General features: G+C 39.9%; 49 protein-coding genes (2 of these 49 running past the window's edge). 44 read left to right on the forward strand and 5 right to left on the reverse strand.

The genetic code is table 11. From position 1 onward, the window contains the following. Together bhn_RS06065 and bhn_RS06070 are read right to left on the reverse strand one after the other, a co-directional pair. On the reverse strand, positions 1-65 hold the 5' portion of the coding sequence (locus tag bhn_RS06065) for a sensor domain-containing diguanylate cyclase (protein WP_161487303.1). It extends 1315 nt beyond the left edge of the window; the window shows 65 of its 1380 coding nt (coding positions 1-65); it begins with the start codon at positions 63-65; its stop codon lies beyond the left edge, outside the window. Between the two features lie 68 nt (positions 66-133). Further along, positions 134-1522, reverse strand: a complete 1389-nt coding sequence (locus tag bhn_RS06070) for a GGDEF domain-containing protein (RefSeq protein ID WP_071175856.1) — start codon at positions 1520-1522, stop codon at positions 134-136. Positions 1523-1764: 242 nt separating this feature from the next. Here bhn_RS06070 and bhn_RS06075 point away from each other — a divergent pair, with 242 nt between their 5' ends. From bhn_RS06075 to bhn_RS06095, 5 genes are read left to right on the forward strand one after another with little or no spacing between them, the layout of a single operon-like run. Continuing rightward, the gene (locus bhn_RS06075) at positions 1765-2205 is read left to right on the forward strand and encodes an NfeD family protein (RefSeq protein WP_071175857.1); all 441 of its coding nucleotides are present in this window, start codon (positions 1765-1767) and stop codon (positions 2203-2205) included. 2 nt (positions 2206-2207) lie between these two features. Continuing rightward, on the forward strand, positions 2208-3125 hold the full coding sequence (locus bhn_RS06080) for an SPFH domain-containing protein (RefSeq protein WP_071177446.1): 918 nt from the start codon (positions 2208-2210) through the stop codon (positions 3123-3125). 46 nt (positions 3126-3171) lie between these two features. Continuing rightward, positions 3172-4989, forward strand: coding sequence for an ABC transporter ATP-binding protein (locus bhn_RS06085; protein WP_071175858.1), 1818 nt, complete (start codon positions 3172-3174; stop codon positions 4987-4989). After that, positions 4986-6803 carry an ABC transporter ATP-binding protein gene (locus bhn_RS06090; RefSeq protein WP_071175859.1) on the forward strand — a complete coding sequence of 606 codons (1818 nt, stop codon included), beginning with the start codon at positions 4986-4988 and terminating at the stop codon, positions 6801-6803. Before bhn_RS06085 ends, bhn_RS06090 begins: the two co-directional genes overlap by 4 nt. A gap of 6 nt (positions 6804-6809) precedes the next feature. Continuing rightward, positions 6810-7712 (forward strand): metallophosphoesterase family protein, encoded by a 903-nt coding sequence (locus bhn_RS06095; protein WP_083385780.1) that lies wholly within the window; start codon positions 6810-6812, stop codon positions 7710-7712. Positions 7713-7736: 24 nt separating this feature from the next. Here bhn_RS06095 and bhn_RS06100 read toward each other — a convergent pair whose 3' ends face one another. Beyond that, a complete protein-coding gene (locus bhn_RS06100) occupies positions 7737-8180 on the reverse strand; it encodes a hypothetical protein (protein WP_071175860.1) in 444 nt (147 codons plus the stop codon). 406 nt (positions 8181-8586) lie between these two features. On the opposite strand from bhn_RS06100, the gene bhn_RS06105 reads away from it, so the two are divergent. The 14 genes from bhn_RS06105 (at position 8587) to bhn_RS06170 (ending at position 24128) form a co-directional block, all read left to right on the forward strand. Beyond that, positions 8587-8871, forward strand: a complete 285-nt coding sequence (locus bhn_RS06105; RefSeq protein WP_071175861.1) for a co-chaperone GroES — start codon at positions 8587-8589, stop codon at positions 8869-8871. Positions 8872-8923: 52 nt separating this feature from the next. Then, complete coding sequence (gene groL, locus bhn_RS06110; RefSeq protein WP_071175862.1) at positions 8924-10546, forward strand: chaperonin GroEL; 1623 nt, start codon at positions 8924-8926, stop codon at positions 10544-10546. Between the two features lie 429 nt (positions 10547-10975). Beyond that, positions 10976-12424, forward strand: coding sequence for an aminotransferase class I/II-fold pyridoxal phosphate-dependent enzyme (locus bhn_RS06115; protein ID WP_071175863.1), 1449 nt, complete (start codon positions 10976-10978; stop codon positions 12422-12424). A 210-nt stretch (positions 12425-12634) separates the two neighbouring features. Continuing rightward, positions 12635-13498, forward strand: coding sequence for a polyamine aminopropyltransferase (speE, locus tag bhn_RS06120; RefSeq protein WP_071177448.1), 864 nt, complete (start codon positions 12635-12637; stop codon positions 13496-13498). A gap of 103 nt (positions 13499-13601) precedes the next feature. Then, a complete protein-coding gene (locus bhn_RS06125) occupies positions 13602-14864 on the forward strand; it encodes a saccharopine dehydrogenase family protein (protein ID WP_071175864.1) in 1263 nt (420 codons plus the stop codon). A 166-nt stretch (positions 14865-15030) separates the two neighbouring features. After that, positions 15031-16077 (forward strand): SPFH domain-containing protein, encoded by a 1047-nt coding sequence (locus bhn_RS06130; RefSeq protein ID WP_071177449.1) that lies wholly within the window; start codon positions 15031-15033, stop codon positions 16075-16077. Between the two features lies 1 nt (position 16078). Next, positions 16079-16273, forward strand: coding sequence for a PTS ascorbate transporter subunit IIC (locus tag bhn_RS06135; RefSeq protein WP_071175865.1), 195 nt, complete (start codon positions 16079-16081; stop codon positions 16271-16273). A 24-nt stretch (positions 16274-16297) separates the two neighbouring features. Beyond that, positions 16298-17026, forward strand: coding sequence for an ABC transporter ATP-binding protein (locus bhn_RS06140; RefSeq protein WP_071175866.1), 729 nt, complete (start codon positions 16298-16300; stop codon positions 17024-17026). Beyond that, positions 17016-18629 (forward strand): putative ABC transporter permease subunit, encoded by a 1614-nt coding sequence (locus tag bhn_RS06145; protein ID WP_071175867.1) that lies wholly within the window; start codon positions 17016-17018, stop codon positions 18627-18629. The genes bhn_RS06140 and bhn_RS06145 overlap by 11 nt, the downstream gene beginning before the upstream one ends. Positions 18630-18689: 60 nt before the next feature. Beyond that, positions 18690-19853, forward strand: coding sequence for a carboxynorspermidine decarboxylase (gene nspC / locus bhn_RS06150; protein ID WP_071175868.1), 1164 nt, complete (start codon positions 18690-18692; stop codon positions 19851-19853). Between the two features lie 31 nt (positions 19854-19884). Then, positions 19885-21123 (forward strand): agmatine deiminase, encoded by a 1239-nt coding sequence (gene aguA / locus bhn_RS06155; protein ID WP_071175869.1) that lies wholly within the window; start codon positions 19885-19887, stop codon positions 21121-21123. Between the two features lie 18 nt (positions 21124-21141). After that, entirely contained in the window at positions 21142-22041 is a 900-nt protein-coding gene (aguB, locus tag bhn_RS06160) for an N-carbamoylputrescine amidase (RefSeq protein ID WP_071175870.1), read from the forward strand. Between the two features lie 33 nt (positions 22042-22074). Further along, positions 22075-22896, forward strand: coding sequence for a hypothetical protein (locus bhn_RS06165; protein WP_071175871.1), 822 nt, complete (start codon positions 22075-22077; stop codon positions 22894-22896). After that, positions 22893-24128, forward strand: a complete 1236-nt coding sequence (locus tag bhn_RS06170; protein ID WP_071175872.1) for an MFS transporter — start codon at positions 22893-22895, stop codon at positions 24126-24128. The genes bhn_RS06165 and bhn_RS06170 overlap by 4 nt, the downstream gene beginning before the upstream one ends. A gap of 54 nt (positions 24129-24182) precedes the next feature. On the opposite strand, the gene hslO is transcribed toward bhn_RS06170, so the two are convergent. Next, positions 24183-25070 carry an Hsp33 family molecular chaperone HslO gene (hslO, locus tag bhn_RS06175; RefSeq protein ID WP_071175873.1) on the reverse strand — a complete coding sequence of 296 codons (888 nt, stop codon included), beginning with the start codon at positions 25068-25070 and terminating at the stop codon, positions 24183-24185. Positions 25071-25258: 188 nt separating this feature from the next. On the opposite strand from hslO, the gene bhn_RS06180 reads away from it, so the two are divergent. The 6 genes from bhn_RS06180 (at position 25259) to alr (ending at position 34067) form a co-directional block, all read left to right on the forward strand. Continuing rightward, positions 25259-26980, forward strand: a complete 1722-nt coding sequence (locus bhn_RS06180; protein ID WP_071175874.1) for a methyl-accepting chemotaxis protein — start codon at positions 25259-25261, stop codon at positions 26978-26980. A gap of 133 nt (positions 26981-27113) precedes the next feature. Then, positions 27114-29852, forward strand: a complete 2739-nt coding sequence (locus bhn_RS06185) for a glycoside hydrolase family 2 TIM barrel-domain containing protein (RefSeq protein ID WP_071175875.1) — start codon at positions 27114-27116, stop codon at positions 29850-29852. 109 nt (positions 29853-29961) lie between these two features. Then, entirely contained in the window at positions 29962-30600 is a 639-nt protein-coding gene (locus tag bhn_RS06190; RefSeq protein ID WP_071175876.1) for a redox-sensing transcriptional repressor Rex, read from the forward strand. A gap of 16 nt (positions 30601-30616) precedes the next feature. Continuing rightward, complete coding sequence (locus bhn_RS06195) at positions 30617-31279, forward strand: hypothetical protein (protein WP_071175877.1); 663 nt, start codon at positions 30617-30619, stop codon at positions 31277-31279. Positions 31280-31352: 73 nt separating this feature from the next. Then, on the forward strand, positions 31353-32909 hold the full coding sequence (locus bhn_RS06200) for an NAD(P)H-hydrate dehydratase (RefSeq protein ID WP_071175878.1): 1557 nt from the start codon (positions 31353-31355) through the stop codon (positions 32907-32909). A 3-nt stretch (positions 32910-32912) separates the two neighbouring features. Beyond that, the gene (gene alr / locus bhn_RS06205; RefSeq protein WP_071175879.1) at positions 32913-34067 is read left to right on the forward strand and encodes an alanine racemase; all 1155 of its coding nucleotides are present in this window, start codon (positions 32913-32915) and stop codon (positions 34065-34067) included. Here the strand turns inward: alr and bhn_RS06210 are convergent. Then, positions 33993-35213, reverse strand: coding sequence for a hypothetical protein (locus bhn_RS06210; protein WP_071175880.1), 1221 nt, complete (start codon positions 35211-35213; stop codon positions 33993-33995). The genes alr and bhn_RS06210 overlap by 75 nt on opposite strands. 894 nt (positions 35214-36107) lie before the next feature. On the opposite strand from bhn_RS06210, the gene bhn_RS06215 reads away from it, so the two are divergent. From bhn_RS06215 to bhn_RS06305, 19 genes are all read left to right on the forward strand, one after another. Next, positions 36108-37553, forward strand: coding sequence for a RyR domain-containing protein (locus tag bhn_RS06215; protein ID WP_071175881.1), 1446 nt, complete (start codon positions 36108-36110; stop codon positions 37551-37553). Positions 37554-37618: 65 nt separating this feature from the next. Continuing rightward, a complete protein-coding gene (locus bhn_RS06220) occupies positions 37619-38713 on the forward strand; it encodes a hemolysin family protein (protein ID WP_083385784.1) in 1095 nt (364 codons plus the stop codon). Positions 38714-38741: 28 nt separating this feature from the next. Continuing rightward, the gene (locus bhn_RS06225; RefSeq protein ID WP_071175882.1) at positions 38742-39482 is read left to right on the forward strand and encodes a YebC/PmpR family DNA-binding transcriptional regulator; all 741 of its coding nucleotides are present in this window, start codon (positions 38742-38744) and stop codon (positions 39480-39482) included. A 38-nt stretch (positions 39483-39520) separates the two neighbouring features. After that, positions 39521-41113, forward strand: coding sequence for a hypothetical protein (locus tag bhn_RS06230; protein ID WP_071175883.1), 1593 nt, complete (start codon positions 39521-39523; stop codon positions 41111-41113). A gap of 23 nt (positions 41114-41136) precedes the next feature. Beyond that, complete coding sequence (locus bhn_RS06235) at positions 41137-44067, forward strand: insulinase family protein (RefSeq protein WP_071175884.1); 2931 nt, start codon at positions 41137-41139, stop codon at positions 44065-44067. Between the two features lie 16 nt (positions 44068-44083). Then, the gene (gene era / locus bhn_RS06240; protein WP_071175885.1) at positions 44084-45040 is read left to right on the forward strand and encodes a GTPase Era; all 957 of its coding nucleotides are present in this window, start codon (positions 44084-44086) and stop codon (positions 45038-45040) included. A gap of 9 nt (positions 45041-45049) precedes the next feature. After that, positions 45050-45697 carry a DNA repair protein RecO gene (recO, locus tag bhn_RS06245; RefSeq protein WP_071175886.1) on the forward strand — a complete coding sequence of 216 codons (648 nt, stop codon included), beginning with the start codon at positions 45050-45052 and terminating at the stop codon, positions 45695-45697. Between the two features lie 62 nt (positions 45698-45759). Beyond that, entirely contained in the window at positions 45760-46365 is a 606-nt protein-coding gene (locus bhn_RS06250) for a hypothetical protein (RefSeq protein ID WP_071175887.1), read from the forward strand. Between the two features lie 51 nt (positions 46366-46416). Beyond that, entirely contained in the window at positions 46417-47826 is a 1410-nt protein-coding gene (locus bhn_RS06255) for a glycine--tRNA ligase (RefSeq protein WP_071175888.1), read from the forward strand. Between the two features lie 28 nt (positions 47827-47854). Further along, positions 47855-50509, forward strand: coding sequence for an alanine--tRNA ligase (gene alaS, locus bhn_RS06260; RefSeq protein ID WP_071175889.1), 2655 nt, complete (start codon positions 47855-47857; stop codon positions 50507-50509). Positions 50510-50633: 124 nt separating this feature from the next. Continuing rightward, positions 50634-50810 (forward strand): 30S ribosomal protein S21, encoded by a 177-nt coding sequence (rpsU, locus tag bhn_RS06265; RefSeq protein ID WP_013280615.1) that lies wholly within the window; start codon positions 50634-50636, stop codon positions 50808-50810. A 140-nt stretch (positions 50811-50950) separates the two neighbouring features. Beyond that, on the forward strand, positions 50951-52483 hold the full coding sequence (locus bhn_RS06270; RefSeq protein WP_071175890.1) for a Na+/H+ antiporter NhaC family protein: 1533 nt from the start codon (positions 50951-50953) through the stop codon (positions 52481-52483). Between the two features lie 81 nt (positions 52484-52564). Beyond that, positions 52565-53425: a metallophosphoesterase gene (locus tag bhn_RS06275; RefSeq protein WP_071175891.1), complete on the forward strand. Its 861-nt coding sequence runs from the start codon at positions 52565-52567 to the stop codon at positions 53423-53425. 1 nt (position 53426) lies between these two features. Further along, positions 53427-54176: a segregation and condensation protein A gene (locus bhn_RS06280; protein ID WP_071175892.1), complete on the forward strand. Its 750-nt coding sequence runs from the start codon at positions 53427-53429 to the stop codon at positions 54174-54176. Positions 54177-54179: 3 nt separating this feature from the next. Beyond that, entirely contained in the window at positions 54180-54749 is a 570-nt protein-coding gene (scpB, locus tag bhn_RS06285; RefSeq protein ID WP_071175893.1) for an SMC-Scp complex subunit ScpB, read from the forward strand. A gap of 142 nt (positions 54750-54891) precedes the next feature. After that, positions 54892-56322, forward strand: coding sequence for an acyl-CoA carboxylase subunit beta (locus tag bhn_RS06290; protein ID WP_071175894.1), 1431 nt, complete (start codon positions 54892-54894; stop codon positions 56320-56322). 17 nt (positions 56323-56339) lie between these two features. Continuing rightward, positions 56340-57206, forward strand: coding sequence for an OadG family transporter subunit (locus bhn_RS06295; protein WP_071175895.1), 867 nt, complete (start codon positions 56340-56342; stop codon positions 57204-57206). Between the two features lie 13 nt (positions 57207-57219). Next, positions 57220-57579 (forward strand): biotin/lipoyl-containing protein, encoded by a 360-nt coding sequence (locus tag bhn_RS06300; RefSeq protein ID WP_071175896.1) that lies wholly within the window; start codon positions 57220-57222, stop codon positions 57577-57579. Positions 57580-57629: 50 nt separating this feature from the next. Further along, on the forward strand, positions 57630-57671 hold the 5' portion of the coding sequence (locus tag bhn_RS06305; protein ID WP_071175897.1) for a sodium ion-translocating decarboxylase subunit beta. It continues 1101 nt past the right edge of the window; the window shows 42 of its 1143 coding nt (coding positions 1-42); its start codon is at positions 57630-57632; its stop codon lies off the right edge, out of view.

The raw sequence follows: 57671 nt of genomic DNA on the forward strand, positions 1-57671 counted from the left end.
ATGTCATTTATAGCAAAAAACTTAACTTCTCCGCAGCTTCCGTCAGGCTTTTTTTCGACTGACATTACAGTACAGGGGATGCTAGCGGTATTTGCTATTATTTTCATTGATTCATAAGTAATCTTTGCCATAATCACTTCACCATATCAGGATAAGAATTGTAAAATTCCTCATTGAATTCGTGTTCATACTCGTTTGCAAAATGCATAGCGCTATGTAATTCGCCTTCAGATGCGTCACTGTAATAACCTACAGTGAAGTATATCCAGTTAGGGTCATTGGCCTTAGATTTCAGTAGCTCAATCTTGTTTTTGAATTCTTTTGCATCACAGTTCATTGAGATGATAGCAAATTCATCACCAGATGATCTGTAGATATAATCGCCCTTAAAGACTTCTTTTAGGAGTTTACCAGCGTCTTTTAACAGGTTATTACCTGCGTCATGTCCCTGGTTTACGTTGATGGTTTTTAAAGTATTAAGATAGCAGAATGCTACGCTAAATGGTGCAGGTTCATATCTAAGCTGAGCGGCAAGCTCATCGACTTTGTTGTTCATTGCGTTTCTGTTAAGTACACCGGTTCTGGTATCCATAGAGCTTAAGTCTTTTAGTCTGTCTACAAAAAGGTGGTGAGCTGCTTCTGTGGATAAGAAGAAGGAGACGAGCTCGATAGTATCTTTTAACTTTGCAGCTTCATCAGTATCGAAGTTTGTGATGTATAAATAGCCTATGATCGTGTTTTGATGGATAAATGGAACAAGGCATAGGCTGTGAACATCATTATCTCTAAGAGTTATGACCCATTTAGGAGCTTTCTCTTCGTAGTATTTCATGTCTTCTTCATTTGTGATAATGACGCAGTCGGTTTCAGCAACCAGTCCTTCCCAACAATCTATTATTTCATATGGGATCATTGCGAATATATCGCGAAGGCTTTTTTCATTATTCTGGACGCTCTCACTGATGATCTCGTATTTGTAAACATCAGGAGAAATGGTCATAATACAGGACGAATATGAGCCCGTAAATTTCCTAAGATCTCTTGTTACAAGATCCATGCTGGAATAGAAATCTTCCTCTTTTCTGAGGTTCAAACATGTCCTGATAACAAAGCTTGCTACCTCAGGAGAAATAGTAGAGTACTTACCAGCATCCATCTCTTTTGTAAGAGTATATAGAAGCTGACAGTAGCCAGTATCTGAATCTTCATCATGCTTTAATGGAATAATGTAGTTATCTGTCCAAAAACCATATAACCTTGTCGTGTCAATGTAGCCGTGATAGCTTTTTTCCTTCCAGGCTGCATCGAACCAGATCTTTTCCATTTTTGGATCTCTTGGTAGTTTGTAAGTGTATTCCTTACCTTCAACATCTTCGCCGGTCATGCTAAATTGTTCATTGGTGGCAAACATGTGGATCTCACCACAACTTCCATCGGGATTTTTCTTGACTGACATAACGCAACAAGGCATATCGCACAGATTCACCAGCGCTTTGAATTGTTCATAAGTTTTATCTGCCATAAAAGAAGCCTCCGACAATGCTTTTTTTAGCGATTATACATTTATATTTGTACTATTCTATAATATCATATTAAGTTTAAAAAAATACAGTATATGGTTTAGTATTTTATGAAAATAGTATTAAATAAATATTGTTTTTCTTAGTTGTATATACTTCCTAGAAATCTGGACTTGTTGTATAATATCTCTTAATGATGACGTGGAAAATGCGCATCATATCGCTTATTAAAAGGAGGGGAAAGATGGAAATCAGTTATGTGTTTTTCTGGCTCTTTGTTACTATTGTTTTAGCAGCAATTGAGCTTGCAACCATGGGACTACTTACAATATGGTTTGCAGTTGGCGCGATAGTAGCTATGCTCATAAGTTTCCTTGATGTTCCATTCATTGTTCAGTTTGCGATATTCCTTATCGTATCCGTCTGTGCAATGCTGGTGGTGAGACCTTGGGCTGCAGCACATCTTAACAACAAGATCAAAAAGACTAATGTAGATGCTCTTGTTGGCAGGAAGACTATTGTAAAAACAGATATTGACAACATCCATGGTACAGGAAAGGTAGAGCTTGACGGCTCAACATGGCTTGCAACTTCCGCATCTGATGAGATCATCAAAGAAGGAGAAGAAGTTGTTGTTAAAGAGGTACATGGAGCAAAATTAGTTGTTGAAAGGGAGGCTGAATGATCATGGGAGCTTATGCAATTTTAGTTTTAATATTTTTAGCATTGATATTACTTGCGTTTAATATCAAGATCGTGCCACAGGCACATTCATATGTAGTAGAGAGACTTGGAGCTTATAAGGAGACTTGGGATGTAGGTCTTCATTTCAAAGTTCCATTTATCGATAGAGTAGCCAGACAGGTGGATCTTAAGGAGCAGTACTGCGACTTCCCACCTCAGCCTGTTATCACACAGGATAACGTTACTATGCAGATCGACTCTATCGTATTCTTTAGAATTTCTGATCCTATGGCTTATGCATATGGTGTTAGAAATCCTATCGGAGCTATCGAGAATCTTACAGCTACAACACTTCGTAACGTTATTGGTTCACTTACACTTGATGAGACTCTTACATCAAGAGATCAGATCAATGCTCAGATGCAGGATGCACTTGACATTGCAACAGACCCTTGGGGTATCAAGATCACAAGAGTAGAATTAAAGAACATCAATCCTCCAGAGCAGATCCGTGATGCTATGGAGAAGCAGATGAAGGCTGAAAGAGAAAAAAGAGAAAAGATCCTTTTTGCAGAAGGTGAGAAGCAGTCACAGATCACTGTTGCAGAAGGTGAGAAGCAGAGTAAGATCTTACAGGCTGAAGCTGATAAGCAGGCTACAATCCTTAGAGCTGAAGCTGAAAGAGAAAAGAGAATAAGAGAGGCAGAAGGTCAGGCTGAAGCTATCAAGAATATTCAGCAGGCTAATGCAGAAGGTATCAAAATGCTCAAAGAGGCAGGAGCTGACGAGTCAGTTCTTACACTTAAGAGCCTTGAAGCATTCGAGAAGGCGTCTAACGGACAGGCTACTAAGATCATCGTTCCTTCAAACATCCAGGGAATCGCTGGTCTTGCACAGTCAATCAAAGAAGTTGTTAAGTAATGCCTTTTCATAACCTTCTAGTGGCCGATTGACCATAAGGGTAGTTATGAAAAAGACTAGGTTTAAAAATAAAAGTAGTATCGTTTTATATTTTCTAAAGGGAAGTGCAATATTTTTTGTCCTAGCCATATTGGTATCATTTTGTGTGACATTTTTGGAGCTTATTGGTCCCAAGATTGTCCAGTATACCATTGATAATTGTATTTCAGGAGCTGCCGCTGAAGATAGCGGCAGCGTTCCTGATTACATTTTGTTTTTAATGGATAGGCTGGGGGGCAAGGAATATCTTGGCGCTCATCTTTATCTGGTGGCAGAATTAGTAGCTGTTATAGCTGTTTTAACTGCCCTATTCAGATACCTGTTCAGGGTTATCAATTCAATTGCAGCTGAAAAACTTATAAAAAGAATGAGGGATAAGCTCTTTGAGCATATCATGCATCTGCCATTTTCCTGGCATGGTGAAAACCACACTGGTGATATTATTCAGAGGTGTACTTCCGATGTAGATACCATCAAGATGTTTATTTCTGAGCAGCTTCTTTCACTATTTAGGATCATGATCAGGATCGCAGTGGCAATGCATTTTATGATCAGGATAAATGGCGAGCTTACAATAGCTTCAGCTGTGTTTATTCCAATAATCGTTCTATATTCATGCTTTTTCCATAACAGGATCAGTACCGGCTTTGAGAAGGCTGATAATGAAGAGGGAAGACTTTCCGCTACGGCTCAGGAGAACTTGACTGGAGTTCGTGTAGTAAGAGCCTTTGGTAGAGAAGCCTACGAGAGAGAAAAATTTGAAAAGCAAAACTATGAGTATACGAATCTTTGGATTTCTCTTATGAAGACACTGGCTGCTTTCTGGGCATCCAATGATTTTATATCAGGCTTTCAGGTTATGCTCATTACTGTTCTTGGTGCAGTTTACTGCGTAAATGGTAGTATCACAGTTGGCGAGTACGTTGCCTTTGTTTTCTATAATTCTATGCTTACATGGCCTGTTAGAGCCCTTGGAAGGATCATTTCAGAGATGAGTAAGGCGGGTGTATCTATTGACAGGCTTAGATACATTATGAATTCTGAAGAAGAAAAAGACGTAGAGAATGCCAAAAAACCTCCTATGGATCAGGACATTACTTTTGAAAATGTATCTTTTGTCTATGACAACGGTTCAGAGGATGTTCTTGATAACGTAAGCTTCAAGATAAAAGCAGGCACCACCTTTGGAATCCTTGGTGGAACAGGATCAGGTAAATCTACACTCATGTATCTCATGGACAGGCTCTATGACCTTCCAAAAGATGGCGGAAGAATCCTTATTGGAGATACAGACATAATTGATATCAAGAGGTCGCATCTTCGCGAAAATATTGGATTTGTTCTTCAGGAGCCATTTCTCTTTTCAAGAACTCTTTCTGAGAACATTGGTATTACACAGAAAGAGAAAAATGAAAAAGAGATACGTGAAGCAGCAAAGATTGCAGCTCTTGATGAGACCATAGAAAGCTTTGGCCAGGGATATGAGACTTACGTAGGAGAAAGAGGCGTGACACTATCTGGTGGACAAAAGCAAAGAACAGCCATTGCTCAGATGCTGGTATCAGATCCTCCTATCATGGTATTTGATGATTCACTGTCAGCAGTAGATACCCAGACAGATGCCAGAATCAGAAAGGCTCTTTCAGAAAATAAGGGAACTAGTACTGTGATTCTTATATCTCACAGGATCACGACTCTTATGCAGGCTGATAATATCCTGGTCCTTGATCATGGCAAGGTTTCTGAGGTAGGAAGCCATGAAGAGTTACTTAATAACAATGGAATCTATAAGAGAATATTTGATATTCAGATGCAGGGAACATGAATACAGAGAAAAATATAAAACTAAAACTATTTGGGATACCAAAACTGTATCCCTTCATAAAGCCGTATTTACCCAAGATAGTTGTGATGGTGATCCTAGGAATATTAAGCTCATTAGTTGACTCAATATATCCGATCTTTAACAGGTATGCTTTAAATAACTTTGTTGGCAAAGGGACACTTGATGGACTTAATGTTTTTGTGATCCTTTATCTTGTGATACTTCTTTTACAGGTTATTGATAACTACGCAGCTTGTTATATGTGCGGTCAGGTTGAGATGTCAATGGACAGAGACCTTCGAAATGCATCCTTCAACCATTTGCAGGAGCTTTCATTTGCTTATTTTAATCAGAATAATGTAGGTTACATCCATGCCAGAGTAATGAGTGATACTGGTAAGATAGGTGTAATGGTATCTTGGAGAATGATGGATGTCATCTGGAACGGCTCATATATCGTGTTTGTTCTTTTGATGATGCTCATCTTGAATATTAAGCTTGCGCTATTTGTTATAGTGCTTGTGCCTATTGCGGCGGTTCTTACAACTTACTTCCAGAAAAAACTTGTTGTCTTAAACAGGAAGATAAGAGAGATAAACTCCAAGATAACAAGTAATTTCAATGAAGGTATCACAGGTGCCAAGGCCATCAAGACTTTGGTAGTAGAAGATAAGATTCAGGGTGATTTTGAAAAAGACACAACAAAGATGTACAAGACCTCTGTACATGCAACTCACTACTCGGCATTTTTTACTTCTGCAATTACCTTTATGTCATCAATTGCACTTGCAGTAGTGCTGTGGCGAGGCGGTAATATGAAACAGGAAGGCATCATTGAGATAGGAACCCTTTCAGTATTTTTGTCCTATGCCCTTGGACTTTTGGAGCCTGTTCAGAACGTTATCGTGACTATATCAGAGCTTATATCTGTTCAGGTAAATGTTGAGAGATTCTTTAAGCTGCTTGGGACAGAATCTGACGTTGCAGATACGCCTGAAGTTATTGAAAAATACGGTGATACCTTTAATCCAAAGAAAGAAAACTGGGAACCACTTCACGGTGATATCAAATTTGAAGACGTGTCCTTTATGTATCCAGACGGCGATGAGTACGTCCTTGAGCACTTTAACCTTGATGTTCCTCAGGGCACAAATGTAGCCATCGTAGGTGAGACAGGTGCTGGCAAGTCCACACTTGTAAATCTCGTGTGCAGATTCTTTAAGCCAACTGCAGGTAAGATCCTGATAGATGGCAGAGATGCTGCAGATAGATCTCAGCTATGGCTCCACAGCAATATCGGATATGTCCTTCAGACACCACATCTTTTCTCAGGTACAGTCAGAGATAACCTGAAATATGGAAAGCCTGACGCCACAGAAGAGGAGATTTGGAAAGCACTTAAGCTGGTATCAGCAGACGGAATTGTAAAGAGAATGGAAAAAGGCCTTGATAGTGATGTCGGAGAAGACGGAGATATGCTATCAACTGGTGAAAAGCAGCTTCTTTCCTTTGCAAGAGCAATTCTTGCCGATCCAAAGATCCTTGTACTTGATGAAGCTACAGCTTCTATTGATACTGTGACTGAAAAGGCTATTCAGGATGCTATAGTTACAGTGACTAAGGGCAGAACATCTTTTGTTATAGCTCATAGATTGTCAACTATCGTAGATGCGGATATTATATTAGTTGTACAGGATGGTAAGATAATAGAAAGAGGTACACACAAACAGCTCATGGAAGCTAAAGGCTATTATCACGAACTCTTTACCAGACAATTTGCTGAAATTAGCATTAATACCGCTGTAGGGGAGTAACTTAATATGATGGATGTGGCAGTATTTAGTGATATTCACGGAAATCACTCAGCACTACAGGCATCAATAGATTATGCTGTAGGAAAGGGTATCACTAATTTTGTCTTATTGGGTGATTATGTAACAGATTGCCCCAATCCTCAAAAGACCATGGAACTGATATATGTACTCAAGCAGTACTTTAACACCTATATAATCCGTGGAAACAGGGAGGAATATCTTTTAAACTACAAAAAAACAGGTGAAGGAAGATGGAAAAAGGGTTCCGCCAGCGGATCACTTCTTTATACCTATGAGAATCTTACGGATAAAGACTTTAACTTTTTTGAATCGCTTCCAAACTATGGAATATTTCAAAAAAAGGGCCTTCCCGGATTTGAATATTGCCATGGTTCACCAACTAATACTACCGAGCTTCTCTTTAATGAAAAGAGAAATACCAAGAAGGTGCTGACTCACCTTAAGACTGGTATGCTCCTTCATGGACACAACCACATTCAGGGCTCATATACATACAGGGGTAAAAAAGCTGTGAATCCAGGATCAATCGGTATTCCCTGGGGATATGGTGGCAAGACGCAGTTTGGCATAATCCATGGAGATGGCAAGGTTTGGGAAGAAGAGTATGTTCAGCTTGAATATAATAGAAAAGAGATCATAAGGGAGTTTAAGGCTTCTGATCTTTGTGCTTATGCCCCTGCCTGGGCGGCAGTTACAATGCATACCATAAGAACTGGAGTGGATCTTAATCAGACCGTTCTACTAAGAGCCATGAGACTATGCGAACAGGAAAGAGGTTATGTGAAATGGCCGGATATTCCTGAAAAATACTGGGCTATTGCTTTAAAAGAAAATAATATAGACCTTCACGGAAAGGAAATTCCGATATTAAAAAAAGAGGATGCTTGATGGCATCCTCTTAAATTTTGCTCATTAAATTGTAGTATCAAGAGCAACTGAAGTATCCGCAGCAGTTGTCTTATTAGCATCCTTGTCATACTGCTTTAACTGATCATCAAGCCAGGATGATTTGTACTTGGCGTATTTGTCAGCCGTTACAGTTGATGTATCAGTCTTTTTAGTATTATCAGTTTTTGTAGTATTATCGGCACCTGCTCTTCCAAGACTGTCTACAAAGTTTGATTTCTTGGTTGTAGCTGTGGCTTTTTTGGTAGTTACTGATTCAACAGCAGTGGTTGTAGAACCGGTCTCACGATAAGCATTAAGTGCATTCTGATTACCAACTTTTTTGACATATGCCTTAACCAGTGAACCATATGCTCCGCTCTTAATAGTGGAATAATCACCAATGAGACTACTCATATCATTGACGTAATTATATGATCCGGAAAGGCTGCTAAAGATATTAGCACTCATAGCATTCACCTCCTTGATATTAGCCCGATAGACCTCCATGTCACGGGGAAAACTTCACACTCTTTTGGCTCTTATATTATGGCAAAAAAGCCTGGCTTTTGCAATTTTTTGAAGATAAAAAATCTATAAAATAATAATTTCTCTGAAAAAGGGGGATGGATGATTTTGATAAATGGCTTAAATAGTAGGAAATATGACTATATTATTATCAAAAGATAGAAAAAACGAGTATATAAAAGAAAAAAGTAGAAAAACGGTGATTCTATAAGAATAAACAGAAATATACAACTTGCATATCATACTAGAAAAAACTAATATATGTTCTAGTGGTTAGCACTCAATATAAATGAGTGCTAACAAATGAAAAAAGTACATAATCAAATGATTATATAAGGAGGCAGTTACAATGAAGTTAGAACCATTATCAGACAGAGTTGTTCTTAAGCAGCTTGAGGCAGAAGAGACTACAAAATCAGGTATCGTTCTTCCAGGAGCAGAAAAGGAGAAGCCACAGCAGGCAGAGGTTATCGCAGTAGGACCTGGCGGAGTTGTTGATGGTAAAGAAGTTAAGATGCAGGTTAAGAAGGGTGATAACGTTATCTATTCAAAATATGCTGGAACAGAAGTTAAGCTTGAGGATACAACATATATCATCGTTAAGCAGAACGACATTCTTGCAATTATAAAGTGATGATATTTGAGATTGCATAAAATCATTAAAATTTTTATCGGAGGCGATTAAAATGGCAAAGACAATTAAGTATGGTGCTGATGCCCGCACAGCTATGGTAGAGGGTGTTAATAAACTTGCAGATACAGTTAGAGTAACTATCGGACCTAAGGGAAGAAACGTAGTCCTTGATAAGAGCTATGGTGCTCCTACAATCACAAACGATGGTGTTACTATTGCAAAAGAGATCGAGCTTGAGGATGCTTATGAGAACATGGGCGCTCAGCTTGTAAAAGAAGTTGCTACAAAGACAAACGATGTTGCTGGTGATGGTACAACAACAGCTACAGTTCTTGCTCAGGCAATGATCAATGAAGGTGTTAAGAACCTTGCAGCAGGTGCTAACCCAATCGTTCTTAGAAAGGGTATGAAGAAGGCTACTGATGCAGCAGTTGCATCAATCGGCAAGATGGCTACAAAGGTTAAGGGCAAAGAGCAGATCATGAGAGTAGCAGCAGTTTCATCAGGAGATGATGAAGTTGGTCAGATGATCGCTGATGCTATGGAGAAGGTTTCTAACGATGGTGTTATCACAATCGAAGAGTCCAAGACAATGCAGACAGAGCTTGACCTTGTAGAAGGAATGCAGTTCGACAGAGGATACATTTCAGCATACATGGCTACAGATATGGACAAGATGGAAGCTAACCTTGAGGATCCATACATCCTTATCACAGACAAGAAGATTTCAAACATCCAGGATATCCTTCCACTTCTTGAGCAGATCGTTAAGACTGGTTCTAAGCTCCTTATCATCGCCGAGGATGTTGATGGTGAGGCTCTTACAACTCTTATCGTTAACAAGCTCCGTGGAACATTTAACGTAGTAGCTGTTAAGGCTCCTGGTTATGGTGACCGCAGAAAGGCTATGCTTGAGGATATCGCAATCCTTACAGGTGGTAAGGTTATTTCTTCAGACCTTGGCCTTGAGCTTAAGGATACAACAATGGATGATCTTGGTAGAGCTAAGAGCATCAAAGTTGAGAAAGAGAAGACAACAATCGTTGATGGCCTTGGCGCAAAGAAAGAGATCGAGGCTAGAGTATCTCAGATCAAGAAGCAGATTGAAGAGACAACATCAGATTTCGATAAAGAAAAGCTCCAGGAGAGACTTGCTAAGCTCGCTGGTGGTGTTGCAGTAATCAGAGTTGGTGCTGCTACAGAGACAGAGATGAAGGAAGCTAAGTACAGAATGGAAGACGCTCTCAACGCTACAAGAGCAGCAGTTGAGGAAGGCATCATCTTTGGTGGTGGTAGCGCATATATCCACGCATCTAAGGAAGTTGCTAAGCTTGCTGATTCTCTTGAAGGTGATGAGAAGACAGGTGCAAAGGTAGTTCTTAAGGCACTTGAGGCTCCATTATGGAACATTGCAAACAACGCAGGTCTTGATGGATCAGTTATCGTAAACAAGGTTAAAGAGTCTAAGCAGGGTGTTGGCTTCAACGCTTACTCAGAAGAGTATGTTGATATGGTTAAGGATGGAATCATCGACCCAGCTAAGGTTACAAGATCAGCTCTTCAGAATGCTACTTCAGTTGCATCAAGCTTCCTTACAACAGAAGCTGCAGTTGCTACTGTAAAAGAGCCAGTTCCTCCAATGCCAGCAGGAAATCCTGGAATGGGAATGATGTAAGCGATAACGAGTCAAACTCACGGAAAAAATATAAACATAAGCTCCGATAGGAGTTTCAAAATAGAAGGTGCGTGGTCCCAAGCTTGCTTGAAGGACCATGCGCCTTTTATTTTGAGAACATCGCGTTAGCGATGCTTGTTTATATTTGTGTGCGTGAGCTTGACGACAACGGATGATAAGGAAATTGCACAGCAATTTCCTTATATGAGCAGTCAAGTATCGTTTGAGATTTCGCTATATAACCGCCCACAAATTTTCTCCCTTCCCTTCAAAAAAATAATAATAAATTGTAAAAAATCTACTTTCATATTGAGTGAATTTATAGTAATATAACTTTACTGTGTAAATTAGATATTATAAGGGGTTGCACGTCAATTGGCGTGCTACTCCTTTTCGTATGTTTAGTGTAATTTTGGAGGGTATGAATAATTGGATCTTGAGAGACAAAAAAGAGCGCCAATTTATGAGGCTCTAGAGCGTTTTAGAAAGCAGCGAGTAGTACCATTTGATGTTCCCGGACACAAGAGAGGACGTGGTAACGCTGAACTTGTAAGTTTTCTTGGTGATAGATGTGTTGGGATTGATGTCAATTCTATGAAGCCACTTGATAATCTCTGTCATCCTGTTTCTGTTATCAAAGAGGCAGAAGAACTTATGGCTGATGCTTTTGGGGCAGCTCATGCTTTTATGATGGTAAATGGTACCACCAGTGCTGTACAGGCAATGGTTCTTTCTCATGTGAAGATGGGTGAGAAGATCATAATGCCTAGAAATGTGCATAAGAGTGCTATCAATGCTCTTATTCTTTGTGGTGCAGTTCCTGTTTATATTGATCCAAAGGTTGATACCAAGCTTGGTATTCCACTTGGAATGGAAATAGCAGATGTTCGTAAAGCTGTAGAAGAAAACCCAGATGCTAAGGCTATTCTCATCAATAACCCTTCATATTACGGTATCTGCTCAGATCTTAAGGCTATCGTGGAGCTTGCTCATGAACATGGCATGAAGGCTCTTGTTGATGAAGCGCACGGTACTCACCTTTACTTTGGCCCACATCTTCCACTTAATGCTATGGCAGCTGGAGCAGATATGGCAGCCATCAGTATGCACAAGTCAGGTGGAAGTCTTACTCAGAGTTCAATCCTTCTGTGTGGACCAGATGCTAATATCGGTTACATCAGCAGGATCGTTAACCTTACTCAGACTACAAGTGCTAGTTACCTCTTACTTGGAAGCCTTGATATTTCCAGACGTAACCTTGCACTTAACGGATATAACAGTTTCGAGAAAGTTACCAAGATGGCTCAGTATGCCAGAGAAGAGATCAATGATATCGGCGGTTACTATGCTTATGGCAACGAGCTTAAAAATGGCGGAAGCATCTTTGATTTCGATGAGACTAAACTTGTAGTTAATACAAGGAGTATCGGCCTTACAGGTATTGAAGTATATGACCTTCTTCGTGATGAATATGACATTCAGATGGAATTTGGAGATCTCTCAAATGTAATGGCCTATATTTCAATCGGTGACAGACTTCAGGATATCGAGCGTCTTGCCGGAGCCCTTGCAGATATAAGGAGACTCTACTCCAAGCCAGAACAGAGCTTTTTCTCTGCAGAGTACATTACACCTATAGTTAAGGCAACTCCGCAGGAGGCCTTCTATGCAGAAAAGGAACAGCTCCCTATCGATCAATGTGTTGGCCGTATCAGTGCTGAGTCAGTAATGTGCTATCCACCAGGAATTCCAATCCTTTCACCAGGAGAAGTTATTTCTGAGGATATTTTGGACTACATTAAGACGGCCATGGTTAAAGGCTGTTCAATGCAGGGACCTGAGAGTGAAGATATTTCAGCACTATTTGTTTTAAAATAGTTTGTAAATTAAGATTATTAGTTAGTATAGATGTTGATGTGAATAATCGAAATAATTACATGATTGATTTTGCAGTATTTGAAAACGTCAGTACTTAGGTTCTGTTTTTTTAGAACCTTAGTACTGCTACGTTTTCAACTAAGCGAAAGCGTCTGCAAAACAATCATGTAATATTTCGAATAAGGACACAAGGAGGTAGACATGGCTGAGATGGATTATTGGTTCAGTGATATGCACACTGGAAATGTCAAAATAAGTATCAGGATCAGCAAGCAGTTATTTTCTGGAAGCAGTGAATTTCAGAGAATAGACGTTTTCGATTCACCTGAATTTGGAAAGTTTTTGACTTCAGACGGAAATATTATTTTTTCAGAAAAAGATGAATTCACATATGACGAGATGATCGTTCATGTTCCTATGGCAGTACACCCTAAGGTACAGCGAGTTCTGGTACTTGGTGGAGGAGACGGCGGCGTAGCCAGAGAGCTGTGCCACTATGATGAGATCAAGGTCATCGACGTAGTAGAGCCTGACAATATGTTTGTGGATGTTTGTAAGCAGTTCTTCCCGGACAATGCTGTTGGACTTGAGGATGACAGAGTTCATATCTATTATCAGGATGGACTTAAATACCTTCGTAAGTGTGAAGATATGTATGACCTTATCATCAACGATGCTACAGAACCTTTAGGACATGAAGCAGGTCTTTTCACAAAAGAGTTCTATGGCAGCTGCTACAAGGCTCTTCACGATGATGGAATCATGGTCTATCAGCATGGCAGTCCATTCTATGATGAGGATGAAGAGAGCTGCAGAGCAATGCACAGAAAGGCATACAGAGTATTTCCTGTAAACAGAGTTTATCAGGCACATATTCCTACATGCCCGGCAGGTTACTGGCTCTTTGGATTTGCAAGTAAGAAGTATCATCCACTTAAGGATTTCAATCCTGACAGATGGGATGAGAGAGGTATTAAGACCTGGTATTATACAACTCACCTTCACAAGGGAGCTTTCATGCTACCAAAGTATGTTGAGGATCTTCTTCAAGAGGAAGAAGATATGTCTAGGTAAGCTGAGAGGACTTAGCGAAGTATTTTTGAGCTTAGCCCGAACGTGTTCCGGCGAGTGAAACGAGAGCGGAACTTCATCTTTTTAATTTAGTAGGAGGAATATAATGAGTAAATTACTAGTTATTGGTTGCGGCGGTGTTGCGCAGGTTGCAATTCAGAAGTGCGCACAGAACAGCAAGATTTTCACAGAGATGTGTCTTGCAAGCAGAACAGTTTCTAAGTGCGATGCCCTTAAGGATAAGCTTGAGAAACAGGGAACACCAGTTAAGATAACAACAGCAACAGTTAATGCTGATGATGTTAAGGATGTAGTAAGAGTTATCAAGGAGTATCAGCCAGATGCTGTACTTAACGTAGCTCTTCCATATCAGGATCTTGCTATCATGGATGCTTGTCTTGAGTGCAAGGTTGACTATATCGATACAGCTAACTACGAGCCAGAGGATACAGATGAGCCTGTATGGCGCGCAGCTTACGAGAAGAGATGTAAAGAGAAGGGCTTCACAGCATACTTTGATTACAGCTATCAGTGGGCATACATGGATAAGTTCAAGGAGGCAGGTATCACAGGTCTTCTTGGAACAGGATTTGATCCAGGTGTTACAAGTGTATTTGTTGCTTACGCAAAGAAGCACTATTTTGATGAGATCGAGTCTGTAGATATCCTTGACTGCAACGGCGGTGACCACGGATATGCATTTGCTACAAACTTTAATCCAGAGATCAACCTTCGTGAAGTGAGCGCAAACGGAAGCTATTGGGAGAATGGCAAGTGGGTTGAGACAAGGCCTATGGAGATCAAGAGAGAGTATGACTTCCCTCAGGTAGGTCAGAAGGATATGTACCTTCTTCACCACGAGGAAATCGAGGCTCTTGGACGTAATTTCCCAGAGATCAAGAGAATCAGATTCTTCATGACATTTGGTCAGAGCTATCTTGATCACATGAGATGTCTTGAGGATGTTGGAATGCTTTCAACAACTCCTATCAAGTTTGAAGGTAAGGACATCGTTCCTATTCAGTTCCTTAAGGCTCTTTTACCAGATCCAGCAAGCCTTGGACCTAGAACAGTTGGTAAGACTAATATCGGTTGTATCTTCCGCGGCAAGAAGGATGGTAAAGAAAAGACTCTTTACATCTACAATGTCTGCGACCATCAGGAATGCTACAAGGAGCTTGGTAGCCAGGCTATCAGCTACACAACAGGTGTTCCAGCTATGATTGGTACAGCACTTGTTCTCTCAGGACAGTGGAAGAAACCAGGTGTATTCACAACTGATGAGTTTGATCCAGATCCATATATGGAGATGCTCAATGAGTTCGGACTTCCATGGGTAGTTGATGAAAACCCAGTATTAGTTGACTAATTTCATAAATAAAACTTTAGGATCCCTCCAATAGATTGGCTATTGGAGGGATTTTTTATTGCGACAGGCAATATTGACAAAAAGAATAATAATGATATCATAATGATATCAAGAATATTCAACAGAAGTTTTATTCACAAATGGAGGTATAGACGTGAACGAAAATATCAAAGAAAAAGTTATAAGTGGCCACAAAAATGGCATGACTATGCTACTAGTTGGAATTTTACTATATGCATTAGCATTTGGTGGAGTAGTCTTTTCAGCAGTATACATGGAAAATGGCGGCACAGGATTCATGGGAACAGGACTTTTTACAATCTGTCTTATTTACCTTTGCGTAGGCTGGTTATTATTCCTTGGACTTGAGGTTTTAAAGCCAGGAGAAGCTCTTGTACTTACTCTTTTTGGTAAATACATTGGAACACTTAAGGGTGATGGGTTCTTTTTTGTTAATCCTTTTGCTACAGCATTTAATCCTGCTGCAGATACCAAGCTTGGACAGAGCGGAGACATTTCTGATGGCAAGAAAAACGCTGTTGCATCTGCTCTTACAATTCAGGCAACAGGTACTTCATCTGGGATCAAGGCTGGTTCATCCAAAAAGATCTCTCTTAAGGTTATGACTCTTAGCAATTCAAAGCAGAAGGTTAATGATGTTCTTGGTAATCCTGTAGAAATTGCTGTAGCAGTTATGTGGAAGGTTACAGATACTGCAAAAGCCGTATTTGCAGTAGATAATTTCAAAGAGTATCTTTCTCTTCAGTGCGATTCAGCTGTTAGAAATGTAGTTAAGCTTTATCCTTATGACATTACAGAAAATGTTGATACAACCGGTGATGGAAAGGCAGATGACGGAAGCCTTAGAGGATCAACAGAAGTTGTTGCCAATAGAATTAAAGATGAAATTCAGTCAAAGGTTTCAGACGCAGGTCTTGAGATTGTTGATGCTAGGATCACATATCTTGCTTATGCTCCAGAGATTGCAGCAGCTATGCTTCAGAGACAGCAGGCTTCAGCTGTAGTTGATGCCAGAAAGCTTATTGTTGACGGTGCAGTAGGCATGGTAGAAATGGCACTTGAGAGACTTAATGAAAAACAGATGGTACAGCTCGATGAGGAGCGCAAGGCAGCGATGGTATCAAACCTCCTCGTAGTGCTGTGTGGTAATCATGATGCTCAGCCAATTGTAAATTCAGGAAGCCTTTACTAATATGGCAGAGAAAAAACAGGTTCCGCTTCGTCTGAATGAAAATCTCTACAATGCTATTGCTGCCTGGGCTGAAGATGACTTTCGATCAGTGAACGGACAGATAGAATATTTACTTACAGAGTGTGTGAAACAGCGAAAAAAAGACGGAAAATATGTGGGACAGAATATTGATGTTCCACCAAAGTTTGATATCTGAGTTTTTGGACAGGAGAAAAGAGTTATGGGACAGAATGTAGTACTTGATATTAAGCATTATTCAAAATCGTATGGAGCTTCTAAGAAAGCTGCAAACGATATAAATCTAACAGTAGAAAGTGGAGATATTTACGGCTTTATTGGACATAATGGAGCAGGTAAGTCCACAACTATCAGAGCTGTTGTTGGAGTTCTTGATTTTGATGAGGGAGAGATCTTTATTGATGGTCATTCAGTAAAAGATGAGCCACTTGAATGTAAGAAATTAACAGCATATATTCCTGATAATCCAGATCTTTATGAGAACCTTACTGGAATACAGTATTTGAACTTTATTGCAGATGTTTTTGAGATCGATGAGGAAAAGAGACAGACTCTCATAAAGAAGTATGCTGACATGTTTGAGATAACAGATTCTTTGGGAGACCTCATCAGTTCATATTCACACGGAATGAAGCAGAAGGTTGCTATTATCTCAGCGCTTATCCATGAGCCAAAGCTTATGGTTTTAGATGAGCCTTTTGTAGGCCTTGACCCAAAAGCTTCATTTACTCTCAAGCAGATCATGCATGATATGTGTGAAAATGGAGCAGCAGTCTTTTTCTCAACACATGTACTTGATGTTGCAGAAAAGCTTTGCAACAAGATCGCTATCATCAAAAATGGCGAGATAATTGAAAAGGGTACAATGGAAGAACTGACACAGGGCCAGTCTTTGGAATCAGTATTCCTGGAGGTGGAGGATGAAAAGTAAGAACATTATATTACTTAAGACTCTTCTTCTTTCTACCAGCCTATCCAATATCAGTAAATACAGTACTGACAAGAAAAAGAAGGGCAGAAGCGTAGCTGGTTTTTTTGGAATGCTAATACTCTTTGCTATGCTCATAATTTATTCAAGCTTAGGCTGCATTGGCCTTGGCGTCACAGGATATATCAGCGTTGTTCCTACAATATGCGCTGTAACAGTTTCATCTATTGCCTTTGTATTTACATTTTTTAAGACCAATGGATATCTTTTTAACTTTAAAGAGTACGATATGCTCATGGCTCTTCCTTTTAAGGTAAAAGACATTGCTATGTGCAGATTCTTTTACATGTATGTTAAGAGCCTTCCTTGGTACGCAGTTGTATCACTTACAATGATGGTCTGCTATGGTATCTTTTCAAAGGCTGCATTTTGGATATATCCTTTGTGGATCTGCCTTGCTTTGTTTATTCCGATCATTCCGATGCTTATTGCTTCATTTATTGGATTTCTTATAGCCAAGGTCAGCTCTGGATTTGAGAAAAAGAATACTATCCAAACAGTTCTTACGCTTATCTTCGTTATGTTTTGCTTTTCACTTTCATACATAATCGAAGCAGTTGCCAAGAATAACTCTGGAGTGGATATTGCAGTAGCCTTTGATGAGTTCAATAAAAAGGTCGATGCATATTATTTTCCAGCAGCTCTTTTCTCAAAGGCGGTCACACTTGTTGGAGAGTGTAAGATAGCCGGCCTTTTATATGCAGTATTATTTGTGGCAGTATCAGTTCTTTTGCTGATGGCAGTATTTACCATAGTTGGTAAGAATTACAGGAAGATCAATTCTGCCCTTAAGAGTCATGTGGCTAGGAAAGATTACAAGCTCTCTGGTCAAAAGAAAAAGAGTGTTCTGAACACTCTTGCTTATAAAGAGTTTAGGAGATTCATGGGCTCAACTAATTACTGCGTTAACGTAGGAGTTGGCGTTGTAATGGCTTTGATTGCTGGAATAGCGGTTTTGATCGTTGGCTTTGACAAGGTGGTATATGTTGTCACTAAAGGAGCTCCAATACCTACTGACATCCTGCACCCAGCGATTCCTTTGTTTGTTTATTTCCTAGTGGGAATGCTCTCATCAGTAGCTAGTTCTCCATCTCTTGAAGGCAAGAACTACTGGATAGTGCAGAGCCTTCCACTTGAAAAGAAGACTATCTATCAGGGCAAGATGCTTTTTAACATGTACCTTACAGTTCCTGCTGTAGTCTTTGGAATTCTTTGCTTTTGCATTTCTGCTAAGGTACCTTTGATAAACACAGTTCTTTATTTGGTACTTGGACTTGTTCTATGTGCTTTTTCCACTACATTCGGATGTGTATGTGGTATCAAGTTTATGAGGCTTGATTGGGAAAATGAGATAGAGGTTATCAAGCAGGGAGCAGCAGTTTGTTCCTACATGTTTTCAAATATGCTATTCACCATGCTACTTATGGTACTTGTGGTATGGCTTGGAACTGTTACAAATGCCAACATAGTTACTATTTGCCTGATACTTGTTGAATGTATTCTTACAAGCGTGTGTTATACATTAGTTTTAAGGCTTGCTAAATGATTTGTGCTATACTATAGTGGATGATCTGCGGGTCATCCACTATTTATTTTTGAGGAAAATATGAAGATAGAAAATATAAATACACCTGCATATGTTATTGATGAAAAAAAGCTAAGAGAAAATCTAGAGGTCCTAAAGAGGGTTCAGGATGAATCTGGAGCCAGGATACTTCTTGCGCAGAAGGCTTTTTCTGCATATAAGACATATCCACTTGTGGCAAAATATCTTACAGGAGCAACAGCCTCCGGACTTTATGAGGCAAGGCTTGCTTATGAGGAACTTATGCCATGTGATGCAAATGGCAAGAAGCTTGAAAATCACGTATTTGAGCCAGCTTTTAAGGATGAAGAGTTTGAGGAGGTTGTGGGCATTGTAGATCACATTGTCTTTAATTCTTTAAATCAGCTTGAGCATCATAGAAAAGTGTGGGAAAAGAAAGTTGAAGAAGGTAGGTTATCTGTTGGACTTAGGATAAATCCTGAATATAGTACCCAGGATGGACATGAGATTTATGACCCTTGTGCACCGGGATCAAGGCTGGGTATCAGAAGAGTAGATATGCCTGATGTCCTTCCTGATGGCGTAGAGGGACTTCATTTCCATACTTTATGCGAGCAGGGATTTGAGCCGCTTAAAGAAACTTTTGAAAGAGTTGAAAAGGACTTTGCAAAGTTCTTTAAACAGATCAAGTGGATCAACCTTGGCGGTGGGCATCATATTACAAGAGAAGGCTATGATGTTGAGGGACTTATTGAACTTGTTAAGAGAATAAGAGATACCTACGGTGTGGAAGTATATCTTGAGCCTGGAGAAGCAATTGCTCTTGATGCCGGATATCTTGTGACTACTGTAATGGATATAGTTGAAACTGAGAAGTATCCTGTTCTCATACTAGATACATCAGCAGCCTGCCATATGCCAGATGTACTTGAGATGCCCTACAGACCACCTCTAAGAGACTCTGGGGAAGCTGGTGAAAAGACTTATACCTACAGATTATCGTCAAGAACCTGCCTCGCAGGTGATGTCATCGGAGACTTTAGCTTTGATGATAAAAAAGAAATTGGCGACAGGCTTGTATTTGAAGATATGGCTATTTACAGCATGGTAAAGAATAATACCTTCAATGGAATGGCACTTCCTGATATAGATATCATGCATGAGGATGGAAGCATAGAAGTACTAAAGACTTTTGGATATCAGGATTTTAAGTGTAGACTTTAACCTATATTAAGAATAAGACAAGGACATAGACATGAATAAAATTACTACTACACCGTCAAAAGACGGTTTTATGATGCCTGCTGAATTTTCAAAGCATTTTGGTACATTGATGATCTATCCAACAAGGCCGGGAAGCTGGGGGAAAGATAGAACTGACGCGCTAAAGAGCTTTTCTAAGATCTTTTTGGAAATCGTAAAAAGAGAACGACTCTTTTTGCTTGCAGATGAGGGGCATTACGAAGAGGCTGTTAAGGTCCTTTACGATGTGACCAAGGATTACTGTGAAGAACTCAAGGAAAATGGTGGCTACGAAAAAGAGTTCCAGCGTCTTTTTAAAGAATCGGATCTGCCAAAGGACGTAAGCGAAGATGATGTTCTTTTGGAAGACCTTTTAGATGACAGATGCGTTGTCCTTCCTATAGAATCAGATGATTCCTGGGCAAGGGATGTGGGACCAACATTTGTATGTGATAAAAAGCGTAGTCTCCGCGGTATCAACTGGAGTTTTAATGCCTGGGGCGGCGAAGTGGATGGACTTTATGCATCCTGGGATAAGGATGATAAGGTCGCAGAGAGATTTTGCAAAGCTCTGGATACAGATATGTATGATGCGGCGCCATTTGTATTAGAGGGCGGCTCAATTCACGTTGACGGCGAAGGAACCGCAATGGTTACTGAGAGTTGCCTTTTAAGTGCAGGCAGAAACCCATCAATGACCAAAGAGCAGATAGAACAGAAGCTTAAAGATTATCTTTGTGTGAAAAAAGTTTTGTGGCTTCCTCGTGGAATATATAACGATGAGACCAATGAACATGTGGATAACGTCTGCGCATTTACAGCGCCTGCAGAGGTGGTCCTTGCCTGGACAGATGATGAGAAGGACCCTCAGTATGAACTATCTAAGGCATGTCTTGATTATCTTGAAAAGGAAACTGATGCAAAAGGCAGAAAAATAAAGGTACATAAACTTCCTATTCCTGATCATCCAGTTCTCGTAAGTGATAAGGATCTTTCAAACTATGAGTTTGAAGAGGGAGAAGATATGAGAGAAGCTGGCGAGCGCCTTGCAGCTAGTTATGTGAACTATTACTATGTAAATGGCGCCGTGCTGGTTCCTCAATTTGGTGGAGAAAATTCAGATAGTGATAAAAGAGCTATTGAAATACTTAAGGAACTGTGTAAGGATAGAGAGGTTGTTGGAATTCCTGCTAGAGCTATTCTTTTAGGTGGTGGCAATATCCACTGCATTACGCAGCAGATTCCAGGATAATTTGTAAGAGGAAAATATATGGCAAATAAAATTAGAGTAGCCTGCATTCAGTATGCTTGCGGCAAAGTAGCTGCTAATGATAGCAAGCAGGTTCAAAACAGCATAAATAAGGCAGAAGAGCTTGTTAGAAAGGCAGCTTCCAATGGAGCCAAGATCATTCTTTTATCAGAGCTCTTTGAGAGAAAGTATTTCTGCCAGGAAAGACGCTATGATTACTATGATCTGGCACTTCCTATTTCTGAGAATCCTGCAGTACTTCACTTTCAGAAGGTGTGTAAAGAGCTTAAGGTTGTAATGCCAATAAGTGTATATGAGAAGGATGGAAACACCTTCTATAACTCTGTAGCTATGATAGACGCAGATGGCACAAACCTTGGAACCTATAGAAAGACCCATATTCCGGATGATCACTACTATCAGGAGAAATTTTATTTTACACCTGGTAATACAGGCTTTAAGGTGTTTGAAACTGAATATGGCAGAGTTGGTGTAGGCATCTGCTGGGATCAGTGGTTTCCAGAGACTGCAAGGTGCCTTGCTCTTAAGGGTGCAGATATTATTCTTTATCCAACTGCTATTGGTTCCGAGCCAATACTTGAAGTTGATTCTTCAGGACACTGGATGCGCACAATGCAGGGACATTCTGCGGCTAATATTATTCCAGTTGCTGCAGCTAACAGAATTGGAAGAGAAGATGTTGAGCCATCAGAGGAAAATGGCGGACAAAAGTCCAGCCTTACCTTCTATGGAAACAGCTTCCTTACTGATGAAACAGGAGATCTTCTTGCAAGAGCAAGCCGTGATCAGGAAGAAATCATCTATGCTGAGTACGACTTCGATGAGATCAGAAGAAACCGTTCTTCCTGGGGACTATTTAGAGATAGAAGACCAGAGTGCTATTCAGAAATTACTAAGTGATAATTTATTAGAAGGTAAAAAGGAATATCAGACATGAATATTGAGGCTTATTTTAATCCTGATTTTACACTTGTAAAAAAACTTATTTTCTTGCTTATGACATTTGCAGCCATTGGACTGTGCGTACTTATAATCTATGGCATTTCAGTAGCGATAGCTCAGAGATACAATGAGAAACATAGAGATGAGTATCTAAGAGAAGATTTTGATGTGAGAATCCATAAGCTCTTTGAGATGATCATTTCCGGAACTTCGGTAATGTCTTTTTCCTGCGCTTATGTCATCATTAATCATGTATATGCACTTTATGAAAAAGGCGTTATAGGTGGTCTAACAGAGGCTGAGGCGACTTTCATCCAGGCATGGGCTGATGGTAAGGATTTTATGCTGCTTCTCCTTATCTGTTTGTCCTGCGTCATCAACTCTATTCTTGATGCTATCATTATCCCTTTAAAGCTTCTTACAGGTGAAGAGAAGGCTACCATGAGAATGCTTGGAATGTTCTATGTGATCATTCTTCTTGTTTTCTTAAATGCAATAGGTGATGGCAGTCAGTATGGACCGGTAATGATGTATTATTTCGGCCTTATGATCGGTAGATTTGTATATTTTGACGCTTCATTCAAGGATTTTATTGAAAACATCAAGAGAGTATTCCTGAATCTTCCATATCTATTAACAAGCCTTGCACTAACGGCTGTTCTTGGAGGCCTTGGTTTTCAACTTGGATATTTCCTTGAGAGAAATTACTACATTGTAGGTATCTTTTATGCCCACCTGTTTATGCTTGTTTGCATAACACTCATTCATTATGGCAAGGCTATCATTGACCTTGCTACAAGGAAAAAGACATGAAAATTTTTACTCAATATAAAGGATTAAAGAAAGAAAACTATATTCTCTTTCTTGGGAGGATAGTTACAAATCTTGGAGCCATGATCTGGCCCATGATGACGCTTATCCTAAATAAAAAACTTGGTTTAAATGCCGCAGAAACGGCGACATTCATAATTGTTTCAGGAATAATGTTTTTACCTGCCAATCTGGTTGGCGGACATCTCGCAGATAAATACAATAAGAAGAGAGTTATAATATATTGTGACATCGTATCTATTATTTTGTTTGTAATAAGCGGACTGATGCCACTTTCTTTTTATTCTCTGTGTGTTTTGCTGGTGGGAGCTCTTTTTCAGACTTTGGAGGGACCTGCATATCAGGCACTTGTGGCTGCTATTACACCGGCGGAAAAAAGAGAAAAGGCTTTTTCACTATTGTATCTTGGATCCAACATTGGTCTTATAATGTCACCAACACTTGCTGGATTTTTGTTTAATGATTATTTGTGGCTTTGCTTTATAATAAGCGGTCTTGCCATATCTGTATCAACTGTTCTCATAGGTCTTTTTGTAAAAAATCCAGAGAGTGAAGATGAAGTCATAAGCTCAGATGGGGAAAAAGAAGAAAACAAAGAAGCTGATAAGCAGAATATATTAAAGATCATAAGAGCCAGTAAGAGTCTTATATTGTTTATCATAGCCTTTAGCTTTTATCAGGGCGCTTATTCACAATTTGGATATCTGATGCCCCTTGATATTTCAAAGGCTTATCCGGAAAATGGTTCTCTTATCTATGGCACAGTTAATAGTGTTAACTGCATAATAGTAGTTCTTTGTACGCCGCTTCTGACAATGCTTCTTGAGAAAATGCCACTTCCCAAAAAGTATGCCTTAGGTACGCTTCTTCAGACCATAAGCTTTGGAATGTTCTTATTATCCTTTGGCGTGATCGCCGGCTACTATGTTTCTATTACAATGTTCACTTTAGGTGAGATACTTACAACTGTAGTGATCGGCGCTTATTTATCAGAGAGAGTTCCGGAAAACTATAGAGGCAGAATCTACGGAGTTACAAGTTTTACCTCTGCATTTATGAGCGGAGTAGTTCAGTATGTCAGTGGAAGTCTATTTGACAATATCGGAACAGGGCCTGCCTGGATATTCTCTATAGTGATGACAATGATAGCAGTTGTGGCTTCATTTGTCCTGGTAAAAACAGATAGAAAAGAATTTAGTGATCTTTATACCTGAAAATAAAGTAAAAGCGTTTTGTAGAATAAACTACAAAACGCTTTTTCCAAATAATTATTTAGCCTTTTCTTTGATGGCTTTAAGTTCATCAATTGAAAAAGTATATGCTTTATTACAGAAGTGACAGCAAACTTCGATTTCTTTTCCATCATCTATCATTTCCTGAATATCTTTTTTACCGATCAGCATAAGAGCTCTTTCTACGCGGTCCTTGTCACAGTTACAGTAGAAGTTAAGATCGGTCTTTTCAGTAAACTCAATATCAAAGCCGTCTAAAACGATGTTCAAAAGCTCTTCTGGAGTCTTGCCAGCCTTTAGGATATCTGTAACAGAAGAGAACTTCTGAAGATTGAACTCAAGGTGAGTAATGGTCTGTTCATCAGCAAAAGGAAGAAGCTGAATGATAAATCCGCCAGCAGCTATAACTGAGAGATTTTCTCTTTCAACTAAAACTCCAAGACCTACTGATGAAGGTGTCTGCTCGGATTTGGTAAAGTAGTATGTAAGATCCTCAGCAACTTCGCCTGAGTATAAAGGAACCTGACCAACATATGGTTCTTTCATGCCCATATCACGGATAACAGTAAGAGTACCTTCGCCGATACCACCGCCAACATTAAGGTGTCCCTGAGCATTTGGCTCCATGATAACGTAAGGATTAACAGCATATCCCTTAACATTGCCGTGTCTGTCTGCTGTTGCAAGAACTCCCTTTAAAGGACCATCACCGTCCATTTTGACTGTGATAAGGTCATCGTCATTGTCCATCATTGTTCCCATCATAACTGTACCTGTCATGAGTCTTCCAAGTGCAGCTGCCGCAATAGGAGATAAGTTGTGGGCTTTTCTAGCATATTCTGAAAGGTCTCTGGTTGTTGCTGCAAAGGCTCTTATCTGAGCATTTCCAGCAGTTGCACGGACCATATAATCTTTATAAGACATATTCAAACCTCTTTTCTATAATCATGAATCATTGAACCTAGTTATGATAAATGATTTTTATTTTAGTGTAAACCTGTGCAGAGAAAAAATTATTTTGGAAATAACTATAATATATTATTTTATTTTTCCGATATAAATATAAGAATTATTTTATAAATTTTACGCTATGAGGAGGCGGGATTTTTATCATGGATGAAAAAGTAAGGAATGGGAAAGTTGTTGTCAAGCTGGTTATTGCGGCAGTTGCAGCTGTAATAGGTATATCAGTTGTGCTCACTGTCATAAGTGGTATCAGGACTAAGGATGTTTACAATGACATGCTTCAGGAGGAACTAAAGATAGCGGTTAAGCAGCTTGAGAGCGAGATGAACCAGATATGGGATGGCGAATGGAGTTATGCAGATGGGGTTGTCTACAAAGGAGAGCAGGACGTAACCTCAGATTATGAAACAATAATGGATGACATGAAGAAAGAGACTGGCGTTGAGTATTCTGTTATTTATGGAAAAGAGAGGGTTATCACAACTCTCAAAACTTCTTCTGGAAATAAGGCAACTGGAGTTAATATTCCTGATAAGATTTATGACACTGTTGTAAAGAACAAACAGGATTATTATTCTAAGACTGTTCCTGCAGGGGTTTCAACAAGCTATTATTGTTACTATGCACCACTTAAGAATGATGACGGAACAGTTATTGGTATGGTGTTTGCAGCAAGAGAGAGTAAAAAGGTTGATGCTTCCATCGGTGACATCATAGCTCAGATGGCTATTACTTCTATCATTCTTGCAATTCTTCTTTCGCTTGTCGGTATACTGTGCACTAACAAGGTTTCAGTCAAGATGAAAGAAATAGCAAATGAACTTGGAAATCTTTCAAAGGGTGAACTTGCTCTTAACATAGATGAGACTTCACTTAAGAGAAATGACGAGATTGGTCTTTTGGCTGATGGAGCAAGGACACTTAGTCAGAAGCTTGGGGATGTCATAAGACAGACAACAGAGATGTCAAATGAGCTTAAGACATCAGGCTCAGAGCTTTCAACATCTGCTAATCAGGCTTCAAATGCATCAACTCAGGTTAGCCAGGCTGTAGATGATATTGCTAAGGGCGCTGTTACACAGGCTGAGAGCATAGAGACAGCAGCAGGCAATACTCAGACTATTGGAAAAGATATTGATGAAGTAGCTCAGAACGTAGAGCAGCTCAATGAATATGCAGGCGAGATGAGAACAACCTGTGAAGCAGCTATGGGATCACTTATTAAGCTTATTGATCAGAGCAACGAAGTAAAAGATTCTGTAAGTGATATCGGCAATACTATTCAGTCAACAAATAAGTCAGCAAGACAGATTTCAGAGTTCTCTGAAGCAATTACAGAGATTGCATCTCAGACAAACCTCCTTTCACTTAATGCTTCTATTGAGGCGGCAAGAGCTGGTGAAGCAGGAAGAGGCTTTGCAGTAGTTGCATCTGAGATTGGTAAGCTTGCTGTACAGAGTAGTAATTCTGCAGAAGAGATCAAGAAGATCGTAGAACAGCTTGTTGCTGATTCTGAGGCATCTGTAGAAGTCCTTGAGAGACTTAACAGCAGCTTTGATATGCAGTCAGAACATCTTGATGATACCAAATCTAATATGCAGAGCATGGCAGAAAACGTAAATAATGTTACAAACAGCACAGGTAACATTTCACAGCACGTTGAAAAGCTCAATACTGCAAAGGATGAGCTTGTTGAGATCATCGCTGATCTTTCAGCTATTTCAGAAGAGAACGCTGCTTCAACTGAGGAAACAAATGCTTCTATGCAGGAGCTTAATGCTACATTCTCACTTATTACTGAGTCTGCAGCTAAACTTCAGGACCTTGCAGGAGAGATGACAGACGTTATCAGCTATTTCAAGATCTGATAAAGAGCAAGATAATAACAGTTTTGGGCAATAATAGAGATATTCTTGATTGTCCGTAATATCGTATAATTAAGTCTGGATGGTATTTTACCGTCCAGGCTTATTTTATTGCATATTTTGGCGGGGTAACTACATGAAGGTTGATATTTCAGGTGAATACAAGGTTTATTTAGATTCAGATCATGAAAAAGAGTTTGTGGCAAAGCTTCCAGGATCTCTTGATGAAAATAAGATCGGCTTAGTGGATAATATTCTGATAACTGAGCAGGGTAAAAGTCAGAAGAAGGCTGAAGGACCGATAGCTACCAGACTTACTCGTAAGTTTTCATATTATGGAAAGGCTTATTATAAGCGTGAGCTAAGTGATGCTTTATCTGGCTTTGAAAAAGAACTAAGTAAGCGCTTGTTTATTAAGGTTGAGCGCTCCAGAAATCTTTTTTTAAAGGTTGATGACAGGGAGGTTAAGGCTCTTAGAGGAAGCCTTTCTACTCATTATTTATTTGAAGTTACCGGGCTTTTGAAGAAAGACTCTACTATAGAGTTTATCTGTGATAACGACTATGAGAATATGCCAAGAGCAGGAATAATCTACTCATCTACGGCTACTGATGAAACTCAGACTAACTGGAATGGCCTTTTAGGTCAGATGAGCCTTTTTTCAAAGGAATGTGCTTTTGTTGAAAGGCTTAGCATTTATCCTAAGGCTGGAAGTGCAGAGATAGAGGCAGTTGTTAATAGTGATAGAGCCTTTAATGGAAAAATCACTCTTAACTCTGAGGCCTTTGAAGATGAGGTACTTATAGAGCTTGATCTTGCAGAAAAAGGCTCTTTTACCGTAAAAACTACAGTGGCACTTAAGAAAGATGTAAGAAGGTGGGATGAGTACGAAGGAAATCTCTATAGCTGCAAATGGAGCCTGTTTGATAACAATGGAACAGAGCTTGATGAAAGTACAGAGACTTTCGGAATACGTGACTTTAGCTACGACAATGAAGGTCGCCTTACTATAAATGGCAGGAGATTCTTTTTAAGAGGAGAGGCTAACTGCGCTGAGTTTCCAGAAACTGGCCATGCTCCAATGGATGTAGAGAGCTGGCTTAAAGTTATGGAAAAGTATAAATCCTATGGCATCAACTGCGTAAGATTCCACTCCCATTGCCCTGTGGAAGCTGCTTTTGTGGCTGCAGATAAGCTTGGTATCATGGTTCAGCCTGAACTTTCACATTGGAATCCTAATGACGCTTTTGTTGAGAAATACAGCAGGGAATATTATGAAAAAGAGCTAAAAGAGATCATTAAAGAATACGCAAATCATCCATCCTTTGTGATGCTTACTCTTGGAAATGAACTTGGCTCTGATATAGCTGGCACGAGGGTTATGATCGAGCTGGTAAAAATGGCAAAGGACATTGATGATACCAGACTTTTTGCCTGGGGGTCAAATGTTTTTTACGGAGAAAAGGGCTATAACAAAGATAGTGATTTCTATACATCCATGGGCTATTACAAGGATATGTTAAGAGCTACATCTCCCGGAATGATAGGCTTTTTAAATAACGAGTATCCATCAGCTTCTCAAGATTTTAGTAAGGTGACAGCCCAGATCAGAAATGAGTATAAAAAGCCAATATTTGGCTTTGAAGTAGGTCAGTACGAGGTTTTACCTGATTTTAATGAGCTTGAAGATTTTAAAGGGGTTACAGATCCTGTAAATCTAAAGCTTGTAAAGGAACATGCTGATAAGGTCGGAATCCTTAGGGATTGGGACAAATATGTAGAGGCTACGGGCGAGCTTTCAAGACTTTGCTATAGGGAAGAAGTTGAGTCTGTTCTTAGAACTCCAGATATGTCAGGCTTATCACTTCTTGGAATTCAGGACTTCCCTGGGCAGGGCACAGCCCTTGTTGGCATGATGAATTCTCATCTTGAACCCAAAAAGTATGACTTTGCCAAGGCAGAGAAGTTCAGGGCATTCTATAGAGAGGCGTTGCCGCTAGTTCTTTTGCCAAAGTACACCTACACAGATGATGAGAGTGTTACAGCTCTAGTAAAGATCGCAAACTATGGCAAGAAGGCACTTGAAGGTACCTTTAAGGTAAAACTTGTGGATGCTGCTGATGATAAGGTGCTCGAAGAATATAAGATAAGCGAAAATGCATGCTGCAAAGTGGGAGAGCTTACTGAGATTGGAAAGATCGATTTTTCTTTATCCGGATCATTATCAGATAAAAAAGCCAGGGAGCTTTTGATCATCGCATATTTAGAGAACACAGATATTGAAAACACTTATCCTATCTGGGTTTATCAAAAAGAGTTCCTAAAAGACATTCAGAGCCCTGAAAATGTTTATGAGACCAGAGCTTTTGATGACAAGGCAATAGAAGTTCTTGAAAATGGCGGGATAGTGTACCTTTCACCGGATTCTACCGCAGATGCCATTCCTTCATCCATTAAGTGCCAGTTTTCACCGGATTTTTGGTGTGCTGACATGTTCAAGGAGCAGGAAGGCAGCATGGGACAGCTGATAAACAAGGAACATCCGATATTTAAGGACTTCCCGACAAATAATTATAGTCAGTGGCAGTGGTGGCCTATGGCAAGCCAAAGAGCATTTATTATGCCGGAATATATCACTTCCATCATAACTGAGATGGATTCATATATGTATTTAAGGCCTATGAGTATGCTTTTTGAAGCAAAATGCTTAAAGGGCAAGGTACTTGCTTCCTCTATGGGATTACATAATTTGCTGGAACATCCAGAGGCAAGGGCACTGCTTATGAATATATACAGATATATTTCATCAGACGAGTTTGAACCAGAGCAAGAAATAGACATTTCTTTTATCCAGAAAATAATGCTTAAAAATTGATAAAATCAAGCGCTGCTTCAATTGACATGCCCTATAGCTGTGATTATAATTGTATTGTTGAATAATTAACAAACATTTTTTAAATATATAACTTTTCAAGGAGCGGGGTATGGCAGATAAAGAAATTTCTCAGGCAGTCATTGGCAGACTTCCTAGATATTTTAGATACTTGGGAGATCTCAAGGAAAAAGGAGTTGAAAGGATCTCTTCTCAAGAACTTAGCGACATCATGAAGGTAACTGCTTCTCAGATAAGACAGGATTTTAATAACTTTGGTGGTTTTGGTCAGCAGGGTTATGGCTATAATGTTAATTATCTGTACGATGAGATCAGTAAGATCCTTGGTATAGACAAGCAGCATAGTCTTGTTATTATTGGTACTGGTCATCTTGGTAAGGCAATTGCAGGATATACCAATTTTACCAGAAGAGGATTTGTATTTAAGGGCGCGTTCGACTGTAATCCAGAACTCTACGGCACAATGATCAGAGATGTAGAGGTTCGTCCTATTGAGGAGATGGAAGATTTTGTTAAAAAGAACAAGATTGAGATTGCAGTTCTTACTATTCCTAAGGAGCAGGCAGTTCCTATGGCCCACAAGCTTGTAGAATGCGGCATTAAGGCAATATGGAACTTTGCTCATGTTGATCTGGATGTTCCTAACAATATTCAGGTAGAAAATGTACATTTATCTGACAGTTTGATGAAACTATCGTATAATATAAACAGATACGAAAATAACGATTAAACGGTGAGAGATAATAATGGCAAAGAATGATGAAGTCTACTCCAGAGCCCTGGAGGGTAAGAGCATTCCTATTTTGACATTGGACAATAAGTGGCACCAGCTTTTTACTCAGACTGAGATGACACCAGAGATTGAGCAGCTGGCTGATGAGCTTAATGCACTTGTTGAGCGCGATGGCAAGATCAGGACGGAGACCAAGAACATCAAGAAGATCAAGAAAAAGCTTCTTGGTGAGATAATGCCTCTTAGGGACCAGGCCAATAAATCTGGGGGCTCTGCTTCTATTGAGAAGGAAATTCAGGATAGAACAAGGCTCATTAATGAGTGCAATGATAAGCTTGCATCCCATGAGGATGAGCTTTTAGATCTTTCAAAAGAAATCTATGATCTAGATTATCAGCTTATGGTGGAGACCATGAAGGTTTGTTATGAGACACTTCATGACAATACTGATTACATAAAGACTATGGATGAGTGGGTCTCTCAGGTCAGAGTCGAGCTAAAAAAGAACGTTATCAAACTTCAGGAAGCCGAGATGGAGAATTATAATCTCTATTCCTATATGCATCAGATCTTTGGACCTGAAGTTATCGAAATCTTTGACATGAAATATGATCCTGATAGAAGACACCCTATTCGTAGACCACTTGCAGGAAATGAATCAGATTACGTGGAATGAGTTCATTAGAATTAAAAAGAGTTGCTTTGCAACTCTTTTTTCATAGGAACCTTAACCAGGTAAGGGGGACAGTATGAAATATGCGGTAAGTAGCAGAGAAATGAAGATCTATGACAGGAATACCTCGGATGTGTTTGGAATTCCCAGTCAGGTCCTTATGGAAAGAGCTTCATTAAAGGTAGCTGATGTAATTGATGAAAGGATAAAGGCAAGGGATTGCAAGAGAAAGTACAGAGCTCTAGTAATGGCTGGCGTTGGGAATAACGGCGGCGATGGAGCAGTTATTGCCAGATTATTAAAGCAAAGAGGCTATCTTGTGAGTCTTTGCGTGATCGGCGACCTTACTAAGTGCAGCGATCTTTTACTTTCTCAGCTCAAGATCTGTGAAAAATACGGTATAGATACTGCCACTTTTTCCAATATAAGAGACAACAAAAGCATTTTTGAATGGGATATCATAGTAGATGCATTATTTGGTATTGGTTTATCCCGCATTGTAACCGGAAGCTTTTCAGATGCTATCGATTATATCTCAAGATGCAAGGAAGAAAAGAAAGATGATCTTCTTGTTGTATCTGTAGACATGCCTTCAGGAATAAATGCTGATAATGGAGAAATACTGGGCACAGCAGTAAGAGCTGATGTTACAGTTACCTTCAACCAGATTAAGCTTGGACAGATACTTTATCCAGGCTGTGAATATGTTGGCGAGCTTGTAGTAGAGGATGCTGGTATCACACAGGAGAGCTTTTGCGGAAGACCTCCAAGGGCGTTTTTCTATGATGAAACTCCGGAAATGCTCCTTCCGGCAAGGAGAAAGGATTCCAATAAGGGAACAAATGGCAAAGTCCTTATAATCGCTGGATCTGATGTTATAAGCGGAGCATGTAGCCTTGCAACTCTTGGCTGCATCAAAGCGGGTGCCGGAATGGTCAAGGTGTTTACGAGAAGTAGCAATGCCAATATCATTAAGACAACTATTCCAGAGGCGCTGATTGATACCTATGATGAGCTCTCTGAGATAAAAGATAAGCTCATGATTGATTTTAAGTGGGCTGACGCTGTAGTTTTGGGACCAGGCATTGGCACTGATGACGTGGCATTTGAACTTGTTAATATCACTTTAGATGCATGCGATAAGCATCTGGTACTTGATGCAGATGCTCTTAATCTCATAGCCAAAAGAGATGACCTTAGGATAAAGGTTTCAAACTATGCTGTATCAGGAAGAAAGCTTATTCTGACACCTCATCTTGCGGAGTTTGCGCGTCTTTTCAAAAAGACAACAAAAGAATGTAAGGATGCCATACTGGAATATCCTAAGACTCTGGCAGATGAGCTTCATTGTACTGTTATCTGCAAGGACGCAAGGAGCGTTGTAAGTGACAGCAATGAGAAAAAGATATATATTAATGTGAGCGGCAATGATGGAATGGCAACAGCTGGTTCTGGTGACGTTCTGGCAGGGCTCCTTGGGGCAGTGTGCTGCAGCATGGATACAGGCTTTGAAACAGCTTGCATTGGTGCATATATTCATGGACTTTCTGGTGACAGTGCTGCCAGGAAACATGGCAAATACGCTATGGTTGCTTCTGATATAGCAACCGAGCTTGAAGATATTTTGAGGTAAATGATGTTAGAAGAATATTCAAGAGTTTATGCAAAGGTAGACATAGAGGCCATCAAATATAATCTCATGTCTATGAAAAAGAACATTCCTGATCACACCAAGATCATGGCTGTAGTCAAGACAGATGCTTATGGTCATGGAGCAATCAGGATCGCGCAGGAACTTGAAGAAGTAGATTATATCTGGGGCTACGCAGTTGCTACTGCGGAAGAGGCATTTGAACTTAGAGATAATGCAGTTAAAAAGCCAATACTTATACTTGGCTACACATTTCCATATGCCTATGAGAGGATGCTCATAGAGGGCATCAGACCAACAGTATTTAGAAAAGATATGTTAAACGAGCTAAATGACTGTGCAGGCAAGCTTATTGCAAGAGGAGAGCTCAGCTCTAAGGCACCTGTTCATATTGCTGTGGATACTGGAATGTCCAGAATAGGCATCACACCTGACGATGCAGGTGCTGAGTTTGTAAGAGATGCTCTTAAGTATGACAATCTTCAGATCGAGGGCGTATTTACTCACTTCGCAAGAGCTGATGAAAAGGACCTTTCTAATGTAAAAGAAAAGGAAGCTTTATTTAGTAAGTTTGTAGACAGGCTTGAAAGCGAAAACAATATCAAAATCCCATTCAAGCACTGTGCCAACAGCGCCAGCATAATTGCAGTTCCGGAGTCTTCAATGGATATGGTAAGGGCAGGTGTTACAATGTACGGTATGTGGCCATCAGAGGATGTTCCAAAGGATATTGTTGACCTGAAGCCTACAATGGAGCTCATAAGCCACATCGTAATGATCAAGGAGGTTCCAGCAGGAACTCCAGTTAGCTACGGCGGAACCTTTGTAACTGATAAGCCTACTAAGATCGCAACTATTCCTGTAGGCTACGGCGATGGTTATCCCAGAAGCCTTTCTAATAAGGGCTATGTTCTTATCCGTGGCAAAAGAGCTAATATCCTCGGAAGAGTTTGTATGGATCAGTTCATGGTCGATGTGACAGATATTCCTGGAGCTTGTGAGGGGGATGAAGTTGTTCTCATGGGTAAAGATAAGACTTCAGGAGAAGAGATAAGCGCAGAGCTTTTAGGAAACATGAGCGGAAGATTTAACTATGAGCTTACCTGCGACATCAGTAAGAGAGTGCCTAGGATATTTTGATATTTTGCTTTGTTCTTGATAGGAATTTTCTATTAAATAAAAGCGTTTCCTTATAATGGGAAACGCTTTTTTTGCATTTGTATACTGAACATTTATTTCTGAAAGAGCAGCGGTATCACCGTCCATGTTATCCGGATGATAGAGCTTAACTAAAGTCTTATATTTTTTGTCTACGCTTTCTCTTGAATTACAACCGGCAAAGAAATCAAAGGATGATGACCTTGTGTCATGAGTATTTTTTTCAAGGTCTTCGTAATCGTCCTCGTAGTATTCTTCATCTTCTTCGTCGTCATACTCGTTTTCATAGTCATCGTCGTATTCTTCGTCGTATTCATCGTCGTATTCTTCATCGTACTCTTCGCCGTATTCTTCGTCGTAATCCTCGTCATACTCTTCATCAAAGTCTTCGCCATATTCATCTTCAAATTCTTCATCATCGTAGAAGTCATTTTTTTTGGCTTTCTTTGAGCGAAGCTCTTCTTTAAGTTCTTCGCTTTGCTGCTTGAGTAATTTTGTATAGCTCTTTTCATAATGCCTTTTGCCAGCTTCTGGAAAGAGTCGATAGTACCTATTAAGAATCTGAGTTACAAAACCTGTGCCGAGGAGAGCTCTAAGCACGTAGATAACGGCATCTGCCACAACGGCATAGAACAAGAGCTTATTAAATGAAGCAAAAACAGCGATTGCAAGAAATACAGTAACAACAGGAACAATCATGAGGATTGTCAGTATCACAAGAAAGATAAAGACTAAAGAACCTTTATATGAGTAAACAGAACTCATCCACCATTTCTGAAGCTCTTGTGACATGTTTATTATCACATAGTTACTTTTAGACATGGCACTATTTGTTTCATGGACTAGGCCATCTACAGGGATATCAAGAGTATGCTCACTTGTAGTAGGAATGGTCATATCCCCTGTTCCAAGAGCAAGGAGCCCTCCATTTGCAGAAAAAAGAATATAGATATTTACACACAAAAGAAGCACAAAAGTTACGCTTGTCAGTGGGAGAAAACAGAAAAACAGCTTGAATACATGGAAAAATGCTTTAAAAAACCAAGTAAGCATTGAAAAGACTGCTTTTGCTATAGTTATGATAAGATTGGCAATTGCATTTACAGCCAGTGAAATTAACGAAATCATACAAATCTCTCCCAAACAAAACTCAATAAACAAATTTTATATGAAAAAACCCAAAGTGTCGAGAACATTGGTTGTCCTTCACAGTTTTGTAGTAGCCGCAAGCTAGCCCTCTGGGGCCGCGCCCTGCCTCTGCCTAGTCCAGCCCTGTGGGGGCGCCAGCCTGAAGTTTATTTTTGTTCATCCTTCGGATTTTTATGTTCATGGCATTATATTTCTTACTTTAAATTCTTTGAAACAAACTCGTCTTTGAGGCACATTTTTAGCTGTAAAGTTTTGGATTTGAACGATTTTCAAGAAAACGCCATTTTCTTATGCTCATAAGCAGCTTTTGAAACGCATGCGGTTTGCGTTGTTTGAAGCAGGGCGGTAAGAATTTATATAAGTGGTCACGCCCGCTTTCGGCGGGCTTTGTAAACAGGAATAAGAGGTGACTCTGCAAGCTAGCTTGCGAGATCACCTCTTTTCCTGTTATTGGAGCGTAGCTCCTATGACCACTTATTATAAATTCCGCCCTGCAAGTATGTAGCAAGAGCATGCGTATTAAAACAAAAGCTGCATGAGCATATAGAAAAGTTTCGTTTTCTTGATGAGGGCAAAACAAAACTTTACAGAAAAAATGGCATCAAAGACTCAGACAGTGTTTCAAAAACAGAATTTAAAGCAAGAAATATAACGCTCATGAACATAGAAAAATCCTCAGAGACTCACAAATAATAAACTTCAGGCTGGCGTCCCCACGGGGCTGGACTAGGCAGAGGCAGGGCGCGGCCCCAGAGGGCTAGCTTGCGGCTGCTCTAAAACTGTGAATGGTAGTAGAACATTGAGACGATACCTTGAAGACTGATGGTTTTTTGTGATAATCTGATATATAGGCTTTTATAAAGGGGAAAAAATATGAAGATGATAAAAAAGATCCTGGAAAAATGTCCATGGCTAACATATGTGGCAGCACTTATACCTTATGCAGTTGCTTGCTATGGTTATGCAATAACAGGAGAGTTTACTTTTTGGGAAGTAGTTTATGCTGCTATTGCTATATATTTTGTAAATCCGGTTTCTGATGTAGTTAATCCGTATATTCTTTTTGGTGAGATCACATCAGTTATCGTCACTGCAGGAATTATCTTAAGTGTTATAAGATATGCCTTTGTCAAGCTTGAGTATTTCTTTTCCAGATTCTCTAAGGATGCGACAGTAGTCTACTCTGACAATGAGCTTGGAGAAAATCTTGCCAAGACTTTGAAACATGGCTATGTTGTCAGAGAAACTGACAGGCCACAGAAGGTTAAGAATCACATTGTTATGTTATCTGACGATACAGAGAGCATCAGTTTCTATAGTAGAAATGAGTCAAGACTCAAGGATCAGTATGTTTATATGATGATGAATAGTCTTGATTCTACACTATTAAAAGCGGCTGACACTTCAGAGGCTGATCTTCATTTCTTCAATGTAAATGACATGATGGCTAGGGATTACTGGAAAAAGAACAATCTCTATGAGCATGGCAAGGATACTTATTTTATAGCTATCATCGGCTATGGCGATGTGGGAGAGGCTGTATTTAAATATGGCTATCTCAACAACATCTACAGTACAGAGCAGAACTTCGAATATCATATCTGGGGATGCGAAGGTTCAAAGGCTAACTTCCTAAAGAATCTTCCTACAGAGAATGGTGACCGAATTGTTATCCATGATGAATATTGGGACAAAGACATGGATGTTCTGGCCAAGATGAACAGAGTCATCTATACAGATACTGACAAACAGATCGAGCTTATTCAGAAGGTTCTCTATGTTAATCCGGAGGCTGAGATCCATTGTTATTCAACAGATGAGATCAGCTATGAAGATATCTATGACTCAGAGAAGATCCTTATCTTTGGCGATATGAAGGATATCCTTACTGAGGATAATGTTAAGAGTGAGAAGCTTTATAGACTTGGTAAGCTCTTTAATTATGATTACAGTCTTAGATATTCAGAAAGAGAAGCTCCTGATGACTACGAAGCAGAAATTGAGGCTGAGTGGAAGAAACTTGATGGATTTAAAAAGAGTTCCAGTATCGCAAGAGCAGATCACTACTGGATCGAGAAAAGACTCAAAGAAGACGGCATAATGGATGAAGATGATGAGGATGCACTTAGGATCGAGCACATTAGATGGAGCAGATTCCACTACATCAACCATTGGACATATGCTGAAAAGAGGGATAATACTCTTAGGAAGCACAATATGCTGGTACCATATGAGAAACTGTCAGACTCAGAAAAGGCCAAGGATGGAATTTATGACAGCAAGGTAAAGGCTGAAATAGACGCTCTTGTCGGAGTCTAATATAATGTGGTATAGTTTAATTTGATATTTTGGGTACATTTTGTGTTTCAATAGGAGGAACGACTATGGACGAAGGCTTGCCTTCTGTCATTATTTTGATCATTGTTCTTGCGATTCTTTTGATCGATATAATTGGTCATGCGTTTTGCAAGGCTATCAATTACAAAAAGGAAATAGATCAGGACAAAAAAGATTCTGATGAAAATAAAGCTCAGGCTCAAAAGACCATTAAGCTATTAAATGGTAAGTTCAGCAGTATAGAAGCAGTTCTTATCGATGGGCTGGCTAAGTTGTTTCTTTACATTTCAGGTGTAAGAGACAAGGATTCTTTTTCAGATGTTACTGAAGAGGAGATCAAAAAGGCTGTTACAGAAGGTCAGGAGCATGGCGTTATTCAGGAATCTGAAGCGGACATGATCACAAATATTTTCGAGTTTTCTGACAAGGAAGCTCAGGACATCATGACAAACAGAAATACTATGGTGGCTATTGATGCCAACATGACTCTAAAAGAGGCTGTTAATTTCATGATGGAAACCAATAACAGCCGTTTCCCTGTTTATCTGGATGACATTGATCATATTATTGGGATCATGCATATCAGAGATGCAATGAAGAAGTTATCTGAAGAGACTGATGAGAATCTACCTATACGTAAGATAAAGGGATTACTTCGTCAGCCTAAGTTTGTCCCAGAGACCAGAAAGATAGATTCTCTGTTCCATAGCATGCAGCTTACCAAGACTCAGATGGTCATTATCATTGATGAGTATGGTCAGACAGCAGGACTTGTTTCTATGGAAGATATACTGGAAGAGATCGTAGGCAGCATTCTTGATGAATATGATGAGGATGAGGATTATATCAAGCCTACAAGGAATCAGGATGAGTACACGGCCTCAGGAATGACACCATTAGAGGTACTTGAAAAGAAATTCGATATTTCTTTTGATGACTCAGAGTTTGAGACACTTAATGGATATCTTATCTCCAAGCTTGATAGGATACCTGAAGACGACGAGGATTTCGCCGTAGATGAACATGGCTATAGTTTCAAAATTCTTTCTGTGCAGAATCATATGATACAGAGTGTTTTGGTATCAAAACTCCCTGAAGATACTGTGACTACTGAGGAAAAAGAATTAGAAATAGCAAAATAGATTTAAAGTAAAGTGAAAGGAAGTTTTTATGTCAGGACATTCAAAGTTTGCAAACATCAAACACAAGAAAGAAAAAAATGATGCAGCAAAGGGCAAGATTTTTACAATTATCGGTAGAGAAATCGCCGTTGCAGTTAAGGAAGGTGGTCCAGACCCAGCAAACAACTTCAAGCTTGCACAGGTAATTGCTAAGGCTAAGGCAAATAACATGCCTAACGATACTATCGAGCGTGGTATCAAGAAGGCTTCAGGTGCTGATGGCGCTGTAGACTACAAGAACATCACATACGAAGGATATGGCCCTGGTGGAACAGCTATCATCGTAGAGGCACTTACAGATAATCAGAACAGAACAGCTTCAAATGTAAAGAGCGCATTCACAAAGGGAAATGGTAACGTTGGTACTCCTGGATGCGTATCATATATGTTCGACAAGAGGGGACAGATCATCATCGACAAGGAAGAGTGCAAGGTTTCATCTGATGACCTTATGATGCTCGTTCTTGATGCAGGTGCTGATGATTTTAACGAAGAGGATGACAGCTATGAGATCCTCACAGCTCCAGAGAATTTCCAGCCTGTAGTTGAGGCTCTTACAAAGGAAAACGTTGAAACAGTTTCTGCTGAGGTTACAATGATCCCTCAGAATTATGTTTCTGTAACTGATCCAGATACAGTTAAGTACATCCAGAGAATTCTTGATCTTCTTGATGAGGATGATGACGTACAGGCTGTGTATCACAACTGGGAAGAGCCAGACGAGAACTAATCTAAACATAATAATAAGAGACGAGGGGAGTCCTGAAAATGAAACTAAAACGAAAATGGCCAGCGTATTGCATCTGGGTATTATTTATTATTTTTGATGTGGTAATGGTAGCAAGTTCTAGCTTCTTTTTAGGGCTTTTTCCGTCTAAGGACAAGCTTTTATATACAGTTCTTTTGACAGTTCTTGGAATTACTGTCATGAGCATCGTAACCTTCCTGTTATGGAAGATTTGTGATGTTGTAGGGACTGATGCTATGGCTAGGACTAAGACTGCCAGAGTTATCTATGGGATTTCTGGTTCTTTGACTGTTATTGCTGCCTTTGCTTACAGAGTATATGTACTTTCAACTGGCGTTTTTGAAGTCGGGGGAAAGATGTCTTTGTATGAAAACGCAGCCATTGGTTCAGAGAACATCACACCAGAGTTTGATCTATTATCTATTGTCTATTCAGCAATACTTAAGTGCATATTACTATTTACTGGAAATGATGTATTTGTAGCTCTTGTATTTGACGCAGTACTCTTTGTTTTATTCATGATATTTGCAGGACTTGCTGTATACAAATTTCTTGGCTTTGCTGCGTCTATCGTATTTGAGCTCTTTGCAGGCTTTATGCCTATTTTCCTTGATCAGGTATATGTTCCAGAACTTAGCACAGTTAATCTTTTCCTTGCTATGTTTGGCTTTGAGCTTTTCATAGTTTCACTGGTTCTTAGAGGAACCTATAAAGGAAAACTTGACAGCGTTTTTGGAACAATAAGCTTTATCCTGGTAGGTGTTCTTGTGGGATACATGTGCTATGTGGATGCGGGAACTCTTATTGCAGTCATGCCATTTCTTTTTGCAATCCTTTTCCTTGCTGGAAGGGACTTTAAAAGAGATCTGCTTAAGTTTTTAGTGCTGATACTTGGCGCCGTTCTTACCTTTGGCGGAATGATAGTTCAGGAAGCTGGAGTGATGAATGCCTATGCAACATTGGTAAAATGGGCAACTTATTATTTTCATAACCTTAATACCTTTAGCTTTTTCCTCATTTATACCAACTACAAGATCATTTATCTTGTTACTGTTATAGCTATGTCTGGAATCGGCATAGGATTTTTAAAGAGCAAAAAGATAGATGCTGTATCTCCATGGCTTTTTTCAATGCTACTTATCTATGTGACGATCCCATTTATGGGTGCCACGAGAATGAACTCTCAGATAGTTGTTACTATCTATTTTGGATTTATGCTTTCCTGCCTTGCTTGTCTTATCACAACACATTCTGAGGACGATGGAGTCTACGAGTCCGAAGTTGCAGAGAATGAAGAGATAGAAGAAGTACGTAAACCTGTTATGAAAGAAGAAATAAAAGAATCTGAAACTACACCTGCACCTGAGAGTGCTCCGGAGGTTGCAGCTGTGGAAGAACCTAGATATGTGCCTGAAGGAATGGTGGTTCCTCAGGATACGCTTGTGGATATGGTGCCAAGAGATGGCGCTATGACTGCTAGAATGCCTAAGTTTGAAGGTACTATCTCTCTTGATAGAAAAGACAAGCGCAAAGAAAAAGAAATTGAAAAGAAAGTCGAACCTAAGGATGACTTTGATGTTCCATTTGAGCCAGGTGACGATTTTGATATATAAAAAATGAAAGGTAAACTTTTTAAATGAGATTAGAGGATTTGTCCGCATATGAGATCTTGGAGAAAAGAAGAATCGAGGATCTTAATTCAGACAGCTATATAGTTAGACATAAGAAAACCGGAGCTAGATTAGCTCTTTTATCAAACGATGATGACAATAAAGTGTTTTATATCGGATTTAGGACACCACCTAAGGATTCAACTGGTGTAGCTCATATAATTGAGCACACTGTTCTTTGTGGTTCCAAGGATTTTCCTCTTAAGGATCCTTTTGTAGAGCTTGTTAAGGGAAGCCTTAATACCTTTTTAAATGCAATGACATACCCTGACAAGACGGTATATCCTGTTGCAAGCTGTAACGATACTGATTTTCAGAATCTGATGCACGTTTATCTTGATGCAGTATTTTATCCCAATATCTACAAGACTGACAAGATTTTCAAGCAGGAAGGTTGGCACTATGAGATGGAAGACGAATCTTCAGATCTTACCATCAATGGTGTTGTTTATAACGAGATGAAGGGTGCGTTTTCTACAGCAGATGATGTTTTATCCAGAGAGATCCAGAATTCTCTTTATCCTGATATCACTTATGGAATTGAGTCTGGTGGAGATCCTGACGTTATTCCTGAACTTACATATGAGGATTATCTTGATTTCCACAGAAAGTATTATCATCCTTCAAACAGCTATATTTATCTCTATGGTGATATGGATATGGCTGAAAAGCTTGATTACATGGACAAAGAGTATCTCTCAAAGTTCGATCACCTTGAAGTTGACTCTGAGATTAAGAGCCAGGAGAAGTTCTCTGAGCCAAAAGAGATTCATAAGGCTTATCCTGTACTTCCTGCAGACAGTCTAGAAAAGAATACATATCTTTCATATAACTGCAGCGTAGGATCAACTCTTGAGAAAAAGATATATATCGCCCTTGGAACGCTTAACTATGCACTTTGTTCTGCTCCGGGAGCACCTGTCAAGAAGGCTCTTATCGATAAGGGAATCGGACAGGACGTATATAGTGAGTATGACAATGGCATCAAGCAGCCTATCTTTTCTATTGTTGCCAAGAATGCAGATGCTTCTCAAAAGGATGAATTCGTTAAGACTATCAGAGAAGTATTAGAAGATCAGGTAAAGAACGGAATCGATAGAAAGTCTCTTTTGGCAGGCCTTAGCTATGACGAGTTTAAATATAGAGAGGCTGATTTCGGAAGATTCCCAAAGGGACTTTTGTACGGCCTTCAGGTTTTGGACAGCTGGCTCTATGACGATATGCTTCCATGGATCCATATCGAGGCCAATGATACTTTTGCTGAGCTCAAAAAAGAAGTTGATACCGGATATTTTGAGAATATCATTACTGAGTATCTTCTTGATAATACGCATAGAACAGTTCTTTTACTGGAGCCTGAACAGGGACTTACAGAGAAAAAGGACGAAGAATTAAGAAAAAAATTAAAGGCTTACAGAGATTCTCTTTCAAAAGAAGAGATTGAAAAGATCGTAAAAGAAACAAAGGAACTTAGGGAATACCAGGAGGAACCTGATGATCCTGAGAACCTTAGAAAGATTCCGCTTTTAAAACTTGAAGACTTAAAGAAGGAAGCTGAGAAATTCGTTTATGAAGAGAGAAATGAAAATGGAGTAAAAATCCTTTTCCACGATATCTTCACAAATGGAATTGCTTATCTTACTTTTGTTTTCGATATCAAGAACATAGATGCTTCTGAGCTTCCATACATGGCAACTCTCAAAAAGCTTCTTGGAATGTTGGATACAGAGCATTATTCCTACAGAGATCTTTATAATGAGATCAACATCAAGACAGGTGGCATTAGCGGTTCTATCAGCACTTACACAGATTCTGCAGATGTTACCAAGTTTGAGACTACATTTGAGATCAGCGTGAAGGTTCTTCATGAGAACTTAAGCGATGCGTTCAGACTGGTAAAAGAGATCATAACATCAAGTAACTTTGATGATGTTAAGAGAATAAAAGAGATATTTGATGAGCAGTATGCAAGACTCCAGTCAGACCTTGCATCAGCAGGACATCAGACAGCAGCACTCAGAGCAATGTCTTATGTGTCACCAGCAGCTTCTGTTTCAGACAGTGTAAGTGGAATCGGATATTTTAGACAGCTTGAGCACATGATCAGCATCATTGGAACTGATGAGGGTGCAGCTGCTATCGTTGACAACTTAAAGAGACTTTGCAAGAGCATCTTTAGACCAGAGAATCTCCTTGTGGATATTACTGGTACAGAAAAAGAGTTTCAGGGAGTTCCTAAGGAAAGTGAGCTCTTTGCTAAAGCTCTTTTCACAGATAGCTATGACAAGGGCCAGTTCAAAATGACTCCTGTTAAGAAAAACGAGGCTTTTGTGACTGCGGGACAGGTTCAGTATGTCTGCAGAGCTGGTAACTATGCAAATAAGGGACTTAAGTATACTGGAGCTCTTAGAGTTTTAAAGGTAATGATGGGCTATGATTACCTTTGGAGGAATATAAGAGTCCTTGGCGGCGCATATGGATGCATGAGTAGCTATGCCAAGAATGGTGATGCTGCCTTTGTTACGTATAGAGATCCTAATCTTAAGAACAGTATTGATGTATTTGAGAAGGCATCTGATTATCTTAGGAATTTTGATGCAGATGACAGAGTCATCCTTCAGTATATTATCGGTGCTATTTCAGATCTTGATACACCAAAGACTCCTTCTGGAAAGGGCTCTTACGGTCTTACTGCTTATCTTTGCAGGGCCAAGATGGAGAACATCCAAAAGAACAGAGATCAGCTTCTTGGAACAACCAAGGAGACTATCAGAGGTCTTGCTGATTATGTAGATGCATTTATGGAAGATAACTGCGTTTGCGTAATTGGAACAGCAGACAAGATTGAGGAGAGTAAAGAATTATTCGGAGCTGTTGAGCAGTTAGTTCAAAGCTAAAAGAGAAAAGGTAAGAATGGAAAATAATTTTAAAACTGGTTTTGTAACTTTTATAGGTCGCCCAAACGTAGGTAAGTCTACGCTTATGAATCATCTGATAGGTCAGAAGATCGCAATTACTTCTAACAAACCTCAGACCACTAGAAACAGGATCATGACTGTTTATACTGATGATGAGTGCCAGATGATATTCCTCGATACTCCTGGTATCAACGATACCAAGAATAAGCTTGGGGATTACATGAGTAAAGCGGCAAAGAGCACCATTGACGAGGTGGATGTAGTTCTTTTGCTGGTGGAACCTAGTACATATATTGGCGAGATCGAGAAGTCTATAATTGAAGACTTAAAAAAGTGTAAGAAGCCGGTAATTCTTGTTATCAACAAGATTGATACTGTGTCAGAGGATGATCTTTCAAAGTTTGAAGATGCCTACAAAAAGGAAATGGATTTTGACAAGATCGTTCATGTGGCAGCCCTTAAGGGCAAGAACATTGAAAGCGTCATGGATGCCATTAAGGAATTCCTTCCTTTTGGACCACCATTCTATGATGAAGATACAATTACTGATCAGCCTGAAAGACAGATCACAGCTGAGATCATCAGAGAGAAGGCTCTTAGACTCCTTCAGGATGAGGTACCTCATGGAATTGCTGTTACTATAGAGACCATGAGAATGCGTGAAAAGAAAAAGCGTCACTATCATCCACCAAAGGATGGCTCGTATGATCCAGACGGCATCATGGATATCAACGCAACTATAATCTGTGAGAAGGATTCCCATAAGGGCATTGTTATCGGAAAGGGCGGAGCGATGCTCAAAAAGATCGGTTCTGCAGCAAGAACTGATATAGAGGAGCTTCTTGGATGCCAGGTTAATCTTCAGCTGTGGGTAAAGGTCAGAAAAGACTGGAGAGATGACAAGGCTCAGCTTAAGAGTTTTGGATATGATGTAAACAGTTTTAAGAAATAAGGGTCATTTATGGAAGATTTTGTTACTGTTCGAGGCATGGTTATCAAGCATTCCTGTACAGGGGACTATGACTGGGTGGCTACTATATTTACAGCAGACAGAGGGAAGATCACAGCATTTGCAAGAGGCGCAAGGAAACCTGCAGCCAAGCTTTCAGGCTCAGTAGAACCTTTTTGCTTTGGAACCTTCAAGCTGTTTGCTGGTAAGAACTCATACACGATAGTAGAAGCGGACATAGAAAATTATTTTGAAGGATTTAGACAAGATCTGGAAGGTGCCTGCTATGGCACCTTTTTCCTTGAGCTTGCTTCATATTATACAAGAGAAAATGTAGAAGATACGGAACTTCTTAATCTTTTATATATCTCGCTTAAAGCTCTTTTAAATGAGAATATTCCAAACAAGCTTGTTAAGTGTATCTATGAGATCAAAGCTCTTCAGATAGAAGGGGAATATCCTGGAGTGCCTGAGAATATGGAACTTATGGATTCAACCAGGTATGCCATTGATTATATTGTGAGAACACCCCTTGAAAAGCTATATTCCTTTAATGTTACTAAAGAGGTACTTGATCAGCTTTGCAAAGTAGCTGATATTTACAGGAACAGATTTATCGATAGACCATTAAAAAGTCTCGAAATGCTAGAGGCTTTTTAATAGTATTGAAAAAGAAAAACGATTTGGATATAATTACTTTGTTTGTTTAAAGGGTGGATGTTATGCAAAGTATTTATTTAAAAAAGTATTATTTTTTAGGCGCTTTGATAGTGATGACTTTTATGCTTGCCGGTTGTGGCAAGGAAAAGTCTTTAGTCACATCAGTTGAAATAGACAAAAATGGCGCTGTTACTAACACTATTATAGAAGAGTTTGATCAGAGTCTTTATAATCTCGATGAACTTTCTGAATTAGCTTCATCTGAGGTTTCAGCTTACAATTCTGAATGTCTTAGCGAGAGGATCGCTGTAGAATCAGTAGAAATGTTAAAAGATGAAAAAACTGTAAAGATGGTACTCAAATTCAACGGTACCAATGACTACGCAAGTTTTAATGATACAGCTCTTTATTTTGGAACTGTTCAGGATGCTATAGATAGAGGATATGAGATCTCTACAGAGCTTATGAATTCTGAGGGACAGGTTTTATCATCAGAGGGACTTTCAGATTATCTCTCTAGATCTATCATTATTACTGAAGACAGATCAGTATTTATCACACCATACAAGATTGATTATTATACAAATGGTGTCAAACTCAATGGAAAAAAGGAAGCGATCACATCAGATGCTACTTCTGAAGTGATTCAGCTGCTTCTTTCAAAATAAAAAAATATTTGAAATTCATCTGTGGATAGACAGCAGGTGGGACGGAGGATTATGGAAGCGAACGCAAAATCTATGGAAAAAATTGTAGCTCTGGCTAAGGCGAGAGGATTTGTATATCCTGGTTCAGAAATCTATGGTGGACTTGCCAATACTTGGGACTACGGTAATTTGGGTGTTGAATTCAAGAATAATGTTAAAAAGGCTTGGTGGCAGAAGTTTGTACAGGAGAACCCATACAATGTTGGTGTTGACTGTGCTATTCTTATGAACCCTCAGACATGGATCGCGTCAGGACATTTAGGAGGCTTCTCAGATCCTCTTATGGATTGTAAGGAGTGCCATGAGAGATTCAGAGCAGACAAGATCATTGAAGATTTTGCAGCTGAGAACGGCATCACTCTTGAGACATCAGTTGATGGATGGTCTCACGAGGAGATGGAGAACTTCATCAAAGAGCACAACGTTCCATGCCCATCATGCGGCAAGCACGATTTCACAAGCATCAGAGAGTTCAACCTGATGTTCAAGACATTCCAGGGCGTAACAGAGGATGCTAAGGATACAGTTTACCTTCGTCCAGAGACAGCTCAGGGTATCTTCGTAAACTTCAAGAACGTTCAGCGTACATCTCGTAAGAAGGTTCCATTTGGTATCTGCCAGATTGGTAAGAGTTTCCGTAACGAGATTACACCTGGTAACTTCACATTCCGTACAAGAGAGTTCGAGCAGATGGAGCTTGAGTTCTTCTGCAAGCCAGGAACACAGACAGAGTGGTTTGAGTACTGGAGAAAGACATGCTATGAGTGGCTTCTTTCACTTGGTATCAAGAAAGAGAACTTAAGACTTCGTGACCATGATCCAGAAGAGCTTTCATTCTACAGTGATCATACAACAGATATTGAATATGCATTCCCATTCACAGATTGGGGAGAACTTTGGGGCATTGCTTCTAGAACAGATTACGATCTTACAAGACACCAGGAGACATCTGGACAGGCTATGGATTACTTTGATGATGAGACTAAGGAAAAGTACATTCCTTACGTTGTTGAGCCATCACTTGGTGCTGACCGTGTAACTCTTGCATTCCTTTGCGAGGCTTATGACGAGGAGAACCTTGGAACAGAAGAGAATCCTGATATGCGTACAGTACTTCGTTTCCATCCAGCACTTGCACCTGTTAAGATCGGCATCCTTCCACTTTCAAAGAAGCTCAACGAAGGCGCAGAGAAGATTTACGCTCAGCTTTCAAAGAAATACAACTGTGAATTTGATGATCGTGGAAACATTGGTAAGAGATATCGTCGTCAGGATGAGATCGGAACTCCTTTCTGCATCACATATGACTTTGATTCAGAAACAGACGGCAAGGTAACAGTTAGATTTAGAGACAGCATGGAGCAGGAGAGAATCGCTATCGATGAACTCGATGCTTACTTCGCTGACAAGTTCACTTTCTAAGTGATATAGATTATTTGGAGGATTTATTATGAAACAATTTACAGCTAGCGAGCTGCGTAAGGCTTGGAAGCAGTTCTATATAGATCGCGGACACGTTGACTGCGGCGCTGTTTCACTTGTATCCGATGGATCAACAGGTGTTATGTTCAACGTAGCAGGTATGCAGCCACTTATGCCATATCTTCTTGGTAAGAAGCATCCAAAGGGAACACGTCTTTGCAACGTTCAGGGATGCGTTCGTACAAATGATATTGATTCTGTAGGTGATAAGAGCCACGGAACATTCTTTGAGATGCTGGGAAGCTGGTCACTTGGCGATTACTTCAAAAAAGAGCGTTGCCAGTGGAGTTTCGAACTTCTTACACAGCTTTTTGGATTTGATGCAGATCACCTTGCAGCAACTGTATTTGCTGGCGATGAGAATGCACCAAGAGATGAAGAGGGTGCTAAATATCGTATCGAGTCAGGCTTCAAGCCAGAGAATATCTTCTACCTTCCAGCAGAGGATAACTGGTGGGGACTTGAATATGGCCCATGCGGACCTGACAGTGAGATGTTCTATGTAAAAGATATTCCAGATTGCGGACCAAATTGCGGACCTGGATGTCACTGCGGTAAGTATACTGAGATCGGTAATGACGTATTCATGCAGTATGAGAAGCATCATGATGGTTCTCTTACACCACTTTCTCAGAAGAACGTTGATACAGGTTGGGGTCTTGAGCGTATCCTTGCTTTCCTTAACGGCGTAGATGATGTTTATAAGATCGATCTTCACGCACCTGTTATAGCATATATTGAGAAAGAAAGCGGTATCAAGTATGACTCAGATGAGAAGACTACAAGATCAATGAGAATTCTTGCTGACCACACACGTACTTCAGTTATGCTGATCGGTGATGAGGCTAAGTTACTTCCTTCTAATACAGGAGCTGGCTATATTCTTAGAAGACTTATCCGCCGCGCTGTTAGACATGCCAGAACTCTTGGCCTTAACAAGGATCAGATCCTTGGCGTAGCAACAATCTATATTGATGAGTATGCTGAGAGTTATGAGAATCTTGCAAAGAACCGCAAGTTTGTTCTTACAGAGCTTGAGAGAGAGATCAATCGTTTTGAGTCAACTCTTGAGAACGGTATGAAGGAATTCAAGAAGATCCTTGATAAGACTTCAGCTGCAGGTAAGAAAGAAATTGAAGGAAAGGATGCATTCTTCCTTTATGATACATATGGATTCCCGGTTGAGCTTACAGTAGAGCTTGCTGAAGAAGAAGGACTCACAGTTGATGATGAAGGCTTCAAGGCAGCTATGGAAGAGCAGAAGCAGAAAGCTAGAGATAATCAGAATTTCTCTGCTAATCTCACAACTGGAGCAGGCGTATTCGATGGCCTTGATGAGTCAGTTCAGTCTGAGTTCCTTGGCTATGATGCACTTGAATGTGATGGTAAGGTAGTTGCTATGGCAGGTGCTGATGCTCTTACAGATGAGCTTTCAGAAGGTCAGCAGGGTACTATCATTACAGATAAGACTACTTTCTATGGCACAATGGGTGGCCAGGTTGGAGATATTGGTAAGATCCTTGGACAGAACGGATCTGAGTTTGATGTTCTTGAGACTATTCATGTTGCTGGCGGCAGAACAGCTCATGTTGGTAAGGTTGTAAAGGGAAGCTTCAAGGCTTCTGATGCAGTATCACTTAAGGTTGATGCTGAGAACAGAGCCAAGACTTGCCGTAACCACTCAGCAACTCACCTTCTTCAGAAGGCACTTCAGGAAGTTCTTGGAGATCACGTTGAGCAGGCTGGTTCATACCAGGATCCTGACAAGACAAGATTTGACTTCTCACATCATCAGGCTATGACAGCTGAGGAACTTCAGAAGGTTGAAGATATTGTTAACGCCAAGATCTTAGAGGCACTTCCTGTTGTTACTAAGGAAATGTCTATCGAAGAAGCTAAGAAGACAGGCGCTATGGCTCTCTTTGGTGAGAAGTATGGCGATACTGTAAGAGTTGTAAATATGGGTGACTACTCAATCGAGCTTTGCGGTGGTACTCATGTTGCAAATACAAGCCACATCGGACTCTTCAAGATCGTATCTGAGAGTGGTGTAGCTGCAGGTGTTCGTCGTATCGAAGCTCTTACAGGCAGCAATGCAAGAGAGTACTTCAAGAACGTTGAAGGAAAGCTTAACGATGCTGCTAAGGCACTTAAGACAACTCCAGCTGATTTAGCTGATCACATCAAGAAGCTTCAGGATGAGCTCAAAGCACTTAAGAGCGAGAACGAATCCCTTAAGAGCAAAGAAGCTCAGGCAGCTCTTGGCGATGTAATGAATCAGGTTCAGGAAGTTAACGGTGTTAAGGTACTTGCTACATCTGTTAAGGGCGTAGATATGAATGGCCTTCGTGATCTTGGCGATCAGATGAAAGCTAAGATTGGTGAGGGTGTTGTAGTTCTCATTTCTGAAGCTGATGGTAAGGTTAATCTTATCGTTATGGCAACAGATGGAGCACTTGCAAAGGGTGCCCACGCTGGAAACCTTGTCAAAGCAATCGCACCTAAGGTAGGTGGAGGCGGCGGCGGTCGTCCTAACATGGCTCAGGCAGGCGGTAAGAACCCAGCTGGTATTCAGGATGCATTAGCAGAGGCCACAAAAGTTCTTGCAGATCAGATAAAATAATGCTTGACACACTAAAATTTTATGTTACAATTGTAAATGTTATGTGAGCATATAGGCTCAAAACATAATAAATAACCCAATCAGTCATGTACTTGAAGGGACTGAAGGGAGGGTAAGAGTAGAGATGTCAACAGTAGTAGTAAAAGAAAACGAGACTTTGGATAGCGCACTGCGTCGTTTTAAGAGAAGTTGCGCAAAGGCTGGTATCCAGCAGGAAATCCGTAAGAGAGAGCACTACGAGAAGCCTAGCGTAAGACGCAAGAAGAAGTCTGAAGCAGCAAGAAAGCGCAAATATAACTAAATCAATTTTTTAAAAAGTTCTTGGAGTGATCCAAGAACTTTTTTTCTGCTCAAGTCTAGACTTATGCATTTTCGATTGATAATATAACAGTGCAACGATTTAATATATTAACTAGATAAATTTCCGGGAGGATAAAAGGAATGTTTGTGGGAACAATTTGGTCATTATTGCCGCCAATCATTGCAATTGCATTGGCGCTTATCACTAAGGAAGTATACTCTTCATTATTTATAGGTATTGTTGTTGGTGGACTTCTATATAGTGGATTTAGCTTTTCTGGAACTATGGAGCACGTATTTGTTGATGGTATGATCGCTCAGCTTTCAGATTCATGGAATGTGGGAATACTTATCTTCCTTGTAGTTTTGGGAAGTATGGTAATGCTTATGAATCGTGCTGGCGGATCTGCTGCTTTTGGTAGATGGGCAGTTGATCATGTTAAGACCAAGACTGGTGCACAGTTTGCCACAATTCTTTTAGGTGTCCTTATATTTATAGATGATTATTTTAACTGTCTTACAGTTGGCTCAGTTATGAGACCAGTTACAGACAAGCACAAGATCTCAAGAGAAAAGCTTGCTTACCTTATTGATGCAACAGCAGCTCCTGTCTGCATTATCGCGCCTATTTCTTCATGGGCAGCTGCAGTAACAGGCTTTGTAGATGGCGCAAATGGTCTTTCGCTTTTTGTAAAAGCTATTCCATATAATTTCTATGCCTTTTTAACTTTTGCAATGATGATCACACTTACATTGACAAAATATGACTTTGGGCCAATGAGAAATGCTGAGCAGAGTATCAAGTCAAACTCAAAGAAGGCAAAGCATGAGCTTCATCCAAGTATCACTGGTGCTGAAGATCAGCCAACTCCTCCAACATCTCTCAGAGGTAGAGTTATTCATCTTGTTCTTCCAATCGTATGCCTTATTATCTGCTGTGTTATCGGCATGATCTACACTGGCGGATTCTTTGAGGGAGAGAGCTTTGTTGATGCATTCTCTAACTCAGATGCTTCTGTAGGACTTGCTTATGGCTCTGTAGTAGCACTTATTATTACTATTGTATTTTTCCTTTTGACAAGAGTCCTTAGCTTTAGCGATTGCATGAACGCAATACCAGAAGGCTTTAAGAGCATGGTTCCTGCAGTACTTGTACTTACATTTGCCTGGACACTTAAGTCTATGACAGATTCACTTGGCGCTGCAACTTACGTAGCTGGTATCGTTGATAACATCGCTCATCATGACGGACTTATGAGCTTCTTGCCAGCACTTGTATTTGTGGTTGGAACATTCCTTGCTTTTGCAACAGGAACATCATGGGGAACCTTTGGTATCCTTATTCCTATCGTAGTAAACGTATTTGGTGGCAACATTGATAATGAACTTATGATCATTTCAATCTCTGCATGCATGGCTGGTGCTGTTTGCGGTGATCACTGCTCACCAATTTCTGATACAACTATCATGGCTAGTGCAGGAGCGCAGTGTGAACATATCGACCATGTATCAACTCAGCTTCCATATGCGATGACAGCAGCTGCTTTATCATTTGTTGTTTATATCATTACCGGCTTTGTTAGAAACTGGCTTATCTGCCTTCCACTTGGAATAGTTTTGACAGTTGTTACTATCTATGGAATCAAGCTCTTTTCCCAGAAAAAGAGCGCCTAAAAAGCTTTAGAAAAGTGAAGTTCATTTTGACAAGGGGATATGATAAAATTAGATTTGTTACGTCAAAAATGAGTTGAGATTATGTGGATATATATTTGTATTATTCTGATCTTAATATTTGCCTTTGTAGTTGCTGTGATCTATCATGACACGCATACTTTTGTTGTGAGAAACTATGAGGTACCATCTGATAAAGTGGAAAGGGACTATACTTTTGTCCTTTTATCAGACCTTCATGGATATGAATTTGGCAAGGATAATGTGAAGCTCTATGAGGCTGTTGATGAGATCTCACCTGATGCGATCCTTGTGGCAGGAGATATGTTTACTGCAGAAAAGATTAAGGGAGAGATTCAGTACAGACCTGGCTTTGAACTATTATCTTCATTATCCTCCAAGTACAAGATCTACTATGGAAACGGCAATCACGAGCACAAGATGAAGGTTTTCACCAAAGAGTACGGCAATTTCTACGACAGATATAGGAATAAGCTGACTCAAAAAGGAATTGTATTTCTTGAAAATGATTCTGTTGTAATAGATGACAACATTAGGATAACAGGCCTTGATCTTGGGCTTGAATATTTCAAAAAGATCACAAAAAAATCAATGGATAAAGGCTACATCAACAGACTGGTTGGTGATAGCAGTAAAGAAAAATTTAATGTTTTGATTGCTCATAATCCGCAGTATTTTAATGAATATACGGAGTGGGGCGCCGACCTTACTGTTTCAGGTCACGTTCATGGCGGCATTGTGAGACTTCCTTTGATAGGTGGTGTTATTTCGCCTGCCATAGCTCTTTTTCCAAGGTTCGATGGTGGAAAGTTTGAAAAAGAAGGAAATACCATGATCCTCAGCAGAGGCCTTGGAACTCACACGATCCACGTGAGATTCTATAATCCTGGCGAAGTCTGCGTTATCAGGATCAGAAAGGCATGATATGTCATTAGAGATAAAACTTCAGGTGTTTGAGGGGCCACTTGACCTTTTGATGCATCTGATCGATAAAAACCAGATAGATATTTATGATATTCCTATTGTTACCATTACTGAGCAGTACATGGAATATATCAATGCCATGCAAAAGGAAGACATGGAAGTAACCAGTGAATTCCTTGTAATGGCAGCAACTCTTATTGATATCAAGTGCAAGATGCTCCTTCCTAAGGAAGTCAATGAGGACGGCGAGGAAGAGGACCCCAGAGCAGAGCTTGTTGAGAAGCTCCTTGAATATAAGATGTACAAGTACATGGCCTATGAACTTAAGGACAGGCAGATGGATGCGGACATGCAGTGGTTTAGGGAAAAGAATATTCCCAAGGAAGTTAAGGACTATGAAGTACCGATAGATTTTTCAGAAATGCTCGGAGATGCAACGCTTACCAAGCTTAATGAGATATTCCAGGAACTTCTTAAAAGACAGGAAGATAAGGTCGACCCTATTCGAAGCAAATTCGGTAATATCGAGAAGGAAGAGATCGATATGGATGCTAAGACCTTGTATATTAAGGCTTACATCCGTGAACACTCTAAGTTTAGCTTCAAACAGCTTCTTGAAAAGCAGCACAGTAAGACTGAGATCATAGTTACCTTTTTGGTTATCCTTGAAGAGATGAAACTTGGCGACATTGAGATCGAACAGGAAACTACATTTGGTGACATTATTATTACGTCCAGAAAGGCAAGTTAAATAATGACAAGAGAAGAAGGCGCAAGCATAGTAGAGGCAATTCTTTTTACTATGGGAGATTCTGTTGAGATAAGTGCCCTTGCAAAGGCTATGGATACAGAGTCAAAGGAAGTTAAAAAGTATATAGAATATCTTAAAGAGAAATATTCAAAAGAAGATAGCGGTATCGGACTTATAGAGCTTGAAAGTGCAGTTCAGCTCTGTACTAAAAAGGAAATGTATGAGTATCTTGTGAAGATAGCCAAGGCTCCTAAAAAGGCAGTGCTTACCGATTCACTAATGGAAACTCTTTCTATAATTGCTTACAAACAGCCTATTACAAGGCTTGAAGTTGAAAAGATCCGTGGAGTAAACAGTGATCACGCTGTTAACAGACTTGTGGAATTTGGTCTGGTCCAGGAACTTGGAAGGCTTGATGCTCCGGGAAGACCTCTTTTATTTGGAACAACAGAAGAGTTCCTTCGAAGTTTTGGAGTCAGATCACTTGAAGATCTTCCAGCTATAGGAACTGTGCAGGTTGAAGAGTTTAAAGCTCAGGCAGAGCAGGAAATAAATGTAAAACTTGATATATAATCTTAAAATTTAGGGAAAATACTATATTTTTTATGTATTTTTCCTTTTTTTAGCTTCTTTTATGCTATACTATAATCTGACTTAAGTTGCGGTTTTATGTAGTATCATCAAAACTTACACTATATATATCGGAGGTAAAGAAATGAGTAGTTCTTCACAAGCGAGTCAAAGAATTAATGCTTTGCTCGACGAAAACAGTTTCGTTGAAATCGGCGGCCTTGTGACAGCCAGAAATACAGATTTCAATCTGAAACAGGAAGAAACACCATCAGACGGCGTTGTTACTGGATATGGTGTTATCAATGGCAATCTTGTATATGTTTATAGTCAGGATGCGTCAGTACTTGGCGGATCTATTGGCGAGATGCATGCAAAGAAGATTGTCCGCCTGTATGAACTGGCAATCAAGACTGGCTCACCTGTAATCGGTCTTATCGATTCAGCTGGACTTCGTCTTCAGGAGGCTACAGATGCACTTAATGCATTTGGCGAGATTTATCTTAAGCAGGTGGAGGCTTCTGGAGTAGTTCCACAGATCACAGCTATTTTTGGTACATGTGGTGGTGGACTTGCACTTATTCCTTCAATCACAGACTTCACTTTCATGGAAGAGCAGAAAGCTAAGCTTTTTGTTAATTCACCTAACGTTCTTGAGGGTAATTACAAGGAGAAATGTGACACTTCAGCAGCGAAGTGGCAGAGCTCTGAGACAGGTAGCGTAGACGTTGTAGCAGATGAGGCTTCAATCTATGCACAGATCAGGGAACTTGTATCTATACTTCCTTCTAATAATGAGGATTCAGATTCATATCAGGAATGCTCAGATGATCTTAACAGAGCATGTGAGAACCTTGATGGTGCAGCAGCAGATCCAGCACTTGTTGCAGCTCAGATTTCTGATAATGGTCTTTTCTTTGAGACAAAGAGAGATTACGCAAAAGAGATGGTTACAGGATTCATCAAGCTCAACGGCGCAACTGTTGGCCTTGTTGGAAACCGTACAGCTATCTTTGATGAGAATGGAAAAGAGGCAGAGAAGTTCGATGGCAGACTTACAGCTCACGCATGTGAGAAGGCTGCAGATTTTGTAAACTTCTGCGATGCTTTTGATCTTCCAGTTCTTACACTTACAAATTCAACAGGCTTTGGTTCATCAAAGTGTGATGAGAAGCATGTTGCTAAGGCAGCCGGAAGACTTGTATTTGCTCTTGCAAATGCTACAGTACCTAAGGTTAACCTTATCACTGAGAAGGCATTTGGTAGTGCATACGTCGTTATGAACTCTAAGGCAATCGGTGCTGATGTTACTATCAGCTGGCCAGATGCTCAGATCGGTACAATGGATGCTAACCTTGCAGCTAAGATCATCTGCGATGGCAAGGATGCAGAGACAGTTTCTAAGACTGCAGTAGAGTATGCTCAGCTTCAGAACAATGTTAAGAGCGCTGCAGCTAGAGGATATGTTGATGAGATCATCGAGCCTGCAGATACTAGAAAATATGTAATTGGCGCTTTCGAGATGCTTTTTACAAAGAGGGATGAACGTCCTGCTAAAAAACACGGCACAGTTTAAAGAAGGGAGCACTCAAAATGAAACGTAAATTTTTAGTTTTGGGAGTAATGCTTAGCTGTCTTTTAAGTCTTAGTGCTTGTGGAGCAGAGTCACAGTCAGATGCTTCTAGTAACAGCAAATATCCTGTAGGATTCTTCAATCAGACTGCTATTGAGAATTATGCTAATGCAGTAGAAGATGGCTACTTTGAAAATTGGTATTTAGAAGGCATTACACCTGATAATTTTGAGGATGAGCTTTATGTTTCGCTCGCTATGGAGATTGATAAAGATGAAGCTCAGCAGGCATATTATCTTAGAGGTGTTGACGAGTCTAAATATCTAGTTTATAAGAGCGGATATACAAGCTGGTATAAGGCACTTGAAGAGCTTGGCTACGGTGATTCTAAGAGCTTAGCGGATAACTTAAGCATTAGTGAAGTAAGTTATTCATTTGATAAAGATGGAAAGCTTGTAGTGGATGCTACCATTCAGGGTACCAAGCACTCAGCTATCATGAAGATTTATCTGAATAACGAGTTTGAGCCAACTGATATTGGTGTTACAATCAACAAGACTACTGGTGAGAAGCTTGAGAATGCTGGACTTAATACTCTTCTTGGTATGGGTATGGCATTCGCAATCCTTATTATCATTTCTCTTATTATTTCTCTTTTCCCAATCTTCTTTGGTGGAAAGAAGAAAAAGAAAGAAAGTGATAAAGAGATCACTAAGAAGGCTATGGACAACACGATCAATCAGATCGCAGAGCAGGAAGACCTCTCTGGTGATGCAGAGCTTGTAGCAGTTATTGCAGCAGCTATTGCAGCATATGAAGGCAGCGCTAGCACTGATGGATTCCAGGTTAGATCAATTAGAAAAGTAAGCAAAAATTGGAAGAGATAAAAGGAGTATAACAATGAAGAACTATACAATAACCGTTAATGGAAACGTATATGATGTAACAGTAGAAGAAGGTGCAGGTTCAGGCGCTCCTGTAGCAGCTGCAGCACCTGTAGCTAAGGCTCCAGCAGCACCTGTTAAGAAGGCTAGCGCTGGTGCAGGTTCAATCAAGGTTGAGGCTGGTGCCGCTGGTAAGGTACTCAAGATCAATGCAAACGTTGGACAGGCTGTTAAGAAGGGCGACACAGTAGTAACTATCGAGTCAATGAAGATGGAGATCCCTATGGTTGCTCCTGCTGACGGAACAGTAGCAAGCGTTGATGTAGCTGCTGGTGATTCAGTTGAGGCTGGAACAGTTCTTGCTACTCTTAACTGATAGTAGTCAGAGATAATATTGTTTTATAAAAACAGAAATGAGGATAAAAAATGGATTACATAATTCAGACATTATCTAATCTCTGGGATCAA

Origin of the sequence: Butyrivibrio hungatei (assembly GCF_001858005.1) — a bacterium.
Classification (GTDB): domain Bacteria; phylum Bacillota; class Clostridia; order Lachnospirales; family Lachnospiraceae; genus Butyrivibrio; species Butyrivibrio hungatei.

Excerpts from the sequence above, each read along its gene's own strand:
- bhn_RS06165 (WP_071175871.1), top strand. The coding sequence starts at position 22,075 with ATGAATATTGAGGCTTATTTTAATCCTGATTTTACACTTGTAAAAAAA.
- bhn_RS06185 (WP_071175875.1), top strand. The coding sequence starts at position 27,114 with ATGAAGGTTGATATTTCAGGTGAATACAAGGTTTATTTAGATTCAGAT.
- aguA (WP_071175869.1), top strand. The coding sequence starts at position 19,885 with ATGAATAAAATTACTACTACACCGTCAAAAGACGGTTTTATGATGCCT.
- bhn_RS06215 (WP_071175881.1), top strand. The coding sequence starts at position 36,108 with ATGAAGATGATAAAAAAGATCCTGGAAAAATGTCCATGGCTAACATAT.
- bhn_RS06125 (WP_071175864.1), top strand. The coding sequence starts at position 13,602 with ATGAGTAAATTACTAGTTATTGGTTGCGGCGGTGTTGCGCAGGTTGCA.
- bhn_RS06220 (WP_083385784.1), top strand. The coding sequence starts at position 37,619 with ATGGACGAAGGCTTGCCTTCTGTCATTATTTTGATCATTGTTCTTGCG.
- alaS (WP_071175889.1), top strand. The coding sequence starts at position 47,855 with ATGAAACAATTTACAGCTAGCGAGCTGCGTAAGGCTTGGAAGCAGTTC.
- bhn_RS06075 (WP_071175857.1), top strand. The coding sequence starts at position 1,765 with ATGGAAATCAGTTATGTGTTTTTCTGGCTCTTTGTTACTATTGTTTTA.
- bhn_RS06195 (WP_071175877.1), top strand. The coding sequence starts at position 30,617 with ATGGCAAAGAATGATGAAGTCTACTCCAGAGCCCTGGAGGGTAAGAGC.
- bhn_RS06105 (WP_071175861.1), top strand. The coding sequence starts at position 8,587 with ATGAAGTTAGAACCATTATCAGACAGAGTTGTTCTTAAGCAGCTTGAG.
- bhn_RS06250 (WP_071175887.1), top strand. The coding sequence starts at position 45,760 with ATGCAAAGTATTTATTTAAAAAAGTATTATTTTTTAGGCGCTTTGATA.
- bhn_RS06170 (WP_071175872.1), top strand. The coding sequence starts at position 22,893 with ATGAAAATTTTTACTCAATATAAAGGATTAAAGAAAGAAAACTATATT.
- bhn_RS06200 (WP_071175878.1), top strand. The coding sequence starts at position 31,353 with ATGAAATATGCGGTAAGTAGCAGAGAAATGAAGATCTATGACAGGAAT.
- aguB (WP_071175870.1), top strand. The coding sequence starts at position 21,142 with ATGGCAAATAAAATTAGAGTAGCCTGCATTCAGTATGCTTGCGGCAAA.
- alr (WP_071175879.1), top strand. The coding sequence starts at position 32,913 with ATGTTAGAAGAATATTCAAGAGTTTATGCAAAGGTAGACATAGAGGCC.
- groL (WP_071175862.1), top strand. The coding sequence starts at position 8,924 with ATGGCAAAGACAATTAAGTATGGTGCTGATGCCCGCACAGCTATGGTA.
- bhn_RS06280 (WP_071175892.1), top strand. The coding sequence starts at position 53,427 with ATGTCATTAGAGATAAAACTTCAGGTGTTTGAGGGGCCACTTGACCTT.
- hslO (WP_071175873.1), bottom strand. The coding sequence starts at position 25,070 with ATGTCTTATAAAGATTATATGGTCCGTGCAACTGCTGGAAATGCTCAG.
- bhn_RS06085 (WP_071175858.1), top strand. The coding sequence starts at position 3,172 with ATGAAAAAGACTAGGTTTAAAAATAAAAGTAGTATCGTTTTATATTTT.
- bhn_RS06255 (WP_071175888.1), top strand. The coding sequence starts at position 46,417 with ATGGAAGCGAACGCAAAATCTATGGAAAAAATTGTAGCTCTGGCTAAG.
- nspC (WP_071175868.1), top strand. The coding sequence starts at position 18,690 with ATGAAGATAGAAAATATAAATACACCTGCATATGTTATTGATGAAAAA.
- bhn_RS06275 (WP_071175891.1), top strand. The coding sequence starts at position 52,565 with ATGTGGATATATATTTGTATTATTCTGATCTTAATATTTGCCTTTGTA.
- bhn_RS06225 (WP_071175882.1), top strand. The coding sequence starts at position 38,742 with ATGTCAGGACATTCAAAGTTTGCAAACATCAAACACAAGAAAGAAAAA.
- bhn_RS06090 (WP_071175859.1), top strand. The coding sequence starts at position 4,986 with ATGAATACAGAGAAAAATATAAAACTAAAACTATTTGGGATACCAAAA.
- bhn_RS06095 (WP_083385780.1), top strand. The coding sequence starts at position 6,810 with ATGATGGATGTGGCAGTATTTAGTGATATTCACGGAAATCACTCAGCA.
- bhn_RS06145 (WP_071175867.1), top strand. The coding sequence starts at position 17,016 with ATGAAAAGTAAGAACATTATATTACTTAAGACTCTTCTTCTTTCTACC.
- bhn_RS06180 (WP_071175874.1), top strand. The coding sequence starts at position 25,259 with ATGGATGAAAAAGTAAGGAATGGGAAAGTTGTTGTCAAGCTGGTTATT.
- bhn_RS06140 (WP_071175866.1), top strand. The coding sequence starts at position 16,298 with ATGGGACAGAATGTAGTACTTGATATTAAGCATTATTCAAAATCGTAT.
- bhn_RS06135 (WP_071175865.1), top strand. The coding sequence starts at position 16,079 with ATGGCAGAGAAAAAACAGGTTCCGCTTCGTCTGAATGAAAATCTCTAC.
- bhn_RS06210 (WP_071175880.1), bottom strand. The coding sequence starts at position 35,213 with ATGATTTCGTTAATTTCACTGGCTGTAAATGCAATTGCCAATCTTATC.
- bhn_RS06100 (WP_071175860.1), bottom strand. The coding sequence starts at position 8,180 with ATGAGTGCTAATATCTTTAGCAGCCTTTCCGGATCATATAATTACGTC.
- bhn_RS06070 (WP_071175856.1), bottom strand. The coding sequence starts at position 1,522 with ATGGCAGATAAAACTTATGAACAATTCAAAGCGCTGGTGAATCTGTGC.
- bhn_RS06190 (WP_071175876.1), top strand. The coding sequence starts at position 29,962 with ATGGCAGATAAAGAAATTTCTCAGGCAGTCATTGGCAGACTTCCTAGA.
- bhn_RS06300 (WP_071175896.1), top strand. The coding sequence starts at position 57,220 with ATGAAGAACTATACAATAACCGTTAATGGAAACGTATATGATGTAACA.
- bhn_RS06230 (WP_071175883.1), top strand. The coding sequence starts at position 39,521 with ATGAAACTAAAACGAAAATGGCCAGCGTATTGCATCTGGGTATTATTT.
- speE (WP_071177448.1), top strand. The coding sequence starts at position 12,635 with ATGGATTATTGGTTCAGTGATATGCACACTGGAAATGTCAAAATAAGT.
- bhn_RS06270 (WP_071175890.1), top strand. The coding sequence starts at position 50,951 with ATGTTTGTGGGAACAATTTGGTCATTATTGCCGCCAATCATTGCAATT.
- scpB (WP_071175893.1), top strand. The coding sequence starts at position 54,180 with ATGACAAGAGAAGAAGGCGCAAGCATAGTAGAGGCAATTCTTTTTACT.
- bhn_RS06295 (WP_071175895.1), top strand. The coding sequence starts at position 56,340 with ATGAAACGTAAATTTTTAGTTTTGGGAGTAATGCTTAGCTGTCTTTTA.
- era (WP_071175885.1), top strand. The coding sequence starts at position 44,084 with ATGGAAAATAATTTTAAAACTGGTTTTGTAACTTTTATAGGTCGCCCA.
- bhn_RS06080 (WP_071177446.1), top strand. The coding sequence starts at position 2,208 with ATGGGAGCTTATGCAATTTTAGTTTTAATATTTTTAGCATTGATATTA.
- bhn_RS06290 (WP_071175894.1), top strand. The coding sequence starts at position 54,892 with ATGAGTAGTTCTTCACAAGCGAGTCAAAGAATTAATGCTTTGCTCGAC.
- recO (WP_071175886.1), top strand. The coding sequence starts at position 45,050 with ATGGAAGATTTTGTTACTGTTCGAGGCATGGTTATCAAGCATTCCTGT.
- bhn_RS06235 (WP_071175884.1), top strand. The coding sequence starts at position 41,137 with ATGAGATTAGAGGATTTGTCCGCATATGAGATCTTGGAGAAAAGAAGA.
- rpsU (WP_013280615.1), top strand. The coding sequence starts at position 50,634 with ATGTCAACAGTAGTAGTAAAAGAAAACGAGACTTTGGATAGCGCACTG.